This window comes from Leucobacter sp. PH1c (genome assembly GCF_000633415.1).
In the GTDB taxonomy this organism is placed as follows: Bacteria; Actinomycetota; Actinomycetes; order Actinomycetales; family Microbacteriaceae; genus Leucobacter.
Map to the genome: position 1 here is coordinate 1 of NZ_AYMV01000002.1, position 44,089 is coordinate 44,089.

Annotated in this window: 36 protein-coding genes; 11 read left to right on the forward strand and 25 right to left on the reverse strand. The window is 70.0% G+C overall.

Annotated elements, in window-relative coordinates; all coding sequences use genetic code 11:
• Positions 1 to 38: 38 nt before the first annotated feature.
• From U874_RS0100470 to sufB, 6 genes are all read right to left on the reverse strand, one after another.
• Complete coding sequence (locus tag U874_RS0100470) at positions 39 to 1,637, reverse strand: ABC-F family ATP-binding cassette domain-containing protein (protein WP_025132586.1); 1,599 nt, start codon at positions 1,635 to 1,637, stop codon at positions 39 to 41.
• Positions 1,638 to 1,738: 101 nt separating this feature from the next.
• Entirely contained in the window at positions 1,739 to 2,089 is a 351-nt protein-coding gene (locus tag U874_RS0100475) for a metal-sulfur cluster assembly factor (RefSeq protein WP_025132587.1), read from the reverse strand.
• 16 nt (positions 2,090 to 2,105) lie between these two features.
• Entirely contained in the window at positions 2,106 to 2,864 is a 759-nt protein-coding gene (gene sufC / locus U874_RS0100480; protein ID WP_025132588.1) for a Fe-S cluster assembly ATPase SufC, read from the reverse strand.
• Positions 2,861 to 3,193, reverse strand: coding sequence for a non-heme iron oxygenase ferredoxin subunit (locus tag U874_RS0100485; protein WP_025132589.1), 333 nt, complete (start codon positions 3,191 to 3,193; stop codon positions 2,861 to 2,863). Before U874_RS0100485 ends, sufC begins: the two co-directional genes overlap by 4 nt.
• Positions 3,193 to 4,371 carry a Fe-S cluster assembly protein SufD gene (sufD, locus tag U874_RS0100490; protein ID WP_025132590.1) on the reverse strand — a complete coding sequence of 393 codons (1,179 nt, stop codon included), beginning with the start codon at positions 4,369 to 4,371 and terminating at the stop codon, positions 3,193 to 3,195. The genes U874_RS0100485 and sufD overlap by 1 nt, the downstream gene beginning before the upstream one ends.
• A gap of 2 nt (positions 4,372 to 4,373) precedes the next feature.
• Positions 4,374 to 5,792, reverse strand: coding sequence for a Fe-S cluster assembly protein SufB (gene sufB, locus U874_RS0100495; RefSeq protein ID WP_025132591.1), 1,419 nt, complete (start codon positions 5,790 to 5,792; stop codon positions 4,374 to 4,376).
• 262 nt (positions 5,793 to 6,054) lie between these two features.
• Here sufB and U874_RS0100500 point away from each other — a divergent pair, with 262 nt between their 5' ends.
• Positions 6,055 to 6,996 (forward strand): heme A synthase, encoded by a 942-nt coding sequence (locus tag U874_RS0100500; protein WP_025132592.1) that lies wholly within the window; start codon positions 6,055 to 6,057, stop codon positions 6,994 to 6,996.
• A 776-nt stretch (positions 6,997 to 7,772) separates the two neighbouring features.
• On the opposite strand, the gene U874_RS0100505 is transcribed toward U874_RS0100500, so the two are convergent.
• Positions 7,773 to 8,693 carry a heme o synthase gene (locus U874_RS0100505; protein WP_025132593.1) on the reverse strand — a complete coding sequence of 307 codons (921 nt, stop codon included), beginning with the start codon at positions 8,691 to 8,693 and terminating at the stop codon, positions 7,773 to 7,775.
• Positions 8,694 to 8,785: 92 nt separating this feature from the next.
• Between U874_RS0100505 and tkt the strand changes: the two genes are divergently transcribed.
• The 3 genes from tkt to U874_RS0100520 all read left to right on the forward strand — a co-directional run bounded on the left by tkt (position 8,786) and on the right by U874_RS0100520 (position 13,692).
• Entirely contained in the window at positions 8,786 to 10,873 is a 2,088-nt protein-coding gene (gene tkt, locus U874_RS0100510; RefSeq protein ID WP_025132594.1) for a transketolase, read from the forward strand.
• Positions 10,874 to 10,954: 81 nt separating this feature from the next.
• Positions 10,955 to 12,067 (forward strand): transaldolase, encoded by a 1,113-nt coding sequence (gene tal, locus U874_RS0100515; RefSeq protein ID WP_025132595.1) that lies wholly within the window; start codon positions 10,955 to 10,957, stop codon positions 12,065 to 12,067.
• On the forward strand, positions 12,067 to 13,692 hold the full coding sequence (locus U874_RS0100520; protein WP_025132596.1) for a glucose-6-phosphate isomerase: 1,626 nt from the start codon (positions 12,067 to 12,069) through the stop codon (positions 13,690 to 13,692). Before tal ends, U874_RS0100520 begins: the two co-directional genes overlap by 1 nt.
• A gap of 164 nt (positions 13,693 to 13,856) precedes the next feature.
• On the opposite strand, the gene U874_RS0100525 is transcribed toward U874_RS0100520, so the two are convergent.
• The 9 genes from U874_RS0100525 to uvrA form a co-directional block, all read right to left on the reverse strand.
• Entirely contained in the window at positions 13,857 to 14,222 is a 366-nt protein-coding gene (locus tag U874_RS0100525) for an RNA polymerase-binding protein RbpA (RefSeq protein ID WP_025132597.1), read from the reverse strand.
• A gap of 36 nt (positions 14,223 to 14,258) precedes the next feature.
• Positions 14,259 to 14,507, reverse strand: a complete 249-nt coding sequence (secG, locus tag U874_RS0100530; RefSeq protein ID WP_025132598.1) for a preprotein translocase subunit SecG — start codon at positions 14,505 to 14,507, stop codon at positions 14,259 to 14,261.
• 81 nt (positions 14,508 to 14,588) lie between these two features.
• Entirely contained in the window at positions 14,589 to 15,356 is a 768-nt protein-coding gene (tpiA, locus tag U874_RS0100535; protein WP_029987307.1) for a triose-phosphate isomerase, read from the reverse strand.
• A 77-nt stretch (positions 15,357 to 15,433) separates the two neighbouring features.
• The gene (pgk, locus tag U874_RS0100540) at positions 15,434 to 16,636 is read right to left on the reverse strand and encodes a phosphoglycerate kinase (protein ID WP_025132600.1); all 1,203 of its coding nucleotides are present in this window, start codon (positions 16,634 to 16,636) and stop codon (positions 15,434 to 15,436) included.
• 28 nt (positions 16,637 to 16,664) lie between these two features.
• Positions 16,665 to 17,282 carry a superoxide dismutase gene (locus U874_RS0100545; protein WP_025132601.1) on the reverse strand — a complete coding sequence of 206 codons (618 nt, stop codon included), beginning with the start codon at positions 17,280 to 17,282 and terminating at the stop codon, positions 16,665 to 16,667.
• 127 nt (positions 17,283 to 17,409) lie between these two features.
• On the reverse strand, positions 17,410 to 18,390 hold the full coding sequence (gene whiA / locus U874_RS0100550; RefSeq protein WP_025132602.1) for a DNA-binding protein WhiA: 981 nt from the start codon (positions 18,388 to 18,390) through the stop codon (positions 17,410 to 17,412).
• Positions 18,391 to 18,451: 61 nt separating this feature from the next.
• On the reverse strand, positions 18,452 to 19,330 hold the full coding sequence (gene rapZ, locus U874_RS0100555) for an RNase adapter RapZ (protein WP_025132603.1): 879 nt from the start codon (positions 19,328 to 19,330) through the stop codon (positions 18,452 to 18,454).
• Complete coding sequence (uvrC, locus tag U874_RS0100560) at positions 19,327 to 21,363, reverse strand: excinuclease ABC subunit UvrC (protein WP_025132604.1); 2,037 nt, start codon at positions 21,361 to 21,363, stop codon at positions 19,327 to 19,329. The genes rapZ and uvrC overlap by 4 nt, the downstream gene beginning before the upstream one ends.
• The gene (gene uvrA / locus U874_RS0100565) at positions 21,360 to 24,299 is read right to left on the reverse strand and encodes an excinuclease ABC subunit UvrA (RefSeq protein ID WP_025132605.1); all 2,940 of its coding nucleotides are present in this window, start codon (positions 24,297 to 24,299) and stop codon (positions 21,360 to 21,362) included. The genes uvrC and uvrA overlap by 4 nt, the downstream gene beginning before the upstream one ends.
• A 180-nt stretch (positions 24,300 to 24,479) precedes the next feature.
• Here uvrA and U874_RS0100570 point away from each other — a divergent pair, with 180 nt between their 5' ends.
• Entirely contained in the window at positions 24,480 to 25,334 is an 855-nt protein-coding gene (locus U874_RS0100570; protein WP_025132606.1) for a siderophore-interacting protein, read from the forward strand.
• A 66-nt stretch (positions 25,335 to 25,400) separates the two neighbouring features.
• Positions 25,401 to 25,802 carry a VOC family protein gene (locus U874_RS0100575; protein WP_025132607.1) on the forward strand — a complete coding sequence of 134 codons (402 nt, stop codon included), beginning with the start codon at positions 25,401 to 25,403 and terminating at the stop codon, positions 25,800 to 25,802.
• On the opposite strand, the gene U874_RS15715 is transcribed toward U874_RS0100575, so the two are convergent.
• Complete coding sequence (locus U874_RS15715; protein WP_025132608.1) at positions 25,778 to 26,557, reverse strand: helix-turn-helix domain-containing protein; 780 nt, start codon at positions 26,555 to 26,557, stop codon at positions 25,778 to 25,780. The genes U874_RS0100575 and U874_RS15715 overlap by 25 nt on opposite strands.
• Before the next feature lie 14 nt (positions 26,558 to 26,571).
• Positions 26,572 to 28,662, reverse strand: a complete 2,091-nt coding sequence (gene uvrB / locus U874_RS0100585) for an excinuclease ABC subunit UvrB (protein ID WP_025132609.1) — start codon at positions 28,660 to 28,662, stop codon at positions 26,572 to 26,574.
• A 152-nt stretch (positions 28,663 to 28,814) separates the two neighbouring features.
• On the opposite strand from uvrB, the gene U874_RS0100590 reads away from it, so the two are divergent.
• The gene (locus U874_RS0100590; RefSeq protein WP_025132610.1) at positions 28,815 to 29,342 is read left to right on the forward strand and encodes a DIP1984 family protein; all 528 of its coding nucleotides are present in this window, start codon (positions 28,815 to 28,817) and stop codon (positions 29,340 to 29,342) included.
• A gap of 422 nt (positions 29,343 to 29,764) precedes the next feature.
• Here U874_RS0100590 and U874_RS0100595 read toward each other — a convergent pair whose 3' ends face one another.
• Together U874_RS0100595 and U874_RS0100600 are read right to left on the reverse strand one after the other, a co-directional pair.
• Complete coding sequence (locus U874_RS0100595) at positions 29,765 to 30,958, reverse strand: winged helix-turn-helix domain-containing protein (RefSeq protein WP_025132611.1); 1,194 nt, start codon at positions 30,956 to 30,958, stop codon at positions 29,765 to 29,767.
• Between the two features lie 37 nt (positions 30,959 to 30,995).
• Positions 30,996 to 31,799 (reverse strand): helix-turn-helix transcriptional regulator, encoded by an 804-nt coding sequence (locus U874_RS0100600; RefSeq protein WP_029987313.1) that lies wholly within the window; start codon positions 31,797 to 31,799, stop codon positions 30,996 to 30,998.
• Between the two features lie 73 nt (positions 31,800 to 31,872).
• Between U874_RS0100600 and ilvD the strand changes: the two genes are divergently transcribed.
• Positions 31,873 to 33,732 (forward strand): dihydroxy-acid dehydratase, encoded by a 1,860-nt coding sequence (gene ilvD / locus U874_RS0100605; protein WP_025132613.1) that lies wholly within the window; start codon positions 31,873 to 31,875, stop codon positions 33,730 to 33,732.
• On the opposite strand, the gene U874_RS0100610 is transcribed toward ilvD, so the two are convergent.
• From U874_RS0100610 to ileS, 5 genes are all read right to left on the reverse strand, one after another.
• Positions 33,729 to 34,352 (reverse strand): endonuclease III domain-containing protein, encoded by a 624-nt coding sequence (locus U874_RS0100610; RefSeq protein WP_025132614.1) that lies wholly within the window; start codon positions 34,350 to 34,352, stop codon positions 33,729 to 33,731. The two genes, ilvD and U874_RS0100610, sit on opposite strands and share 4 nt — an antisense overlap.
• A 76-nt stretch (positions 34,353 to 34,428) precedes the next feature.
• Complete coding sequence (gene ndk / locus U874_RS0100615; RefSeq protein ID WP_025132615.1) at positions 34,429 to 34,845, reverse strand: nucleoside-diphosphate kinase; 417 nt, start codon at positions 34,843 to 34,845, stop codon at positions 34,429 to 34,431.
• 76 nt (positions 34,846 to 34,921) lie between these two features.
• Entirely contained in the window at positions 34,922 to 35,392 is a 471-nt protein-coding gene (locus U874_RS0100620; RefSeq protein WP_232755835.1) for a DUF4233 domain-containing protein, read from the reverse strand.
• 5 nt (positions 35,393 to 35,397) lie between these two features.
• Positions 35,398 to 36,741, reverse strand: a complete 1,344-nt coding sequence (locus tag U874_RS0100625) for a folylpolyglutamate synthase/dihydrofolate synthase family protein (protein WP_025132617.1) — start codon at positions 36,739 to 36,741, stop codon at positions 35,398 to 35,400.
• Positions 36,738 to 40,127, reverse strand: coding sequence for an isoleucine--tRNA ligase (gene ileS, locus U874_RS0100630; RefSeq protein ID WP_025132618.1), 3,390 nt, complete (start codon positions 40,125 to 40,127; stop codon positions 36,738 to 36,740). The genes U874_RS0100625 and ileS overlap by 4 nt, the downstream gene beginning before the upstream one ends.
• Before the next feature lie 647 nt (positions 40,128 to 40,774).
• On the opposite strand from ileS, the gene U874_RS0100635 reads away from it, so the two are divergent.
• From U874_RS0100635 to U874_RS0100645, 3 genes are all read left to right on the forward strand, one after another.
• The gene (locus U874_RS0100635) at positions 40,775 to 42,124 is read left to right on the forward strand and encodes a glycine betaine/L-proline ABC transporter ATP-binding protein (protein ID WP_369802337.1); all 1,350 of its coding nucleotides are present in this window, start codon (positions 40,775 to 40,777) and stop codon (positions 42,122 to 42,124) included.
• Positions 42,121 to 43,044: a proline/glycine betaine ABC transporter permease gene (locus tag U874_RS0100640; RefSeq protein ID WP_025132620.1), complete on the forward strand. Its 924-nt coding sequence runs from the start codon at positions 42,121 to 42,123 to the stop codon at positions 43,042 to 43,044. Before U874_RS0100635 ends, U874_RS0100640 begins: the two co-directional genes overlap by 4 nt.
• A 104-nt stretch (positions 43,045 to 43,148) precedes the next feature.
• Positions 43,149 to 44,042 (forward strand): glycine betaine ABC transporter substrate-binding protein, encoded by an 894-nt coding sequence (locus tag U874_RS0100645; protein ID WP_025132621.1) that lies wholly within the window; start codon positions 43,149 to 43,151, stop codon positions 44,040 to 44,042.
• Positions 44,043 to 44,089: the final 47 nt, after the last annotated feature.

Genomic DNA, 44,089 nt, shown 5'->3' on the forward strand with positions numbered 1-44,089 from the left:
CCGTGCGGGCCCCCGCGCTGGAACTGGTCGCGTCGCCGCTAGGCGAGCTCGATGAGCTCCAGGTACTCCTTCGACCAGTGATCCTCGGTCGCGTCGGGCATGATCAGCACGCGCTCCGGGTTCAGCGCCTCGACGGCGCCCGCGTCGTGCGAGACGAGCACGACGGCGCCCGTGAAGTGCGCGAGCGCGTCGAGGATCTCGGCACGGCTCGCCGGGTCGAGGTTGTTCGTGGGCTCGTCGAGGAGCAGCACGTTGGCGCTCGAGACCACGAGCATCGCGAGCGCGAGTCGGGTCTTCTCACCGCCCGAGAGCACGCCTGCGGGCTTGTGCACGTCGTCGCCCGTGAAGAGGAACGAGCCGAGCACCTTCCGCGCCTCCGTCTCCGTGAGGTGCTGCGACACGGAGATCATGTTCTGCAGCACGCTCGCGGTGACCTGGAGAGTCTCGTGCTCCTGCGCGTAGTAGCCGACCTTCAGTCCGTGCCCGGCGACGAGCTCGCCCGTGTCGGGCTGATCCACCCCGGCGAGCAGCCGGAGCAGCGTCGTCTTGCCGGCGCCGTTTAGGCCGAGCACGACCACCTTCGAGCCCCGGTCGATCGCGAGGTCGACGCCAGCGAAGATCTCCAGCGAGCCGTAGGACTTCGAGAGCCCCTCCGCCATGAGCGGGGTCTTGCCGCAGGGCGCGGGATCCGGGAAGCGCAGCTTCGCGACCCGCTCGACCTGGCGCACTTCTTCAAGGCCCGAGAGCATCTTGTCGGCGCGCGCCACCATCTGGTGCGCGGCAGCGGCCTTCGACGCCTTGGCGCCGAACTTCGCCGCCTGATCCTTCAGCGCGGACGCCTTCTTCTCGACGTTGGCGCGCTCCTTCCGGCGGCGCTCCTCGTCGGCGGCGCGCTGGCGCTGGTAGAGCTTCCAGCCCATGTTGTAGACGTCGATCACCTGGCGGTTGGCGTCGAGGTAGAAGACGCGGTTCACCGTCTCCCCCACGAGGTCGATGTCGTGACTGATCACGATCACGCCGCCCTTGTAGGTCTTCAGGAACTCGCGGAGCCACACGATCGAGTCGGCGTCGAGGTGGTTCGTCGGCTCGTCGAGGATCATCGTGTCGGCGTCCGAGAACAGGATCCGCGCGAGCTCGATGCGGCGGCGCTGACCGCCCGAGAGCGTCTTGAGCGGCTGATCGAGGATCCGATCGGGCAGCCCGAGGTTGTTCGAGATCGAGGCCGCCTCCGACTCGGCCGCGTAGCCGCCGAGCGCCTGGAACCGATCGGTGAGGTTGCCGAAGCGCTTCATCGCCTTCTCGGCGACGGCGGGATCGTCTGACGCCATGTCCGCCGACGCCTTCGCGAGGTTCTGCTGCAGCGTGCCGAGCCCTCGTGCGTCGAGGATCCGGTGGCGGGCGATCTGCTCGGGATCCCCCGTGCGCGGGTCCTGGGGCAGGAAGCCCAGCTCCCCCGAGATCGTGATCTTGCCTTCAGCGGGCTGCAGCTCGCCTGACAGGGTGCGGGTGAGCGTGGTCTTGCCGGCGCCGTTGCGTCCGACGAGGCCGATCTTGTCGCCGGGATTCACCCGGAAGTTCACGCCCGACATGAGTCGGCGCGCGCCAACGTCGATGGCGAGATCCTCGACGATAATCATGGGTCCTTCTTCTTCGGTTGGTGCGTGCCGGGGCCAGCACGCGGTTCGGCCCGGGGCAGGAGAAACCCGCCCCGGGCCGAACCATCATGGTGCGATCGGATCTAGATCGAGAACCCCAAAGCTCTCATCATATCGCGACCGTCATCGGTGATCCGCTCGGGCGTCCACGGCGGCATCCACACCCAGTTGATGCGGAACGCCGTCACGAGCCCGTCGAGGGCCTCGGCGATGTCGTTCTCGATCACGTCGGTGAGCGGGCACCCGGCGCTCGTGAGCGTCATGCTGATGACCAGCGCGTCGTGCTCCTCGTCGAAGGCCAGATCGTAGATCAGGCCGAGATCGACGATGTTCACGCCGAGCTCCGGATCCGACACGTTCTTCAGCGCGTCGAGTGCCTGCTCCCGGAACTCGGGGTCGATGGACTGCGGGACGACCGCTGCTTCCTCGCTCATGCGATCAGCCTACGCCTTACGCAGTCTCGAGGAAACGGTCGTAGCCCTCTTCCTCAAGACGGTTCGCGAGCTCCGGGCCGCCCTGCTCGGCGACGCGGCCGTTCACGAAGACGTGCACGAAGTCGGGCTTGATGTAGCGGAGGATACGCGTGTAGTGCGTGATGAGGAGGACGCCGAGGCCGGTGTTCTCCTTGGCGCGGTTGACGCCCTCCGACACGATCTTCAGCGCGTCGACGTCGAGACCCGAGTCGGTCTCGTCGAGCACGGCGAACTTCGGCTTGAGCAGCTCGAGCTGGAGGATCTCGTTGCGCTTCTTCTCGCCGCCGGAAAAGCCCTCGTTCACGTTGCGCGACGCGAAGGACTCGTCCATGCGGAGGTTCGCCATGGCCTCCTTGACCTCGCCCATCCACGAGCGGATCGCCGGCGCCTCGCCGTCGATCGCCGTCTTGGCGGTGCGGAGGAAGTTCGCGTTCGTCACACCGGGGATCTCGACGGGGTACTGCATCGCGAGGAACATCCCCGCCTGCGCACGCTCGTCGGGGCCCATCTCGGTGATGTCCTCACCGTCGAGCAGGATCTGCCCGCTGGTGATCTCGTAGCGGGGGTGGCCGGCGACGGCGTACGCGAGCGTCGACTTGCCCGAGCCGTTGGGGCCCATGATCGCGTGCGTCTCGCCCTTGCGGATCGTGAGGTCCACACCCTTGAGAATGGGCTTGGGGCCCTGCTCGGTCTCAACGCTGACGTGCAGGTCCTTGATTTCAAGCACAGAAGTCATACGGCAATCTCTTTCGTAACGTGGGGATCAATGTATACGACGCCGTCTTCGATTTCGACGACGTAAACGGGTACCGGCTCGTAGGCCGGGAGGTTGAGCGGCTTGCCGGTGCACAGCGAGAACGCCGAGCCGTGGGCCCAGCACTCCAGCGTGTCACCCTCGACGAAGCCCTCGGAGAGGCTGATGTCACCGTGCGTGCAGGTGTCGCCGATGGCGTGGACCGTGCCCTGGTTGTCGAGCACGACCGCCATGGGGACCCCGTCCAAGACGACGCGAGTCGCCTGATCCTGCACAAGATCGCTCAGATCGAGCGCCTTCATCCGGGACATTACGCCAGCACGCTCTGCTGCAGCTCGGCCTCGATCGCGGACTGGAGACGCTCCTCGATCTGCTCGTTGCCGATCCGCTGGATGACCTCGAAGAGGAATCCGCGCACCACGAGCTTGCGAGCCTCGTCCTCGGAGATTCCGCGGCTCTGGAGGTAGAAGATGTGCTCCTCGTCGAAGCGGCCCGTAGTCGACGCGTGGCCGGCCCCCTCGATATCGCCGGTCTCGATCTCGAGGTTCGGGATCGAGTCCGCGCGCGTGCTCTCGGTGAGGGTGAGGTTGCGGTTCTCCTCGTAGCTGTCCGTGCCCGTCGCCACGCGGCGGATCAGCACGTCGCCGATCCACACGGCGTGCGCGCCCTCGCCCTGCAGCGCGCCCTTGTAGGCGACGCGGCTGCGGGTGTGCGGCGCGTTGTGGTCGATGTAGACCTGGTGCTCGAGGTGCTGGCCGGCGTCAGCGAAGTACGCGCCGTAGGCCTCGCCGTTCGCTCCCTGGCCGTCGAGGTGGATCGACGGGTTCACGCGGACAATCTTGCCGCCGAGCGAGACCACGATGTGCTGCAGGTTGCCGTCGCGCGCGACAACCGCGTTGTGGCTCGCGAGGTGGATCGCGTCCTCATCCCACTCCTGGAGCGAGACGACGGTGAGGTTCGCGCCCTCGCCGACGACGATCTCGACCGTCTCGCTGAGGTTCGCGGCACCCGTGTTCTCGAGGATCACGAGGGCGTTCGCCTGTGCGGCCGCCTCGATGATGGTGTGCGCAGCGGTCGGCTCGCTCGTGAGCGCGGTGCGCTTCACGGTGACCGTCTGGCGCTCCTCGCTCGTGAGGAGGATGCGCTGCGCGGAGGCCGCCTGGCCCCACGCGTTCGCCGCCGCGCGGTCCTCGGGGAGGCCGCCGCGGCCGACGAGCTCCGAGTCCATGGCGATCGAGGAGACCTCGACGCCCTCAGCCTCGGAGATCTCGAGCGCCGAAGCGCCGTCGGCGAGGTCGCCCGTGAGGAGCGAGGCGAGCTCGGCGACCGGCGTGTACTTCCAGTTCACCTCGCGGCCCGTGACCTCGGCGAAGTCTGCGATGTTCGCGGACTTCAGGCGATCCGAGCGGGTCTGCACCGGAGCGCGGTTCTCCCAGTCGCCGTCGCTGTGCGCCTTCGCGCCGTGCTGTTCAGTCTGAAGCGTTGTCATCGTTAACCGACGGATCCTTCCATGCTCATCTCGATGAGCTTGTTCAGTTCGAGGGCGTACTCCATCGGGAGTTCGCGAGCGATCGGCTCGATGAAGCCGCGGACGATCATCGCCATCGACTCCTCCTCCGACAGGCCGCGGCTCATGAGGTAGAAGAGCTGCTCTTCGCTGACGCGCGTGACGGTGGCCTCGTGCGCGAGGGTCGCATCGTCCGTGCGGATATCGATCGCGGGGTACGTGTCCGAGCGCGAGATCGTGTCGACGAGGAGCGCGTCGCAGACCACCGAGTTGGCGGCGTGATGCGCGTTCGCCTCGACGCGGACCTCGCCGCGGTAGCCGCTGCGGCCACCGCCGCGGGCGATCGACTTCGCGAGGATCGACGACTTCGTGTGCGGCGCGAGGTGGATCATCTTCGCACCGGTGTCCTGGTGCTGACCCGGGCCCGCGAACGCCACGGAGAGCGTCTCGCCCTTCGCGTGCTCGCCCGTGAGGTAGATCGAGGGGTACTTCATGGTGACCTTCGAGCCGATGTTGCCATCGACCCACTCCATGGTGGCGCCCTCTTCGGCGATCGCGCGCTTCGTGACGAGGTTGTACACGTTGCTCGACCAGTTCTGGATCGTCGTGTACCGCACGCGGGCGTTCTTCTTCACGATGATCTCAACGACGGCCGAGTGCAGCGAGTCCGACTTGTAGATGGGAGCCGTGCAGCCCTCGATGTAGTGCACGTAGCTGCCCTCGTCGGCGATGATGAGCGTGCGCTCGAACTGGCCCATGTTCTCGGTGTTGATCCGGAAGTAGGCCTGGAGCGGGATCTCCACGTGCACGCCCTTCGGGACGTACACGAACGAGCCGCCCGACCAGACGGCCGTGTTGAGCGCAGCGAACTTGTTGTCGCCGGACGGGATGACCGTGCCGAAGTACTCCTCGAAGATCTCGGGGTGCTCCTTGAGCGCGGTGTCCGTGTCGAGGAAGAGCACGCCCTGCTCCTCCAGATCCTCACGGATCTGGTGGTACACGACCTCGGACTCGTACTGCGCGGCGACGCCGGCAACGAGGCGCTGGCGCTCGGCCTCGGGGATCCCGAGCCGCTCGTACGTCTCCTTGATCTCCTCGGGCAGCTCCTCCCAGGAGGTGGCCTGCTTCTCCGTGGAGCGCACGAAGTACTTGATGTTGTCGAAGTCGATGTCGCTCAGGTCGGCGCCCCAGGAGGGCATCGGCTTCCGATCGAAGATCTGCAGCGCCTTCAGGCGTCGCTGCAGCATCCACTCGGGCTCGTTCTTGAGCGCCGAGATCTCACGCACGACCTGCTCGCTCAGCCCGCGTTTCGCTTCCGCGCCGGCCTTGTCGCTGTCGTGCCAGCCGAATTCGTACTGGCCCAAGCCTTCAAGCTCGGGCCGGTCGATCAATACCTCTGGCATGATCCCTCCCTCATTATTCGTCTCGCCGGGCAACCCAGCGCTGAACCGGAGGTCCGGCTCGCGAGGTGCGGAGTGCACGCATCGGGTTCCCTGCAGCGGTGCAGTAGTCTGGGCTTCGGACGGAACCGATCCGATGCACCGCACCAGATCCGGGTTCGCCGTACGCAACCACAGCTTCTCATTCTACAGGTTCTCACCCGTTTCGGGGAGGGGCGCGCGCAGCGCCTCAGCAACCTCTGAGAGGCACCCGAGAGGAGCCCCGGTGTCCAGCGCCACCACGACCGAAGCGACCCCAGCACGCCGGTTCTCCGGCTGGATGCCTGACGGGGTGACCTCCCGCGTCCGGGCGCTCGCCTGGTGGGTGTTCGCGACCCAGGTGCTGATCGTCGCGACGGGCGGCGCCGTGCGCCTCACGGGCTCGGGTCTCGGCTGCAACACGTGGCCAAAGTGCACCGACGATTCCTTCGTCAACAACCCCGCCATGGGCATCCACTCGTACATCGAGTTCGGCAACCGCACCCTCTTCTTCCTGCTCGAGGTCGTCGCGATCCTCGCGGTCATCGCCGTGTGGCGCTTCCGCAAGGAGCGGCGCGACCTGTTCTGGCTCACCGTCGTGCCCGCGCTCAGCGTGTTCATCCAGGCGATCATCGGCGGCATCACGGTGCTCAGCGGACTGAACCCGTACGTGGTCGGCCTGCACTTCCTCTCGAGCGTCGTGCTCGTGATGCTCGCGGCGCTCCTCGTGCTCCGCGTCTATAGCGGACCCGGCCCGCGGCACCGCGTGGTCTCCGCTCCCCTGCTGCAGACCGTCTGGCTCGCCGTGATCTTCGGCTTCGTCGCGGTCGTGCTCGGGATCCTCACCACGGGCTCGGGCCCGCACGCGGGAGACGGCGGCGCGGCGCGCAACGGGCTCGAGTCGGAGGCGCTCCAGACCGTCCACGCGGTCGCCGCCTACGGCACGCTGCTCTTCACGGCGGTCGCGGCGTTCCTCGCGCGCAGCGAGCGCGCCTACCGGGTGGCCCGCTGGGCCGGCTGGTCGATCGTCGTGATGATCGCGCAGATCATCGTGGGTGTGCTGCAGGCGCGCCTGGCGCTGCCGCCGCTGCTCGTGGGCATCCACATGGTGCTCGCCTGCTTGCTCGCGGCCGGGCTGTTCCTCACGCTGGTGGAGACGCGCCAGCGCGTGGCCCCCGCAGCCCGCTAGCGTCGCTGCGCTTCCTCCCCGGTTCCCCGCCCCCTTCCTGTTCCCCCTTTTCCGCTTTCCCATTCCCCTTCCCCCAAGATCGCATCGACTCTGATCCACTATCCGGCCCCCATACCGGAGCACAGTCGATGCGATCTTGCGTTGGGGGGGGCGGGCGGCGCCGCGCGCTCTTCGCCTGGCTGGCGTCCCGGCTCCCCCGGCAAAAAGTTCGACCCTGATCCACTACTCGACGGGATACCGGCTCACAGTCGAACTTTTCTCACGGAGGAACGGATCCGCGCCGCGCGCCAGGCACGTCAACCGGTTGCAGCAAATCCCGTCGACTTTGATCCACTATTCGCCGGCCATTGCGGATCAAACTCGATGCGATCTCACGATGGGGCCGGATCAACGCGGCGCGTCACGCACATCAGCCCGCGACCCTGCCCGGAGCGAACCGCGTGTCTCCGGAGCGGGACTTGCGGCTGACGCCACGCCCGGCGCCGAGGAAACCGACCGCAAACGCAAACAATCTCCGACTTTGGTCCGTATCCATCGCGGATACCGGATCAAAGTCGGAGATTGTTGCCGATGCAGAACCTCTTGCCGATGCAGAACCCGTTCCCAGTGCAGAACATCTTCCCCGTACAGAACCTGCTCCCGGCGTCGAGACCATCGCCTGCGCAGAGGCTGCGGCCCACTTCGAGACTGCAGCAGCCGCCCTCGAGATCGCAGTCGATCCGCAGGGCCGGCGAACCAGCCCGCAGGGACGGCCGAAGCCAGCCCCCGCGCACCCCCTAGAAGGGGAGCAGCGGATCCACCGCGATCGCGATCGACAGCACCGACAGGTACGTGATCGAGCCGTGGAAGACCTGCATCGGCTTGCCCTCCTGGCCGCGGATCGCGCTCCCGTAGAGGCGGTGCGACTGGAGGATGAAGTAGCCGCCCGCGAGCAGCGCGACCGCCGTGTACAGCCAGCCGATCCCCGGTGCGGGGATGAGCAGCAGGCTCGAGACGACCGTGGCCCACGCGTACAGGATCACCTGCAGGCCGACCGTCGCGCGCCCGCGCACCACGCCGAGCATGGGCACGCCGGCCGCCGCGTAATCGTCGCGGTAGCGCATCGACAACGGCCAGTAGTGCGCCGGCGTCCAGAGGAAGATGATGAGGAAGAACACCCAGGCCGGCCAGTCGAGCGAGCCCGTCACGGCGGCCCAGCCGATGAGCACGGGGAAGCAGCCCGCGATCCCGCCCCAGATGATGTTCTGCTCGCTGTGGCGCTTGAGCAGCAGCGTGTAGATGACCACGTAGAAGAAGATCGCGGCGGCGGAGAGCGCGGCGGCGAGCCAGTTCGTGGTGAGCAGCAGCCAGACGACGGACAGTGCGCCGAGCACCCACGCGAACACGAGCGCGTTGCGATCCGAGATCTCTCCCGTGACGAGCGGCCGGTTCTCGGTCCGCTTCATCTTGCGGTCCATGTCCCGGTCGATGTAGCAGTTGAACGCCCCGGCGGATCCGGCGCTCATGGCGCCGCCGATGAGGGTCGCGAGCACGAGCCACAGGTTCGGGAGACCGCCCTGGGCGAGGATCATGGCGGGGACGGTGACGACGAGCAGCAGCTCCATCACTCGGGGCTTCGTCAGTGCGACGTAGTTCTTCACGGTGCGCCCGAATGAACGACGGGGCTTCGCTTCCTGCGTGGGGATCTGCGTGGACATCACACCTCCCATCGTACCCCCTTCCGGCTAGGATTGGTCGGGGACCGCCGGGCGGCGCCTTCCGAAACCTCTTCCCCGATGAAAGGTCAGTCTTGGGAAACGAATTGCAGTGGGACGAAATCGACGATCTCGCGGTCAACACCGCGCGCGTGCTGGCGGCGGATGCCGTCGAGAAGGTCGGTAACGGTCACCCCGGAACGGCGATCAGTCTGGCGCCGGTGTCCTATCTGCTGCATCAGAAGGTGATGCGCCACGACCCGAGCGACAGCGGCTGGATCGGCCGCGACCGCTTCATCCTGTCGGTGGGCCACTCCTCGCTCACGCAGTACGTGCAGCTCTACATGGGCGGCTACGGGCTCGAGCTCGAGGATCTCCAGGCGCTGCGCACCTGGGGCTCGAAGACGCCCGGCCACCCCGAGTACGGTCACACCGATGGCGTCGAGATCACGACGGGTCCGCTCGGCCAGGGCCTCGCCTCCGCCGTCGGCTTCGCCTACGCCGCGCGGTACGAGCGTGGCCTCTTCGACCCCGAGGCCGCTCCCGGGACGAGCCCCTTCGACCACTTCATCTACGTCGTCGCCGGCGACGGCGATCTGCAGGAGGGCGTCACCAGCGAGGCGTCCTCGCTCGCGGGCCACCAGGAGCTCGGGAACCTGATCGCGATCTACGACTCGAACCAGATCTCGATCGAGGACGACACCGACATCTCCTTCTCCGAGGACGTGGCGCTGCGCTACGAGTCGTACGGCTGGCAGGTCATCGAGGTCGACTGGAAGAAGACGGGCGCCTACGTCGAGGATCTCGCCGAGCTGCACCGCGCGATCGAGGAGGCGAAGGCCGAGACCACGAAGCCCTCGCTCATCATCCTGAAGACGATCATCGGCTGGCCCTCCCCCGGCAAGCAGAACACGGGCGGCATCCACGGCGCCAAGCTCGGCGCCGAGGAGCTCGCGGGCCTGAAGGAGGCCCTCGGCTTCGATCCGGCCGCGCACTTCGCGGTCGCACCCGAGGTCATCGCGCACACGCGGAAGGCCGCGGATCGCGGTGCCGAGAACCGCGCAGCGTGGCAGGCGGGCTTCGACGCCTGGGCCGCTGCGAACCCCGAGCGCAAGGCGCTCTTCGACCGCGTCGAGGCGCGCGAGCTCCCCGAGGGCGCGCTCGAGGCGCTCCCCACCTTCGAGCCCGGCGCGAGCGTCGCGACCCGCTCGGCGAGCGGCAAGGTGCTCGCCGCGCTCGGCCCGATCATGCCCGAGCTCTGGGGCGGATCCGCCGACCTCGCGGGGTCGAACAACACGACCATCCCGGGCGTGCCCTCCTTCGTACCCGCGAGCCACTCCACGAGCACGTGGTCGGGCGAGCCCTACGGCCGGGTGCTGCACTTCGGCATCCGAGAGCACGCCATGGGCGCGATCCTGAACGGCATCCAGCTGCACGGCAAGACGCGCAGCTACGGCGGCACCTTCCTGATCTTCAGCGACTACATGCGGCCCGCCGTGCGCCTCGCGGCGCTCATGAACGTGCCGAGCGTGTTCGTGTGGACCCACGACTCGATCGCGCTCGGCGAGGACGGCCCCACGCACCAGCCGATCGAGCAGCTCGCCACGCTCCGCGCGATCCCGAATCTCGCGGTCGTGCGCCCCGCCGACGCGAACGAGGTGTCGATCGCGTGGCACGAGATCCTCACGCGCCACGCCGGCCCCGCCGGACTCGCGCTGACGCGCCAGAACGTTCCCGTGCTCCCGCGCGGCGGTGACTTCGCCACGCCCGAGCAGGCCGCCGAGGGTGTGCGCCGCGGCGCATACGTCCTCGCCGACTCCCCCACGGACGCAATCGACGTGCTCCTCATCGCCACCGGCTCCGAGGTGCAGCTCGCCGTCGAGGCGCGCGAGCGGCTCGCGGCCGAGGGCGTGGGCGCGCGCGTCGTGAGCGCGCCGTGCCTCGAGTGGTTCGCCGAGCAGACGCCCGAGTACCGCGAGAGCGTGCTCCCGGCTGCAGTGACTGCGCGCGTGAGCGTCGAGGCCGGGCTCAGCCTGGGCTGGGAGCGCTTCGTGGGCGATCGCGGTCGCTCCGTTTCGATCGAGCACTTCGGCGCCTCCGCCGACTTCGAGACCCTTTTCCGCGAGTTCGGCATCACCTCCGATGCCGTGGTCGCAGCCGCGCGCGAGTCGCTCGCGGCCTAGCGCCGCGCGCACCCCGGCGGGGCGCGCGCGGTCATCCCTGACCCGCCGCCCCGCCCCACATCTCTTCGAGGAGCAGCACCCATGACGAACTCCCCCACCGCAGCCCTGAGCACGGCCGGCGTGAGCATCTGGCTCGACGACCTCTCGCGCAGCCGGATCGACAGCGGGGAGCTCACCGCGCTCCGCGCCAGCCACAACGTGGTCGGCGTCACCACGAACCCGACGATCTTCGCCTCGGCGCTCTCCGGCGGCGTCGGCTACGGCGAGAGCATCGCCGACTGCGCGCGCCGCGGGCTCGGCGTCGCCGAGACGATCATCGAGCTCACCACCGCCGACGTCGCGGCGGCCTGCGACCTCTTCGCCGACGACGCCGCACGGAGCGGCGGACGCGACGGCCGCGTCTCGATCGAGGTCGAGCCCGGCCTCGCCCACGACACCGCGGGGACCATCGCGCAGGGCCGTGAGCTCTGGGCGCGGGTAGACCGCGAGAACGCGATGATCAAGGTGCCCGCCACTCCCGAGGGGCTCCCCGCGATCACGGCGCTCATCGCCGAGGGCATCAGCGTGAACGTCACCCTCATCTTCAGCCTGCAGCGCTACCGGCAGGTGATCAATGCGTACCTGACGGGCCTCGAACTGGCCCGCGCGGCCGGGCACGATCTGGCCCGCATCCACTCGGTCGCCTCCTTCTTCGTCTCCCGCGTCGACACCGAGGTCGACGCCCGGCTCGCCTCGATCGGCACGCCGGAGGCGGCCGCGCTCATGTCGCAGGCGGGCATCGCGAACGCACGCCTCGCCTACGAGGTCGCCGCGGAGAGCCACGAGAGCGAGCGCGCCGAGCTGCTGCGCTCCCTCGGTGCGAACGCCCAGCGGCCGCTCTGGGCTTCCACGGGCGTGAAGAACCCCGAACTCCCCGACACGCTCTACGTGGCGGAACTCATCGCTCCGGGCACCGTGAACACCATGCCGGAGGCGACGCTCCGCGCGTTCGGGGACCACGGCGAGGTGCGCGGTGACACGATCTCGTCCGAGATGCTCGAGTCGAACCAGCTGCTGAACGCGCTGGACGGGCTCGGGATCGACTACGTCGAGGTCACCGAGCAGCTGGAGCGCGAGGGTCTGGAGAAGTTCACCGCGTCGTGGGACGAGCTCTGCGCGACGGTTGCGCGGGCCCTCGAGGAGGCGGCCGCCTGATGCCCGTCCCCGCTCCGCTCGCCGTGTCCGTGGCGCAGCCCGATTCGGCGTATGCGGCGACCCTCGACCGGCTCGTCTCGGATCGCGCCGCGAGCCGCCTCTTCGCGCGGGACACCACGCTCTGGCCGCAGACCTCCTCGGCCGCGTATCGCCTCGGCTGGACCGACTTCGAGGCGAACGCGCTCGTCGCGATCGAGGCAGCCGAGCGCATCCGCGCGGAGCTCGAGAGCGCCGGGCTGGATCGCGTCGTACTGTGCGGCATGGGCGGCTCGAGCCTCGCCCCCGAGGTCATCGCGCGCTGGGCGGGGCAGCCGCTCACCGTGATCGACTCCACCCATCCGGAGTTCATCCGGGCGGCGATCGAGGGCGACCTCAGCCGCACCGTCGTGGTGATCAGTTCGAAGTCCGGCAGCACGATCGAGACGCAGAGCCACCGCGCCGCGTTCACCGCCGCGTTCCGCGCCGCGGGGATCGACCCCGCCGACCGCATCGTCGTCGTGACCGACCCGGATTCCCCGCTCGAGGCCGCCGCCCGCGCGGCCGGTCAGCGCGTCTGCTTCGCCGATCCGGACGTGGGCGGCCGCTTCTCCGCGCTGACGGCATTCGGCCTCGTGCCGACCGCGCTCGCCGGGATCGACGTGCGCGCGCTGCTCGCGGACGCCTGCGCGCTGCGCCCGGCGCTGCTCGCGGACTCGCCCGAGAACCCCGCACTGCAGCTCGCCGCGGCGATCGCGGCGGGGCTCCCCGAGCGCTACGTGCTCGGGATCATCGAGGCGCCGTCCGCGGCCTGGGGCCTCGGCACCTGGATCGAGCAGCTCGTTGCCGAGTCAACCGGGAAGGCCGGGAATGGCGTGCTCCCGATCGCCCTGCACGCCGATGCGCCCGAGGCCGGCCCACACCCCGCGAACCTCACTCGGGTTCGGCTCTCCGCCGCGCCCGAGGCCGCCGCCGCCCCAGCCCCGGCCGAAACCGCGGAGATCGAGCTCACGGGCGGACTCGGCGCGCAGCTGCTCCTCTGGGAGACGGCCACGGCGCTGCTCGGTCACCTGCTCGGGATCGATCCCTTCGACCAGCCCGACGTGGAGTCGGCGAAGGTCGCCGCGCGCGCGGTGCTCTCGCGCGGCGCCCAGTCCGACGCGGCCGTTCCCGCGAGCCGCCTCGCGGATCTCCCGGCCCGGCTTCTCGCCGCGCCGCAGGGTAACCGCCCGGCGGACTGCGCCGAGCTGCTCGCCGCGATCCGCTCGGCCGTTCCGGCGAACGGCTACCTCGCGATCCAGGCGTACCTCGATCCGACCGCACCGGAGGCCGCCGGACTCGAGCGGCTCCGCGACGCGCTCGCGCAGGAGCTCGAGGTGCCCGTGGCGCTCGGCTGGGGCCCGCGCTACCTCCACTCCGTGGGACAGCTCCACAAGGGCGGCCCGGCGCTCGGCGCGTTCCTGCAGCTGACCGAGCTCGTCGACGGTGACGTGGCGATCCCGGGCTCCGACTCCGGCTTCGGCACGCTGATCGCGGCGCAGGCGCGTGGTGACCGCGAGGTGCTCGCCTCGCGCGGCCGGCCCGTCTTCGCGCTGCGCACGACGGACCCCGCCGCGCTCATCGCGCAGCTGAGCCGCGCGCTCGCCTGAGCCACTCGCTCGCAACTGAGCCGCGAGCTCACACGGAAACCCCGCTCCGGGCCTCCCGCGCGCCCGGACAGCACAAATCCCCGCACCCCTCCCTGAGGAGGCGGTGCGGGGATCGGTGTCGACTGAGCCGGGCGAGCATTCCCGCCCGCTCAACGCGAGCCGCGCTAGGCGGAGGCGCGTGCGGTGCCGCGGCGCTGGCGCAGCTTCTGCAGTGCCGCTTCGAGGAGCTCTTCGGCCTCCTCAGGGGTGCGCCGCTCCTTCACATACGCGAGGTGCGTCTTGTAGGGCTCGTTCTTCAGCAGCTGCGGCGGGTTCGCCTTGTCGCGACCGGCGGGAAGCCCCGAGGTCGGCGAGTCGATCTGCTCGGGGATCTCCTCATCGGAGACATCTGCTGCGAAGTAGCGGACCGTCTCGTTGCCGAGAGCGTCCCAGTACGAAACCTGAGTGCGGTCAGCGCGCGCGCCGTGGTCCTTCTCCCCCATGGGGCCGGAACCGACGCGGGCGCCGCGGATGGCGTTACTGCCTGCCACGGAATCCCTTTCTGAGTGGTGTGCGGTGCGGGTGGATCAGACGACGGAGAACCGGGCGATGAGCCCGAGCCCGACGATCGACGCCGCCCACACGATGGACACGACCACGGTGATGCGATTGAGGTTGCGCTCCGCGACTCCCGAGGAGCCGAGGCTCGAGGTGACCCCGCCGCCGAACATGTCGGACAGCCCGCCACCGCGCCCCTTGTGGAGCAGGATGAACAGGGTGAGCAGGAGGCTCGTGATCACGAGGACCACGATGAGTGCGATCTTGAGGATGAGCACGCAGATCACCTTTCGGAGTTGAGGGCGTGAAGCGCCAGCTGCCAGTATACCGGCGCGGGCCGCGGAGCGGGGAGCGACAGGCTAGGCGGCCGTCACGTGCTTCCGGAACTGGACAATCCGGCTAAACTCGTCGGCCTTGAGGCTCGCGCCCCCGACAAGCGCGCCGTCGACGTTCGGCTGCGCGAGGAAGCTCGCCACGTTCTGGCTCGTCACCGATCCGCCGTAGAGGATCCGGGTGGCTGCGGCCTCGTCGTCGCCGCGGAGGTCGCGGAGCGCCTCGCGGAGTGCGCGGGCGACGTCCTCCGCCTGCGCGGCCGTCGCGGCCTGGCCGCTCCCGATCGCCCAGACGGGCTCGTAGGCGATGACGAACTCGGCGCCCTTCGGAAGCGGAGCGAGCGCTGCGGCGAGCTGCGCGAGCGGAACCGCTGCCGCGCCGTGCTGCTCGAGGTCCTCGGCCGTCTCGCCGACGCAGATCATGGGGATCATGCCCCCGCGGTGCGCGGCGAGCGCCTTCGCGCCGACCGTCTCGTCGGACTCTCCATGGCCGTGGCGGCGCTCGGAGTGCCCCACGAGCGCGTAGCGCACGTCGAGCTTCGCGAGCATCGCCGCCGAGATGTCGCCCGTGTAGGCGCCGGCGTCGTGCGGGGAGAGGTCCTGCGCACCGAGGGCGAGCGGGAGCTTGTCGGCGGTGAGGAGGGTCTGCACCGAGCGGAGGTCGGTGAACGGCGGGAAGACCGCCACCTCGCCATCCGCGTAGTCGTGCCGCGCATCCTTCAGCGCCCACGAGAGCTTCTGGACGAGCGCGATCGCCTGGAGGTGATCGAGGTTCATCTTCCAGTTGCCCGCGATGAGCGGGGTGCGCTCGGTGAACGGGAGCGGCTCGCGCGCGAGCTCGGTGGCGCCTGCGCCCGGCTCGACCCCGGCGCTCACGCGAGCACCTCGAGCCCGGGCAGCTGCTTCCCCTCGAGGAACTCGAGGCTCGCGCCCCCGCCCGTGGAGATGTGGCCGAACTGGTCGTCGGTGAAGCCGAGCGCGCGCACGGCCGCGGCGGAGTCGCCGCCGCCTACCACCGTGAAGCCGGCGGTCTTCGTGAGCGCATCGGCGACCGTGCGGGTGCCGTTCGCGAACGCGGGCATCTCGAAGACGCCCATGGGGCCGTTCCAGAACACGGTGCGGGACTCGGCGATCACCTCGGCGAAGCGCTGCGCCGAGGCCGGGCCGATGTCGAGCCCGATCCCTGCCGCGCCGAACGCGGACGACTCGATCGCGTCGGCGGCGACGACCTCGTGCGCGGCGTCGGCCGCGAAGGCCTCGGCCACGACGACGTCGCTCGGGAGCACGATCTCCACGCCGCGCTCGGCGGCCGTGGCGAGGTATCCGCGCACGGTGTCGAGCTGGTCGGCTTCGAGGAGGCTCGCACCGACGCGGTGGCCCTGCGCCGCGAGGAACGTGAAGAGCATGCCGCCGCCGATGAGCAGTGTGTCCACGCGCTCGATCAGGTGGGAGATGACGCCCAGCTTGTCCGAGACCTTCGAGCCGCCGAGCACCACCGCGTAGGGGCGCTCCGCGCGCTCCGTCAGGCGCTCGAGCACCTCGAGCTCCGCGGCGACGAGGCGGCCCGCGGCGCTCGGGAGCAGCTTCGCGAGCTCGTACACGCTCGCCTGGCGGCGGTGCACGACCCCGAAGCCGTCAGAGACGAAGACGTCGCCGAGCGCGGCGAGCTGCTGTGCGAACGCGGCGCGCTCGGCGTCGTCCTTGCTCGTCTCCCCCGGGTTGAAGCGGAGGTTCTCGAGCAGGAGCACCTCGCCGCCCTGGAGCGCCGCCGCGGCCGCAGTCGCGGCCTCCCCGACCGTCTCGCCGACGAACTGCACGGGGGCGCCGAGCAGCTCCGACATGCGCTCCGCGACGGGGCGGAGCGAGAAGCGCGCCTCGGGCTCGCCCTTCGGGCGTCCGAGGTGGCTGATGAGAACGATCTTCGCTCCGGCCTCGCGCAGCTCGGTGACCGTGGCGAGCGAGGCGCGGATGCGCCCGTCGTCGGTGATCACGCCGTCGGCGAGTGGAACGTTCAGGTCGCAGCGGACGATGACCGTCTTGGCGCTGAGCGACCCCAGGGACTCGATAGTGCGCATGGGTGCGGCGGGCTCCTTGGGTAGGCGGTTAGATCAGGCCGGGCGTCTGCGTGCGCGCGGCCTCGAAGCGCTTCGCGACGTCCTGCCAGTTCGCGATGTTCCAGAACGCCTTGACGTAGTCGGCGCGGACGTTCAGGTAGTCGAGGTAGTACGCGTGCTCCCAGACGTCGAGCATGAGCAGCGGAACGGTGCCTGCGGGGAGGTTGCCCTGCTGGTCGAAGAGCTGCACGATGTTCGGGCGCTGGCCGAGCGAGTCCCAAGCAAGGACGGCCCAGCCGGAGCCCTGGACGCCCATCGCAGTGGCCGCGAAGTGCGCCTGGAACTTCTCGAAGTCGCCGAAGTACTCGTCGATCGCCGCGGCGAGCTCGCCCTCGGGACGGTCGCCGCCCTCGGGCGACATGTTGTTCCAGAAGATCGTGTGGTTAACGTGGCCGCCCACGTTGAACGCGAGGTCCTTCTCGAGCTTGTTGACCGCGGCGAGGTTGCCGGAGTCGCGCGCCTCGGCGAGCTGCTCGAGCGCCGTGTTGGCGCCCGTCACGTAGGCCTGGTGGTGCTTGTCATGGTGCAGCTGCATGATCTTGCCGCTGATGTGCGGCTCGAGGGCAGCGTAATCGTACGGAAGTTCAGGAAGTGAATAGGCAGCCATCAGGCGCTCCAATCTCTGCGACGGGCAGTGGTCCCTCACAGTCTATCGACGCGGTGCGTCGGCGGGGCGGGGAATCTCCCCCGCGTGGTGCACGAGAGCCGGGCCGCGAACGGCCCGGCTCAGTAACTCAGATGCGGTCGAGCTCCTCGGGGAGGCTCGCCTCGGTGCCGGGGATCCCGCGCGCCGAGGCCTCCTTGTCGGCCATTGCGAGGAGGCGCCGGATCCGGCCGGCGATCGCGTCCTTCGTGAGCACGGGCTCTGCGCGTGCACCGAGGTCGTCGAGGCTCGCCTCGCGGTGGGTGAGGCGCAGCTCGCCCGCGTACTTCAGGTGCTCGGGGATGTCGTCGCCCAGGATCTCGAGCGCGCGCTCGACGCGGGCGCAGGCGGCGACCGAGGCCTGCGCGGAGCGGCGGAGGTTCGCGTCGTCGAAGTTCACGAGGCGGTTGGCGGTCGCGCGAGTCTCGCGGGCACGACGGAGTTCGTCCCAGCTGTTGCGGGCCTGCTCGGCACCCATCGCGCCCAGCATGCCGCCGATCGCTTCGGCGTCGCGGATGAGGACCTTGTTCTGGCCTCGGATCTCGCGGCTCTTGGCGTCGATCCCGAGACGGCTCGCAGCCCCGACGAGCGCCATGGCGACCTCGTTGCTCGGGCAGACGACCTCGAGGCTCGCGGAGCGGCCGGGGGCGGTGAGCCCGCCGCGGGCCATGAAGGCGCCGCGCCACACGGCTGCGAGCTCGGGCTGCGCGCCCGTGGTCAGACGGTTCGGCAGGCCGCGGATCTGGCGGCGGCGGGGGTCCAGGAGCCCCAGCTGGCGGGCGAGGGTCTCGCCGTCCAGGACGCGGACGAGGAACTGCGGGGCACCGGGACGGGTGCTCGACGGCGGCAGCTGCTTGGCCTCGGAGCGCACGCCGTAGAGCTCAGCGAGGTCCTTGCGGACGCGCTGGACGATCTGCGGGGTGTGCAGTTCCGCCTCGAGCGCGATCCGCCCGGAAATGGTGTGGAGCCCGCCGGCCAGTCGGAGGATCGTTGCGACCTCGGCGACACGCTCTCCAGTGCGCTGCACGGGGTACCGCACCAGCTCACTCTTCACCTCAAGGGTCGACAGCACGAATGAGTCCTCTCAAAAATCAGGATGGGAACGGCGGGGCGTCGGCGCAGCACTGCAGAAGCTACTCACGACCGAGGTCGCGGTGGCGCAGACTGACACTGACGCCCGGAAGGCCCGCGAGTCGATCAGCGAGCTCGCGTGCGGTGGCGACAGAACGGTGTTTGCCGCCCGTGCATCCTACCGCGAGCGAGGCGTGTCGTTTGTTCTCCCGCTGGAAACCTGCCAGCACGGGCGTCAGGGCTGCGACGTAGTGCTCGAGGAACTCGGCGGCGCCGTCCCGGCTCAGCACGTACTCCTTCACTTCCGCGTCAACTCCGGTGAGAGCGCGCAGCTCGGGCTCCCAGAACGGGTTCGGCAGGAAGCGCATATCGACCATGAGGTCGACGTCGGTGGGCGCGCCGTACTTGAATCCGAAGCTCACGACGGACAGCTGCAGGCCGGGCGTGTTGTCATCGGAGAAGAGTTCGCGGGTCGCGGTCGACAGGTCGTGCACGTTGTAGCGCGAGGTGTCGATCACCACGTCGCTCGAGGCCCGGAGTTCCTGCAACCGGTCGCGCTCAAGGCGGATCCCCTCGAGGAGGCTCCCCGCCTCGGCCTGGAAGGGGTGCGGGCGGCGCACGGACTCGTAGCGACGCACGAGGATCTCATCGGTTGCATCAAGGAACACCACACGGACCGTGGCGTTCTCGCGCAGCTCGGTGACGGTGTGCTGAATGTCTGCGAACAGATCGCGCCCGCGCACATCAACGACCGCGGCGATCTTCGGAAGAGCTCCCCCCGAGCGATCCGCCATGTCGGCGAGCGTCTTCAGCATGGAGAGCGGAAGATTATCGACCACGTACCAGCCGAGGTCCTCAAGCGTGTTCGCGACCGTGCTCCGACCCGCCCCGGACATTCCTGTGACGATCAGGATCTCCTGCGTGGATTCCACCTCGTTCATGCGCTTCCCTCCTCGCCCGGCTCCGCCGTGGATGCCGCCTCCAGCTTAGCGTCAGCGCACTCCTCGGGGCCGGGATCCTCGGGGCCCGCGTTCAGGTGCGCGCGCACCTGCTCCGCGAGCTTCGGCCCGAGCCCCGGTGCGGCCGCGAGCTCCTCCTGGCTCGCCGCGCGGAGCCTCGCGACCGAGCCGAAGTGCTTGAGCAGCCCCTGCACGCGCTTCGGCCCGAGCCCGGGGATCTCCGAGAGCTGACTCGCGATCGCCGTGCTGCGGCGCTGCCGCTGGAAGGTGATCGCGAAGCGATGCGCCTCGTCACGGACGCGCTGCACGAGGAACAGCGCCTCGCTCGTGCGCGGGAGGATCACGGGGAACGGATCGCCCGGGAGCCAGAGCTCTTCCAGCCGCTTCGCCACCCCGCACAGGGCGATGTCCGTGATCCCGGCGTCGGCGAGGGCGCGCGCCGCGGCCTTCACCTGAGGCTCGCCGCCGTCGACGATGAGGAGCTGCGGGCGGTCGCGGTAGATGCCGCTCGGCTGCTCCCCCGCCTCGCGCGCCTGGTTCAACTGGGCGGCGCGCCGGGCGACGACCTGATTGATCGAGTCGGTGTCGTCGCGAGTCTCCTCGATCCGATACTTCCGGTACGCGCCCTTCGCGGGGAGGCCGTCCTCGAAGACGACGAGCGAGGCCACGACGCCCGTGCCCTGGAGGTGGGACACGTCGATGCACTCGATCCGCAGCGGCGCCTCGCTCATCCCGAGCGCGCGCTGCAGTTCCGCGAGCGCGTCGGTGCGCGCGGTGAGGTCGGCGGCGCGCTTCAGCTTGTGCCGGATCAGGTGCTCGCCGGCGTTCAGCACGGCGCGCTCCATGAGCTGCACTTTCTCCCCGCGCTCGGGCACCCGGAGGCGCACACGCCCGCGTCGCGGACGCTGAGCACTGAGCGCGTTCTCGAGCGCCGCCTCGCCCTCCGGGAGCAGCGGCACGAGGATCTCGGGCGGAGGCTCGCGATCGCCCTCGTACGCCGACTGCACGACCTGCTCGAGCAGGGTGCCCGGCGAGTCGTCGAGCTCGACGTCGACGATCCAGCTCCGCTCGCCCCGGATCCGGCCGCCGCGAATGATGAACTGGTGCGCCGCGGCCGCGAGCTCGTCGGCGCGGAGCCCGAACACGTCGAGGTTGACGTCGTGGCCGAGCACGACGGCGTTCTTCTCGAGCACGTGCTGCACCGCCTGCACCTGGTCGCGCAGGCGGGCAGCGTCCTCGTAGCGCTGTTCGAGCGCGGCCTCGCGCATCCCGGACTGGAGCGCGCGGAGATGGCTCGTATCGCCGCCCGCGAGGAACGCGACGAGCTCCTCGACGCGGGTGCGATGCGCCTCGATCGAGATGAGGCGAGAACAGGGCCCGTGGCACCGGCCGATCTGCCCCGCGAGGCAGGGCCGCCCGCTCGACATGGCGCGCTTGTAGTCGGCGTCGTTGCAGGTGCGGATCGGGAAGGCCTGCTGCAGGAGCGCCGTCGTCTCCCGGAGCGCCCACACCTTGGGGTACGGCCCGAAGTAGCGGGCGCCGCGGATCTTCTCGTTCCGGGTGATGATGAGGCGCGGCGACTCCTCGCGGAGCGTGACCGCGAGGTACGGGTACGTCTTGTCGTCCTTGAACTGAACGTTGAAGGGCGGCTTGAACTCCGTGATCCAGGTGTGCTCGAGCACGAGCGACTCGGTGTCGGTCGCGACGACCGTCCAATCGAGCTTCGCCGCGAGGGCGAGCATGCGCCGCGTCCGCGGCATGAGCGAGTGGAGCGGCTGGAAGTAGTTCGCGAGCCTGGCGCGCAGGTTCTTCGCCTTGCCGATGTAGAGTACGCGCCCGTACTTGTCGCTGAAGCGGTACACCCCCGGCGAGGTGGGGATCTCCCCCTGCGCCGGGCGGAACGCCGCGCGCGCGTCGCCGGGGACCCCGCCGCCGCTCCCGCCGTCACCGACGGCATCGCCGTCGGGCGGCGCCGCGGCGTCCGGGCCCTCGATCCCGCCCGAGATCGCGATCACGCGCTCTCCTTCGCGCTCGCCTCCACCGCACGCGCGGACTTCGCGGCCCAGCCGTCGAGCACCTCCGCGAGGAAGCGGCCCGTGTGGCTCTCCGGGTGCTTGGCGAGCTGCTCGGGCGTGCCCTCCGCGAGAATCGTGCCGCCGCCGGAGCCGCCTTCGGGCCCGAGGTCGATCACCCAGTCGGCGCTGCGGATCACGTCGAGGTTGTGCTCGATCGTGATCACGGTGTTGCCCTTGTCGACGAGGCCGTTCAGCACGAGGAGCAGCTTCCGCACGTCCTCGAAGTGGAGGCCCGTGGTGGGCTCGTCGAGCACGTAGATGCTGCGGCCGTTCGAGCGCTTCTGCAGCTCCGTGGCGAGCTTGACGCGCTGCGCCTCACCCCCTGAGAGCGTGGTCGCGCTCTGCCCGAGGCGCACGTAGCCAAGGCCCACGTCGACGAGCGTCTTCATGAAGCGGTGGATCGACGAGATGGGCCGGAAGAACTCCTCGGCCTCCGCGATCGGCATCTCGAGCACCTCCGAGATGTTCTTCCCCTTGTACCGGACCTGGAGGGTCTCGCGGTTGTAGCGCGAGCCGCCGCAGACCTCGCACGCCACGTAGACGTCGGGGAGGAAGTTCATCTCGATCTTCAGTGTGCCGTCGCCCGAGCAGGCCTCGCAGCGACCGCCCTTCACATTGAAGCTGAAGCGGCCGGGCAGGTAGCCCCGCGTCTTCGCCTCGGGGGTCTCGGAGAAGAGCGTGCGGATCTTGTCGAACACGCCCGTGTAGGTGGCGGGGTTCGAGCGCGGGGTGCGGCCGATCGGCGCCTGGTCGACGTGCACGACCTTGTCGAGGTGCTCGAGGCCGGTGACCCGCGTGTGCTTGCCGGGCACGAGGCGCGCGCCGTTCAGCTGATTGGCGAGCACCCGGTAGAGGATGTCGTTGACGAGCGTCGACTTCCCCGAGCCCGAGACGCCCGTCACCGCGGTCATGATCCCGAGCGGGAAGGTGGCATCCACGTTCTGCAGGTTGTTGGAGCGCGCGCCCTTCACGGTGAGCTCGCGCTTGCGATCCCGCTTCCTGCGCCGCTTCGGCGTCTCGATGCTGCGGCGGCCGGCGAGGTAGTCACCCGTGATCGAGCGGGTGTTCGCGATCAGCTCGGCGTACTCGCCCGAGTGGACCACGGTGCCGCCCTCGACGCCCGCCCCCGGGCCGATGTCGACGATCCAGTCCGCGGCCTCGATCGTCTCCTCGTCGTGCTCGACGACGATCAGGGTGTTTCCGAGGTCGCGCAGTTTGATGAGGGTCTCGATGAGCCGGCGGTTGTCGCGCTGGTGGAGCCCGATCGAGGGCTCGTCGAGCACGTAGAGCACGCCCGTGAGGCCGGAGCCGATCTGCGTGGCGAGCCGGATGCGCTGCGCCTCGCCGCCGGAGAGCGTGCCCGCGCCGCGCGCGAGCGTGAGGTAGCCGAGGCCCACCTCGATGAGGAAGTCGAAGCGGAGTCGGATCTCGCGCAGCACCTGTGCCGCGATCTTCGCCTCGCGCTCGGAGAGCGTCACCTCGTCGAAGAAGCGCTTCGCATCACTCAGGCTGAACTCGCCGACGCCCGCGATCGACTGCTCGTTGACCGTCACGGCGAGCACCTCGGGCTTCAGCCGCTGACCGTTGCAGGCGTGGCACGGGACCTCGCGGAGGAACTCGGACCAGCGGTCGCGCTTGGTGTCGCTCTCCGCCTCGGCGTACTGCCGCTCGATGAACGGGATCACGCCTTCGAAGCCCGAGGAGTACTTCACCTCGCGGCCGAAGCGGTTCTTCCACCGCACGTTCACCTTGAAGTTGTTGCCGTGCAGCACGGCTTCCTGCACATCCTCGCTCAGCTCGCCCCACGGGGTATCGAGGGAGAACTCGAGGTCGTTCGCGAGCCCGGCGAGGAGCTTCTCGTAGTACTGGTACAGGCTCTTGCCCTGGCTCGTCCACGGGATGATCACCCCCTCGCTGATCGAGAGCTCCGGATCGCCGAGCACGAGGTCGTCGTCGACCGACATGCTCGTACCGAGGCCCGAGCACGTGGCGCAGGCGCCGAAGGGGGCGTTGAAGGAGAAAGTGCGCGGCTCGATCTCGGTGAGCTGCACGGGGTGCTGGTTCGGGCATGAGAGGTGCTCGGAGAACAGCTGCATGCGGTCCGCAGCATCCGCGTCGCGATCCACGAAGTCGATCATCACGAGCCCGCCGGAGAGCCGCAGCCCCGTCTCGAGCGAATCGGTGAGGCGCCCGAGCACGTCGGGGCCGGCGACGAGGCGGTCGATCACGACCGAGATGTCGTGCTTCACCTGCTTTTTGAGCTTCGGCGGGTCCGAGAGCTGGATCAGCTCTCCGTCGACGTGCGCGCGCGAGTAGCCGCTCGCGGCGAGCTCCTGGAACAGGTCGACGAACTCGCCCTTCTTCTTGCTCACCACTGGTGCGAGCACCTGGAAGCGCGTACGCTCCTCCAGTTCCATCAGCTGATCGGCGATCTGCTGCACCGTCTGCGAGGCGATCCGCTCGCCGCATACGGCGCAGTGGGGCACGCCGATGCGCGCCCAGAGGAGACGCATGTAGTCGTAGATCTCCGTGATCGTGCCGACGGTCGAGCGCGGGTTTCGGTTGGTCGACTTCTGATCGATCGACACCGCCGGGCTGAGTCCCTCGATGAAGTCGACGTCCGGGCGGTCCACCTGCCCGAGGAACTGGCGCGCGTACGCGCTCAGCGACTCGACGTAGCGCCGCTGCCCCTCAGCGAAGATCGTGTCGAACGCGAGGCTCGACTTGCCGCTCCCCGACAGCCCGGTGAACACGACCATCGAGTCGCGCGGGATGGCCAGGTCCACGTTCTGCAGGTTGTGCACGCGGGCGCCCTGCACGCTGATCTGCGCGTGGGCGGCGGAGGAACGGATCGGTGCGGGGTTCTTCGAGCTCACCCTCCCATCTTACGGGTCGCGGGCTGGAAATTCGAACATATGTGCGAGAGACGCGCCGCCGCCCGCAACGCCGGGAGCGAACGTCGCGGTCGGGCGCGCGGCGCACGAGCCGGGCCTGGCAGGAAGTCGCGCGGTGTGCCAGGGTGGAGGGCGTACAAACATCAGACGATTGAGGTTTCCATGAGCTCCCCCGAGTCCGCCGCCCCCGCTCCCGCTGCGCGCGCCGCACGTCCCGCCCGGCCGCAGATCGTGCTCGAGGTGCTCGAACGGATCCAGCTGTCGCGCCATCTCGTGCGGATCGTCGCGGGCGGCCCGGGCATTGCCGAGATCGAGCCGAACGGCAAGACCGATGCCTACAGCAAGATGCTCTTCGCGCATCCGGAGACGTCCCTGACGCCGCCGTACGATCTCGATGCGCTCCGCGCGGAGCTCGCCCCCGAGCTCCTCCCCGCGACGCGCACTTACTCGATCCGGCGCTTCGACATCCCGGGCGGGCAGATCTGGATCGACTTCGTGACCCACGGCGACGAGGGCGTCGCGGGGCCGTGGGCGGATCGCGCACAGCCCGGGGATCCCGTCGTTCTCCGCGGGATCGGTGGCGGCTACGCGCCCGATCCGAGCGCCGACTGGCACCTGCTCGCGGGTGACGACGCCGCGATTCCGGCGCTCGCCGCGGCGCTCGAGGCCATGCCGGCCGACGCCGTCGGCGCGGCGTTCATCGAGGTCGCCGGGCCTGAGGACGAACTCCCGCTCGACGCGCCGGACGGCATCGCCGTCACCTGGGTGCACCGCGGCGACGCCGCAGCGGGAACCTCCCCGGTGCTCGTCGACGCGGTCCGCGCTGCGGAGTGGCGCCCCGGCCGCGTGCAGGTCTTCGTTCACGGCGAGCGCGGTGCGATGAAGGCGCTCCGCCCGTACTTCACCGACGAGCGCGGACTCGATCGCGCGCAGCTCTCGCTCTCCCCCTACTGGGCGTACGGCCGCCGCGAGGACGCGTTCCAGGCGGAGAAGCGGGAGCCCATCGGTCAGGTCTAGGGCCGCGCGTGCGGGGTGTCCGTTTTCTTCAAGACGGACAGTTCCCGGCGGGCGTACGCTGGCCGCATGACTCTCGCACTCAACTTCATTGGAATCGTCACGAACGATCTCGCTGCGTCCCTCCGCTTCTACCGCGGACTCGGGCTCGACATCCCCGAGGGGCTCGACGATGCCCCGCACGTCGAGGTGATGCTGCCCGGCGGCACGAAGCTCGCGTGGGATCCGCTGAGCACGATCCACAGCTTCGATCCCTCGTTCGAGCTGCCGAGCGGGGCCGGGCGCATCGGCTTCGCCTGCGAGGCCGCGTCTCCCGAGGAGGTCGACCGGGCGTACGCGGCGATCGTCGCTGCGTTCCCCGACGCGGCGGCGACGGAGCCCTGGGACGCCCCCTGGGGGCAGCGCTACGCGACCGTGCAGGATCCGGACGGGAACGCGGTCGATCTCTACGCGGCGCTGCCCACTGCCTGACGCGCGAGCGCGCCGGGAGTGGTTCCCGCGAGCGCGCGGAGTTCGCGGGTGAGGTGCGCCTGGTCGGCGTACCCGGCTGCGCCGGCGACGGCGACGGGCTCCCCGCCGGCTCGGAGCAGCCGCAGCGCGTGCTCCGCGCGCACGACGCGCCGGAGGCTCGTGTAGCCGTAGCCGAAGCGGTCGACCATGCGGCGCCGGAGCTGGCGCTCGGAGGCACCGAGCTCTGCCGCGAGGAGCGCGGCTCGAGCTCCGCGGGTCGCTGCGGCGCGCACCGCGGCGAGCCAGGCCGCCTCCCCCGCGAGGCCGGGCGCGTAGCTGCGTTCGACGCGGAGGACGAGTGCGCGCTGCGCGTCGCGCCGCCCCGGCCGGTCCATGTGCTCGGCGACGGGTCCTGCGTCGCGCGCGCGGCGGAGCAGATCGCGGGCCGCGCGATGCGCCGCGGGGTCGAGGACCGCGGGGCCCTCCAGCTGGGCGTCGCGAAGCGCGCCCGCGGGCTGAGCGAGGGCGGCCCCCGCGAAGCCCGGGGCGAAGCGGAGCCCCACCGTGATCCCGCCGAGACCGTCGCGGACGGGAATTGCTCGTGTCGAGGGCCCGGCGATCAGCAGGGCGTCGTCCCGGAGGATGAGGTCCGCGCTGCCGTCCGCCGGGATCACGCGCTCCGCGGCCGGCGCGGGGGCGCCATCGGTGACGCGCGCCGCGGTAGGGCCACTCCACCAGAGGGTGCCGACCCCCGGAACCTCGAGCTCGCGGTACACGGCGTGCTCCCCGCCTAGCGGTGCCCGGCGGCGTCCATGCTGCGCAGCTCGCGCTTCAGCTCGGACACCTCGTCACGGAGCCGCGCGGCGAGCTCGAACTTGAGCTCCTCCGCGGCCGCGAGCATCTGCTCGGTCAGATCGGCGATCAGCTCCTCGAGCTTCGCCGAGCCCTCCTCCGCGATCGCTCCCGCTCGTGCCGCGGCCTTGCCCTTCGCCCGCTGCGGGGATCCGCCTTTCCGCTGCGCGTGCGCACCCGTGCGCGAGAGCACGTCCTCGGTGTCTGCAGCCTCCCGGGCGAGCATCTCCGTGATGTCGCCGATCTTCTTGCGAAGCGGCTGCGGGTCGATCCCGTGCTCCGTGTTGTAGGCGATCTGGATCTCGCGACGGCGGTTCGTCTCGTCGATCGCCTCGCGCATCGATCGGGTGATCTTGTCCGCGTACATGTGTACCTGGCCGGAGACGTTTCGCGCGGCACGGCCGATCGTCTGGATCAGCGAGGTGCTCGACCGGAGGAAGCCCTCCTTGTCCGCGTCGAGAATCGCGACGAGGGAGACCTCGGGGAGGTCGAGGCCCTCACGGAGCAGGTTGATGCCGACGAGCACGTCGTACACGCCGGCGCGGAGCTCGGTCAGCAGCTCGACGCGCCGCAGCGTGTCCACATCGGAGTGGAGATAGCGCACGCGAACGCCCGCCTCCTCCATGAAGGTGGTGAGCTGCTCAGCCATTTTCTTCGTGAGCGTCGTGACGAGCACTCGCTCGTCCCGCTCGGCCCGGGCGCGGACCTCCTCGAGCAGGTCGTCGATCTGCCCCTCGCTCGGCTTGATGATGATCTCGGGATCGATGAGGCCCGTGGGCCGGATGATCTGCTCGACGATGCCGTCGGCGCGCTCAAGCTCGTACTTGCCGGGGGTCGCCGAGAGGTACACGATCTGCCCGACGCGGTCGTTGAACTCGCCGAAGGTGAGCGGCCGGTTGTCGAGCGCGCTCGGGAGGCGGAACCCGTGGTCGACGAGCGTGCGCTTGCGCGACGCATCGCCCTCGTACATCGCACCGATCTGCGGCACCGTGACATGGGACTCGTCGATCACGACGAGGAAGTCGTCCGGGAAGTAGTCGAGGAGGCAGTGCGGGGCCTCCCCCGGCTCGCGCCCGTCGATGTGCCTGGAGTAGTTCTCGATGCCCGAGCAGAAGCCGATCTGCTCCATCATCTCCAGATCGAAGGTGGTGCGCATGCGCAGCCGCTGCTCCTCGACGAGCTTGTTCTGCCGCTTCAACTCCGCGAGTCGCGCGTCGAGCTCGTCCGAGATCGAGCCCATCGCCCGATTCATCACCTCGCGACTGGCCACGTAGTGCGAACCGGGGAACACCGAGACCGTCTCGACCTGCTTGATCACGTCGCCCGTCACCGGGTGCAGGTAGTACAGCGCCTCGATCTCGTCGCCGAAGAACTCGATGCGGATCGCGAGCTCCTCGTACATCGGGATAATCTCGACCGTGTCGCCCCGCACGCGGAAGTTGCCGCGCACGAACTCGATGTCGTTGCGCTGGTACTGCATGTCGACGAAGCGGCGGAGCAGCACGTCGCGGTTGAGCACGTCGCCCACGACGAGCGGCACCATCGCCTCGTAGTACTCCTCCGGCTTGCCGAGGCCGTAGATGCACGAGACCGTCGACACCACCACCGTGTCGCGGCGGCTGAGCAGCGCGTTCGTCGTCGAGTGGCGCAGCCGCTCGACCTCGGCGTTCACCGACGAGTCCTTCTCGATGAAGGTGTCCGTCTGCGGCACGTAGGCCTCGGGCTGGTAGTAGTCGTAGTAGCTGACGAAGTACTCGACCGCGTTGTTCGGGAGAAGCTGCCGGAACTCGCTCGCGAGCTGCGCGGCCAGCGTCTTGTTGTGCGCGAGCACAAGCGTGGGGCGCTGGACGGCCTCGATGAGCCACGCCGTCGTGGCCGACTTGCCCGTACCCGTCGCACCGAGGAGCACCACATCGGTTTCACCGGCGTTGATGCGGTCGGCGAGCTCGGCGATGGCCTTCGGCTGATCGCCGTTCGGCTCGTACTCGCTGATCACCTCGAAGGGGCGGACGCTGCGCGTGGGTTCCATGGAAAAAAGACTAGCCGCACCCTCCGACATTCGGTTCGGGATCCGCCCAGGGCGGAGCGCGAAGCGGGCCCAGGGGTCCCCGTGCGGCGGTGTCGGGGGCGCGTGCTAGCCTGGCGTTTCGACCGGGCAGGGCACGAGAAACGAGGCATTCGGTGAAACTCGCAGAGGCGCTGGCGCTCCGCGCCGACACGCAGAAGCGCATCGCGCAGCTCCGCGCACGCATTGCGGCGAACGCGCGCTTCCAGGAGGGCGAGGAACCCGCGGAGGACGCGGCCGCGCTCCTCTCCGAGGCCGCGCTCGCGGTCGGCGAGCTCGAGCAGCTCGTGCGGAGCATCAACACCACGAACTCGGCCGTCACGCTCGAGCTCCCCGCAGCGCCGGCCCGCCCGTCGGGCGGCCGCCGCCGAGAGACGGGCGCGAGCCAGTCCGCGACGATCACCATGACGGATGCGCTCGCGCGACGCGACAGCCTCCGGCTGCGGCACTCGATCCTCGTCGGCGCCGCCGAGGCCGCGCAGCCGACGGGTGCGCACCGGCAGCTGCGGTCCGAGCTCCGCGAGGTGAGCGCGCTCTCGGTCCCCGAACTGCACACGCAGGCGGATGCCGTAGCGCGCGAGCTCCGAGAACTCGACGCCAAGATCCAGCAGGCGAACTGGAGCGAGGAGCTCACGGGCGAATAACCCCGAGCACGGAGCTCACGAGGGCACAGCCCACGGGCGCAGCTCACGGGCCCAGCAATCATGGGCTCCGTGCCCGCGGGATGCGCCGCCCGCCGCGCGAGCGGATCGGGAGCGCGGCTCTCAGACAGAAGACAACTGAACACGGCGGAGTCGGTACCGGCTCGACCAGCGGGCACACCCCGCGCCAGACGGGCAATTCTGGCTCTTGCAGGGTGGCGGGCAGCCCACACCGAAGTACGGAGCAGCCCAGCACCGCGCACCTGTGATTGCGCATCGCGCACACCGCACAACCGCGTGTCGGGGTCGAATCGGGAGGGTGGGATCGGGGACTCTCCGCGCGCGTGCGCTGGGCGGCTTCACGCGGCAGCAGCCGCTCAAGCCGAGTCAGGTATCTGCAGCCCGCTCAGGCCGCAGCAGCCCGCTCAGGCCGCGTCGAAGCGGGCGGGGAGCGTGAGGTTCCCCACGCCCGAGACGCGCACCTCGCCGTGACCCTGCCACGCCGCCGCGCGGGCGAGCAGATCCACCGCGGCCTCCGCCGTGCGGGCGGGCGCGCGATCCTCCTGCCAGGCCGCCTGCACGAGCAGCACGCGACCCTCACGATCCGCCTTCAGGTCGATGCGGCCCGCCAGCCGCCCGCCCACCATGAGCGGAAGGCAGTAGTAGCCGAACTGCCGCTGCTCCTTCGGTGTGTAGATCTCGATGCGGTAGTGGAAGTCGAACATCCGCTCCGCACGCGGACGGAACCACACCACAGGGTCGAATGGCGTGAGCAGCGCATCGGGCGCGAGGCGCGCGGGGGTGCGCGCATCCCGGTGCATCCAGGCGGCCTCGGGGGCGCCGGTGGCCCGGTTCCACCCGGCGACGCGCACCGGGACGAGCTCGCCGTCCTCCTCCAGCGCGCGCACGGCGGCCCGCGCCGGGCCCGCCTTGAGCCGGTGGTAGTCGGCGAGGTCGGCGAGCGTGCCTACGCCGAGGGAACGCGCGGCCTGCGCGACGAGGCGGCGCTGCGCCTCCTCCCGCGGCACCTCGACGAGCGCGGCCGCGGGGAGCGCCTGCTCGGCGAGCGCGTAGCGGCGCTGGAACCCCGTGCGCCCGGCCGAGACCACCTCCCCCTCCGCGAACATGAGCTCGATCGCCTGCTTCGTGTCGCTCCAGTCCCACCAGGGGCCGCGTTTCTCGCGCGGACCCGCTTCGAGTTCCCGCACGAAGCGCGGCTGCCCGTCTGCGAGGAGCGCGCGCAGCCGCCCGATCTCGGGCGCGAGCCGGGCGGCGCGACCGTTCCCCGCGAAGCGCGCACGGAAGTCGTCCATCCGCCAGCCGAAGAGCGGACGATCCCCGACGGGGATGAACGCCGCCTCGTGCGCCCAGTACTCCGTGAACTCGCCGCTCGCCCAGAGCTGCCGATCGAGCGCGTCGTGCGCGTAGGCGCCGTGCCGCGAAAACACCGGCAGGTAGTGGCTGCGCGAGAAGACGTTCACCGAGTCGATCTGGAGCACGTGGAGCGCGCCGAGCGCGGGGTCGAACGGGCGGCGTTGCCGGAGGCGCTGCGTGCTGGAGAACCCCTGGGCGGCGAGCGCGACGCGGCGCGCCTCGGCTCCGCTGAGTGTTTCGGTCATGGGAGAACGGTAGCGGGCACCTGCGACACGCGGAAGCTCACGCGCCCGGCGCGGAACCCGCGGGCGCGTACATCACGATGTGGAGATCGGGTGCGTCCGAGGGAACGAGCCGATGGTGCTCGAAGACGAGCTCGCCGGCCTCGGGATGCGCGAAGGTGCGCAGGCGAGAGCGGAAGCGCACCACCGACTGCTCGGCCCAGTGCGCCCGGAAGTCCGCGCTCTCCTCGAGCAGCGTCTGCACGACGGCTCCGTGCCGCGCGGAGCCGAGCCGAACCCCGGATTCGGCTCGGAACTCGGCGAGAAAGCTGCGGCTGTCGAGATCCCAGTTCGGCAGGATCTCGCGGAGGCGCGGATCGGTGTAGACGAGGCGGAGCAGGTTGCGCTCCCCCGGTGCAGTGGTGGCGATCGAGCCGTAGAGCCACTCGTAGCCGGCGTTCCAGCCCACGATCGACCAATCGCTCGCGAGGATGAACGCCGGGAAGTCGAGCGCCCCGATGAGGTGCAGGAGGTGGGCGGGGGCGCGGTCGACGGGAACCGATACGGGCTCCCTGCCGGGGCCCGCGAGCGCGAAGACGTAGTCGGTTTCGGAGTCCGTGAGCCGCAGCACGCGTGCCACCGCGGAGAGCACCTGTCGGGAGGCGTTGATCTCGCGGCCCTGTTCGAGCCAGGTGTACCAGCTGACGCTGATGCCGGAGAGCGTGGCCACCTCCTCGCGGCTGAGCCCCACCTCGCTGCGCCGGCTCCCGGGCGGCAGCCCGTGCTCGGCGCGGGGACGCGTGCGCCGCCGCGAGGTGAGGAACTCGCCGAGCTGCACACCGCGCGCGGTCCGGGGCCGAATCATCAGATCATAGTAGCACCGGTACTAGTACAAGCACTCACTTCCGCGGGCGGGAGCGATCTGCCTGAATGGTCGTATGCCCACCTATCGCTCGTTCACAGTCACCCACGGTCGCAACATGGCCGGCGCCCGCGCCCTCTTCCGCGCCGCCGGCGTCAACGGCGCCGATCTCGGACGCAAGCCGATCATCGCGGTCGCCAACTCCTTCACCGAGTTCGTCCCCGGCCACACCCACCTCGCCCCCGTGGGCCGGATCGTCTCCGACGCGATCACCGAGGCGGGCGGGATCCCCCGCGAGTTCAACACGATCGCGGTCGACGACGGGATCGCGATGGGCCACGGCGGCATGCTCTACTCGCTCCCCTCGCGCGATCTCATCGCCGACTCCGTCGAGTACATGGTCAACGCGCACTGCGCCGACGCGCTCATCTGCATCTCCAACTGCGACAAGATCACGCCGGGCATGCTCCTCGCTGCGCTGCGCCTGAACATCCCCACCGTCTTCGTCTCGGGCGGGCCGATGGAGTCCGGACGCGCGGTGCTCGCGAACGGCATGGTGCGCACGCTGGATCTCGTCGACGCGATCTCCGAGGCCGTGAACGAGAACGTCTCGGACGAGGACATCCAGAAGATCGAAGAGTCGGCCTGCCCCACGTGCGGCTCCTGCTCCGGCATGTTCACGGCGAACTCGATGAACTGCCTCACGGAGGCGATCGGCCTCTCGCTGCCCGGCAACGGCTCCACGCTCGCAACGCACACGGCGCGCAAGGCGCTCTACGAGAACGCCGGAAAGACGGTCGTCGACATCACCCGCCGGTACTACGACGACGATGACGCGAGCGTCCTGCCCCGCAACATCGCGACCCCCGCGGCCTTCGAGAACGCCATGGCGCTCGACATCGCTATGGGCGGATCGACCAACACGATCCTGCACCTGCTCGCCGCGGCGCACGAGGCCGGAGTCGACTTCGGCCTCACCGAGATCGACGCGGTGTCGCGCCGCGTGCCCTGCCTCGCGAAGGTCGCCCCGAACGTCGCGAACGGCAAGACCTACTACATGGAGGACGTGCACCGCGCGGGCGGCATCCCCGCGCTCCTCGGCGAGCTGCGCCGCGGCGGACTCCTCGACGAGACCGTCCACACGGTGCACGCGCAGACGCTCGGCGAGTGGCTCGACGAGTGGGACGTGCGCGGCGGCATGGCGAGCGACGAGGCCTTCGAGCTCTGGCACGCGGCCCCCGGTGGTGTGCGCTCCTCGACCGCGTTCTCGCAGTCGGAGCGCTGGCGCGAGCTCGACCTCGATCAGGAGAACGGCTGCATCCACTCCGTGGAGCACGCCTACTCGAAGGACGGCGGCCTCGCCGTGCTGCGCGGCAACATCGCCGTCGACGGCGCCGTGGTGAAGACCGCGGGCGTCGACGAGTCGATCTGGACGTTCTCGGGCCCCGCCGTCGTCTGCGAGTCGCAGGACGAGGCCGTGGAGAAGATCCTCAACAAGCAGGTCGGCGAGGGCGACGTCGTGGTGATCCGCTACGAGGGCCCGAAGGGCGGCCCCGGCATGCAGGAGATGCTCTACCCCACCTCGTTCCTCAAGGGCCGCGGGCTCGGCAAGGCCTGCGCCCTCATCACCGACGGCCGCTTCTCCGGGGGCACCTCGGGCCTGTCGATCGGACACATCTCCCCCGAGGCCGCGAGCGGCGGCGTGATCGCCCTCGTCGAGGACGGGGACATCATCTCGATCGACATCCCGACCCGCGCGCTCACGCTCGACGTGCCGCAGGACGAGCTCGACCGCCGCCGGGCGGCGCTCGAGGCCGCGGGCGGCTACCGCCCGAAGGACCGCGTGCGCCCCGTGACCGATGCGCTCCGCGCGTACGCGGCGTTCGCGCAGTCGGCGGACAAGGGCGCGGTGCGCGTCATCCCCGATACGTTCTAATCGAGCGCCGCCCAGCTCCGCGCGCCGCTGCCGACGAGTTTCCCGAACTCGTCGATGAGCGCGTGGAGCTGCTGGAGCTCATCGAGCGTGAACTCGGCCCGGGCCACATCCTCAGCGTGTGCGCGCCGGGCCGAGGCGTACGTGGCGGGCTCGCTGCCCGACAGCGCGCCGAGCATGCGCCGCGCGTACGCGTCGTAGATGAACGCGGGCCGGTCGAAAGCGTAGAGCAGGATCGCATCGGCGGTCTCCTCCCCGACGCCGGGGAGCGCGCGCAGTTCGGCACGCAGCGCGGCGTCCGCGAGCCTCGGCCGGCGCAGCTCGGCTCCGCCGGCGCCGCGCATCCAGTCGGCGAGCCCGCGCGTGGCGCGGAGCTTCGCCCCGTGGAAACCGCAGGGGTGGATCGCCTCGCGGATCGCCGCGTCCGAGGCCTCGCGCCACGCCTCCGGATCCAGCAGTCCCGCCCCGCGGAGCCGGTCCATTGCGAGCGTGACGTTGTGCCACCGGGTGTTCTGCACGAGCACCGCGCCCAGCATCATCTCGAACGGGCCGTCGGCCGGCCACCAGTCCTGCCGTCCGAGCGCGGCGTGGAGGCGCTCGTGCGCGCGGCGAAGATCGGGCATCACCTCAGCGTAGCGCTGCGCAGACGACAGCGGCCCGCCCCCGGGACGGGGACGGGCCGCTGCGCGCTGCTGCGGGTTACGCGAACCAGAGGCCGAGCTCGCGCTCGGCCGAGAGCGTCGAGTCCGAACCGTGCACGAGGTTCTGCTGCACGGCGACGCCCCAGTCGCGGCCGAGGTCGCCGCGGATCGTGCCCGGAGCGGCGGCCGTCGGGTCAGTCGCGCCGGCGAGCGAGCGGAAGCCCTCGATCACGCGGTTGCCCGTGGCGCGCACGGCGACCACGGGGCCCGAGCCCATGAACTCGAGCAGCGGCTCGAAGAAGGGCTTGCCCTCGTGCTCAGCGTAGTGCTCCGCGAGCAGCTCACGGCTGGCCGTGAGCATGCGCAGATCCGCGATCTGGTAGCCCTTCGCCTCGATGCGGCGGAGGATCTCCCCCGTCAGGCCGCGGGCCACGCCGTCGGGCTTGACCAGGATGAGAGTTTCTTCTGCGGACATGCACGCTCCTCGTATCGGGGTGATTCAGTGGGTCTAGTGCGCCCGGCGCACCAGTCTAGTGGTGGATCGTGGCGCGCTACTGCTGCGACGCGATCCAGGCGGCGCGGTCGCGATCCATCTGGCTCCCCTTGACCATGCAGTAGACCCACAGGGCGGTGAAGAGGATCCCGACGATGAGCGCCATCGGCAGCAGCACGGCGGTCAGCAGCATGAGTCCGTGGACCACCCAGCCGAGCGTGATGCCGACCCGGCCGAAGCGCATGCCGATGAGCCCGGCGATGATCACGACGGCGAGGCCGCCGCCCAAGTACAGGCCGAGCTCGCGCGGCTCGAGCGTGCCGAGGCCGAACAGGGTGAGCCCGATGAGCACCACCACGATGAGCTCGAAGCCGAGCACGATCGACGCGAGGGCCTTCTGCGTCGACTGCGGGCCGCGGCGCGCACCCGAGATCCGCATCGCGGAGTTGTGGGCGACGGTCTCGGAGGGCGACAGCCGCAGCTCCGGCTCGTCGTTCGGTTCGCCGGCCGCGCCGGCGGGCTGCGTCATGCGGTTCACGCGGTCCCCCATCCCTCGGCGCGGGCAAAGGCGATGGCCTCACCCGCGAGTACGACCGAGCCGACGACGAGCACGCCGCGGCCGGGCGATCGCCCAGCCCAGCTGCGGGCCTCGTCGAGCGCCTCGGGCAGCGAATCCGCCACCTCGATCGGTGTGTCGGGGACCTCGTCCGCGGCGATACTCGCGAGCTCCGAGACGCCCGTGCTGCGCGGCGAGTCCACGGGCGTGAGCGTCACTCGGTGCGCGATCGGCGCGAGCGCCGTAAGCAAGCCGGCCGCGTCCTTCTCCTCGAGGACCCCCACCACGAGGGCGAGCTCGTCGAAACTGAACGACTCGGCGACCGCGCGTGCGAGCGCTTCGGCGCCGTGCGGGTTGTGCGCCGCATCGACGTACACGACGGGCTCGGTACCGATGAGCTGCAGGCGGCCGGGCGAGGTGAGCTGACCGAAGCCCTCCTCGAGCACCTCCTCCGAGATGCCGCGCTCGGCACCGAAGAACGCCTCGACGGCCGCGATCGCGAGCGTCGCGTTCTGCGCCTGATGGTGCCCGAAGAGCGGCACGAACGTCGGCGCGTAGGCCGTTCCGCTCGGGCCGGCGACGGTGATCAGGCGGCCGCCGACGGCGAGCCGGTCGTCGAGGAGCGCGAAGTCTCGCCCGGCGAGCGCGAGCGGTACGTCGAGCCGCTCAGCAGCCGCGCGGAGTTCCTCCGCCGCGGCCGGATCCTGCTCGGCGGAGACGACGACGCTGCCGGGCTTGATGATCCCGGCCTTCGTGCGCGCGATCGTCTCGATATCGGGTCCGAGCATCGCGGTGTGGTCGAGGTCGATCGGCGTGAAGACGGCGACCTGGGCGGCGACGATGTTCGTCGCATCCCATTCCCCGCCCATGCCGACCTCGATCACCGCGACGTCGACGGGCGCGTCGGCGAACGCGGTGAACGCGAGCACCGCGAGCGCCTCGAAGAACGTGATCCGGCCGTGGCCGGCGGCCTCGAGCTCGGCGTCGACGAGCGCGAGCGGAGCCTGCAGCTCCGCCCAGGCGGCGGCGAGCACCTCCCCGGCGATCGGTGCGCCGTCGAGCTGGAAGCGCTCGGCGAAGTCGACGAGGTGCGGGCTCGTGAAGAGCCCCGTGCGCAGCCCGTGCGCGCGCAGCAGCGACTCGATGGCCCGGCTCGTTGAGGTCTTCCCGTTCGTGCCGGCGACCTGGATCACGGGGAACGAGAGCTGCGGCGATCCAGCGAGCTCGGCAAGACGGCGCACCGGCTCGATGCGGGGACGCGGATTGGCCTCGCCCACGCGCTCGAGCAACTGCTCGTACACCTGCCCTGCGGCGTCGTTCATCGTGCGCTCCCCGCGTCCGGCGCGTCGAGCCCGGTCGTGTCGATGGTGATCACGAGCGGGGCCTTGTCGACCCCGATCGCGCGGGCGCCCGTGACGAACACGCCACCGCCCGGGGACTGGAGGTCGTCGACGATCGCATCGATCCCGATGGCCTCCTGGACCGCGATGCCGACGGCGAGCGTCTCCGCCGCGATCAGCGCCGCGTGGGTCTCGAGCGCCGCGGCGTGCGCGGGCTCGGCGTTCAGCGCGAGCACGATCCGGTCGGAGACCTCGAGGCCGGCGTTCTTGCGCGCCTCCTGGACCGCGCGGATCGCGTCGCGCGCGATGCCCTCGGCCTCGAGCTCCGGCGTGGTCTCCGTCTCGAGCAGCACGAAGCCGCCGCCCGGGATGAGTCCGAGCGCGGGGCCCGCGTCGCTGCCGTCGCCGACGCGGAGCGTCAGCTCGTACTCGTGCGGCTCGAGCGCGATGCCACCGGCGACGACGACGCCGTCCTCCTCGGCCCAGTCGCCCGACTTCGCGGCCTTGATCGCCTGCTGCACCTGCTTGCCGAGACGCGGACCGGCCGCGCGGGCGTTCACCGCGAGCGTCTGCACGACGCCGTGATCCGCCGCACTCGTCTCCGTCTGCTCGATGAGCGTCACCTGCTTCACGTTGAGCTCCTCGCGGAGGATCTCGGTGAAGGGGGTGAGCGATGCGGGCCGAGCGGTGACGACCGTGAGCTCGGCGAGCGGGAGGCGCACGCGCAGGCGGCGCGCCTTGCGGAGCGCGAGCGCCTGCGAGGTGATCTGACGCACCTCGTCCATCGCGGCGACGAGCTCGGGATCCTCGGGGAACTCCGCGGCGTCCGGCCACTCGGTGAGGTGCACGGAGCGCCCGCCGGTGAGGCCGCGCCACAGCTCCTCCGTGACGAGCGGGGCGAGCGGGGCCGCCACGCGGGCCACGGTCTCGAGCACCGTGAAGAGCGTGTGGAACGCCTGCGCGTTCTCGGGCGCGCCGTTCTCTCCGTTGACCCCCTCCCAGAAGCGGTCGCGCGAGCGGCGCACGTACCAGTTCGTGAGGACCTCGGCGAAGGCGCGGAGGGCGTCCGCGGCGGACGTCGTGTCGAGCCCGTCGAGGTGCGCCCCGACCTCACGGACGAGGTCGCCCGTCTTCGCGAGGATGTAGCGGTCGAGAGGGTCGTTCGAGTCCGTGCGGCGCTCGGCGGTGAAGCCGTCGGCGTTCGCGTAGAGGCTGAAGAAGTACCAGCTGTTCCAGAGCGGGAGGATGAACTGCCGCACGCCCTCGCGGATGCCCTCCTCGGTGACGATCAGGTTGCCGCCGCGCACGACGGGCGAGGCCATGAGGAACCAGCGCATGGCGTCGGAGCCGTCGCGGTTGAACACCTCGTTGACGTCGGGGTAGTTCTGCAGCGACTTCGACATCTTGTTGCCGTCGGAGCCGAGCACGATGCCGTGGCTGATCACGTTCGTGAACGCAGGCCGGTCGAACAGGGCGGTCGCGAGCACGTGCTGCACGTAGAACCAGCCGCGCGTCTGCCCGATGTACTCGACGATGAAGTCGGCGGGCTGGTGCGTGTCGAACCACTCCTGGTTCTCGAAGGGGTAGTGCGCCTGCGCGAAGGGCATCGACGCCGAGTCGAACCAGACGTCGAGGACGTCCTCGATGCGCCGCATCGTCGACTGGCCGCTCGGGTCGTCCGGGTTCGGGCGGGTGAGCTCGTCGATGTACGGGCGGTGGAGATCGATCTCGCCGGCCGCGTTCCGCGGCAGCTCGCCGAAGTCCGCTTCGAGCTCGGCGACCGAGCCGTAGACGTCGACGCGCGGGAAGTCCGGGTTGTCGCTCTTCCACACGGGGATCGGGCTGCCCCAGAAGCGGTTCCGGCTGATCGACCAGTCGCGCGCACCCTCGAGCCACTTGCCGAACTGCCCGTGCTTCACGTTCGCGGGCACCCAGGTGATGTCCTCGTTCGTCTCGAGCATGCGGGGCTTCAGCTCGGTCACGCGCACGAACCAGCTCGACACGGCCTTGTAGATGAGCGGGTTCCGGCAGCGCCAGCAGTGCGGGTAGGAGTGCTCGTAGCTCGCCTCGCGGAGCAGGCGCCCGCGCTCGCGGATCTGGCGGATGAGCGGACGGTTCGCGTCCATCCAGAGCTCGCCCGCCACGTCGGGCACCGAGTTCAGGAAGCGGCCGCCGTCATCGACGCTCACGATGGTGGGGATCCCGGCCGCGGTGGCGATGCGCTGATCGTCCTCACCGTACGCGGGGGCCTGGTGCACGATGCCGGTGCCGTCGCTCGTGGAGACGTAATCGTCCACGAGGATCTGCCAGGCCTCGGCAGTGCCCCACACCTCGGCGTCGGCGTAAAAGTCGAAGAGCCGCGCGTAGCGCACCCCGGCGAGCTCCGCGCCGGGCACGGTCCGCCGCACGGCCTCGCGCGCCTCCTCGGGCGACGCGTAGCCGAGGTCCTTCGCGTGCGCCGCGACGAGGTCAATCGCGAGGAGGTACTCCGCCTCCGCTGCAGCGCCGCCGTCGGCGGCGCCCGCGGGACCGGCGGGCACCACGGCGTAGTCGATCAGCGGGCCGACCGCGAGCGCGAGGTTCGTCGGCAGGGTCCAGGGCGTCGTGGTCCAGGCGAGTGCGCGCACGCCGACGAGCCCGAGCGCCTCGGCACGCGCACCCTCGAGCGGGAACGTCACCGTGACGGACGGGTCCTGGCGCATCTGGTAGACGTCGTCGTCCATGCGCAGCTCGTGGTTCGAGAGCGGCGTCTCGTCGCGCCAGCAGTACGGCAGGATCCGGGAACCCTCGTAAGCGAGCCCCTTGTCGTAGAGCTGCTTGAACGCCCAGATCACGCTCTCCATGTACCCGAGATTCAGGGTCTTGTAGCCGTGCTCGAAGTCGACCCAGCGCGCCTGGCGGGTGACGTAGTCCTCCCACTCGTCGACGTAGCGGAGCACGGAGCTGCGGGCCTCCTCGTTGAACGCCGCGACCCCCATCTCCTCGATCTCAGCCTTCTCCGTGATCCCGAGCTGCTTCATCGCTTCGAGCTCGGCGGGCAGACCGTGCGTGTCCCACCCGAAGCGGCGCTCCACCTTCTTGCCCCGCATCGTCTGGAAGCGGGGGAAGACGTCCTTCGCGTAGCCCGTGAGGAGATGGCCGTAGTGCGGCAGACCGTTCGCGAAGGGCGGGCCGTCGTTGAAGACCCACTCCTCGGCGCCCTCGCGCTGACGGATCGACTCCTGGAAGGTGTCGTCCGCCTTCCAGAACGCGAGAACGCGCTCCTCGAGCTCCGGGAAGCTCGGCGAGGGGTCGACGCCGAACGCGGCGCCCGCGTGGGCGTCCGAGCGGTCCGCGGCGGGACCGGTGGGCTGCTGGGGGTACGGCATGGGTTTCCTTCGTGGTCCGGTCATCGATCAGCTCTGCGCTGGGACGAACCTCGCGGCCCGCGGTACCACCCTGCTTGCCGCCCGTACGGGCAGCCCCTTCGTTCGGCGATGACGGGCCGTCCCCGTTCGGTTCTACTGCGCGCGGCCGGGGCCGCGCGGTTCTTCCGAAGACTCCCCGGTGATGGCCGGATCGCAGTCGATGGTCCCAGTGTAGCGCAGCCGCTCCCCCGGCTCCTGGACGCGCTCGGATCGGCGGATCGACGAGGAAGCCGGCCACGTCCCCACCCGCCGAGGTAACGAAGGCGTAACGAAGCGACTTCCGAAAAACCCCCGGTCAGCCCGGCAATGACGGCGCTCACGCCCGCGATTTCGCGGGGGCATCCCTTGCACTCGGCCCCGATCGGTTGTTAGCGTCGAAGGCAGCGTTGAGTGCGATTCGGCACCGGCGCGCCGCCCTGCCGTCAGGAGCATCGTCGAGAGTCGACGAACTGCACGAGCGATGCGGCGCCCTCCGATTGTTCGCCCCGCAATAGAGATCTGGCCATCGAGTGGCCGCCCGCTTCGCAGCGCGTTCGACCGAGCGCTTCGGCAGCGTTTCCGTCGGCGACCCTCGATCCCTCGTGCCAAGAGATTATGAGGAGTACTGAGTGACCCGAACAACTGAATCGCCCGCTGCCGCGGGCACCCCCGATGCGGAAACGGCCGTGCCGCCCGCGATCGAGGTGTCGCATGCGTACAAGGTCTTCGGCCGCCGCCCCCGCGAGGTGGTGAAGCGCCTCCGCGGCGGCGCGAGCCGTGACGAGCTCCGGAGCCTCGGCACCGCGGCCGTCATCGACGCGTCCTTCGACGTGCAGCCCGGCGAGATCTTCGTCGTCATGGGCCTGTCCGGCTCCGGCAAGTCGACGCTCATCCGGATGCTCAACGGTCTGAACGACACCACCGACGGCTCGATCCGAGTGTTCGGCACCGAGGTCGTCGGGCTCGCGCCCGCCGAGTTGCGCGAACTCCGCCGCGACCGCATGTCGATGGTGTTCCAGCACTTCGCACTGCTCCCCCACCGCAGCGTGCTCGACAACGTCGCGTACGGGCTCGAGCTCCAGGACGTGTCGCTCGCCGAGCGGCGCGAGCGAGCGCGCCACTGGCTCGAGCGCGTGGGTCTCGGAGGCTGGGAGGAGCGCCTCCCCGGCGAGCTCTCCGGCGGCATGCAGCAGCGCGTCGGCATCGCCCGCGCGTTCGCCTCCGACACTGACATCCTGCTCATGGACGAGGCGTTCTCCGCCCTGGATCCGCTGATCCGCCGCGAGATGCAGGAGCAGCTCGTCGAGCTGCAGCAGGAGCTCAAGAAGACGATCGTGTTCATCACCCACGATCTCAACGAGGCCATGTTCCTCGGCGACCGGATCGCCGTCATGCGCGACGGCCGGATCGTGCAGGTCGGCACCCCGAACGACATCCTCACCGACCCCGCGAACGACTACGTCGCGCAGTTCGTGCAGGACGTCGACCGCGCCCGCGTGCTCACCGCCGGTGATGTGATGGAGCCGCCGCTCGCCGTCGTCCCCGCGTCGGCCGGCCCGCGCACCGCGCTGCGCACCATGCGCGACCTGCAGACCTCGGCCTGCTTCGTGACGACGGGCGCGCGCACGCTGCTCGGCGTCGTGCGCGACAAGGACGTGCTCCGCCAGGTCCGCGAGGGCGGCACCGATCTCACCGCGCTGCTCCGGCCCACGCCCTCGGTGGTGCGGCCGGACCAGGTCATCTCCGAGCTCTTCGAGCTCGCCGTCGAGAGCCCGCTCCCCGTCGCGGTCACCGATGCGGAGGATCGCCTGATCGGCGTCGTTCCGCGCGTGACGCTGCTCGCCGCTCTGACCGATCTCCCGCCCGTCACCACGGAGATCCCGATCATCGAGCCCACGCTCACCGTCCCCTCGGCGACGATCACCGAGACCCTCGCAGCCGGAGCACCGGCGGCGCCCCGAACGGAGGAGGCACTGTGATCCCCGGCACCACCGCACCCGACTGGTTCCGCATCCCCGTCGGTGACTGGGCCTCGGCGGCGCTCGACTGGTTCAAGGTCGCCTGCAAGGGCTTCCTCGACGTCGTCGGCTTCGTGATGAACTGGCTCGTCGAGTCGCTCGGCGACGGCCTCATCGCGATCCCCTTCCTCCTGCTCATCGCGATCTTCGCGCTGATCGGCTGGGCAGTCCGCTCCTGGCGCTTCGCGCTCGGCAGCATCGTGACCTTCCTGCTCATCGTCGCGATGAACCAGTGGGAGAACGCGATGTACACGCTCTCGCTCGTGCTCATCGCGACGCTCGTCGCGATCGCCATCGCCGTGCCGCTCGGCATCTGGGCGGCGCGGAACGACCGCGTGAGCGCGGCGATCAAGCCCGTGCTCGACTTTATGCAGACCATGCCGGCCTTCGTCTACCTGATCCCCGCCGTGATCTTCTTCACGGTCGGGTTCGCCCCCGGCGTGTTCGCGACGATCATCTTCGCACTGCCGCCGGGAGTCCGGTTCACGGAGCTCGGCATCCGCGGCGTCGACGGCGAGACCGTCGAGGCCGGCTACGCCTTCGGTGCGACGCCGGGCGAGATCCTGCGCGGGATCCAGCTCCCGCTCGCGATGCCGACCATCATGGCCGGGATCAACCAGGTGATCATGCTCGCGCTCTCGATGGCCGTCGTCGCCGGCATGGCCGGCGCGAACGGACTCGGCAAGGAGGTCATCTCCTCGATCTCCACGCTCAACGTGAGCAAGGGCGTCGAGGCCGGCCTGAGCGTCGTACTCCTCGCCGTGTTCCTCGACCGCGTGACCGCGTCGCTCGGCCGCCCGAGCGAGTACCCCGGTTCGCTGCGCGCAGCGCTCCGCACGAAGCGCGACGCCGCCCGGAGCGCCGCACGCGCCGCGGCCTGACCCAACGGCGGGGCCACCCACCGCACAGACCCGCACGACCCCGGGGCACCGTCCCCGGTCTCCAGACGATCCGCGCAGTGCGCGGGCAGAAAGGAAGACGCACGATGAAGAAGACCACCCGAGGAATCACCAGCCTCGTCGCGCTCGGCGCGGCCGCAGCGCTCGCGCTCACGGGTTGCAGCTCGGATGCCGGAGGCGGCGACGCGAAGACGATCACGCTCGGCTACCTCCCCTCCTGGACCGACGGCCTGAGCACGGCCTACCTCCTCGAGAACCAGCTCGAGCAGCTCGGCTACGAGGTCAAGATGGAGGAGCTCACCGAGGCCGCCGTGCTCTACACGGGGCTCGCCTCCGGCGACATCGATATCTACCCCTCCGCCTGGTCCGAGAAGACGCATGCGTCGTACATGAAGAAGTACGGCGACGACATCGAGGATCTCGGCGCCTACTACGACAACGCGGTGCTGACGCTCGCGGTTCCCGAGTACGTCGACATCGACTCGATCGAGGATCTGCGCGGCAACGCCGACCGCTTCGACGGCAAGATCATCGGCATCGAGCCGAGCGCCGGGCTCACTGAGCAGACGGAGACCTCGGTGATGCCCGAGTACGGCCTCGACTCCGAGTACGAGCTCGTCACCTCCTCAACGGCGACCATGCTCGCGACGCTCAAGGACAAGATCGACAACCAGGAGGACGTCGTCGTGACGCTGTGGCGTCCCTTCTGGGCGAACGACGCCTTCCCGGTGAAGGACCTGAAGGATCCGAAGGAGGCGATGGGCGCCCCCGAGGCGCTGCACTTCCTCGCGACGAAGGGGTTCTCCGAGAAGTACCCCGACGCTGCGGAGCTCATCGCGAGCATCGAGCTCGACGATGCCGAGTACGGCGCGCTCGAGGACCTCGTGGTCAACGAGTACGGCGAGGGCAAGGAGCCCGAGGCGATCACCGCCTGGCTCGCGAAGTTCCCCGACGCGTTCAGCACCGAGCTGACGAAGTAGCGGCGCGCCTCGCCCCCGGGGCGATCGCGCACGGCGGCGGCCCGTCC

Bases quoted from the DNA above. Each gene is read 5' to 3' on its own strand.
- U874_RS0100470 (WP_025132586.1), bottom strand. From the start codon at position 1,637: ATGATTATCGTCGAGGATCTCGCCATCGACGTTGGCGCGCGCCGACTC.
- U874_RS0100475 (WP_025132587.1), bottom strand. From the start codon at position 2,089: ATGAGCGAGGAAGCAGCGGTCGTCCCGCAGTCCATCGACCCCGAGTTC.
- sufC (WP_025132588.1), bottom strand. From the start codon at position 2,864: ATGACTTCTGTGCTTGAAATCAAGGACCTGCACGTCAGCGTTGAGACC.
- U874_RS0100485 (WP_025132589.1), bottom strand. From the start codon at position 3,193: ATGTCCCGGATGAAGGCGCTCGATCTGAGCGATCTTGTGCAGGATCAG.
- sufD (WP_025132590.1), bottom strand. From the start codon at position 4,371: ATGACAACGCTTCAGACTGAACAGCACGGCGCGAAGGCGCACAGCGAC.
- sufB (WP_025132591.1), bottom strand. From the start codon at position 5,792: ATGCCAGAGGTATTGATCGACCGGCCCGAGCTTGAAGGCTTGGGCCAG.
- U874_RS0100505 (WP_025132593.1), bottom strand. From the start codon at position 8,693: ATGTCCACGCAGATCCCCACGCAGGAAGCGAAGCCCCGTCGTTCATTC.
- tal (WP_025132595.1), top strand. From the start codon at position 10,955: ATGACGAACTCCCCCACCGCAGCCCTGAGCACGGCCGGCGTGAGCATC.
- U874_RS0100520 (WP_025132596.1), top strand. From the start codon at position 12,067: ATGCCCGTCCCCGCTCCGCTCGCCGTGTCCGTGGCGCAGCCCGATTCG.
- pgk (WP_025132600.1), bottom strand. From the start codon at position 16,636: ATGCGCACTATCGAGTCCCTGGGGTCGCTCAGCGCCAAGACGGTCATC.
- U874_RS0100545 (WP_025132601.1), bottom strand. From the start codon at position 17,282: ATGGCTGCCTATTCACTTCCTGAACTTCCGTACGATTACGCTGCCCTC.
- rapZ (WP_025132603.1), bottom strand. From the start codon at position 19,330: ATGAACGAGGTGGAATCCACGCAGGAGATCCTGATCGTCACAGGAATG.
- U874_RS0100570 (WP_025132606.1), top strand. From the start codon at position 24,480: ATGAGCTCCCCCGAGTCCGCCGCCCCCGCTCCCGCTGCGCGCGCCGCA.
- U874_RS0100575 (WP_025132607.1), top strand. From the start codon at position 25,401: ATGACTCTCGCACTCAACTTCATTGGAATCGTCACGAACGATCTCGCT.
- uvrB (WP_025132609.1), bottom strand. From the start codon at position 28,662: ATGGAACCCACGCGCAGCGTCCGCCCCTTCGAGGTGATCAGCGAGTAC.
- U874_RS0100595 (WP_025132611.1), bottom strand. From the start codon at position 30,958: ATGACCGAAACACTCAGCGGAGCCGAGGCGCGCCGCGTCGCGCTCGCC.
- U874_RS0100600 (WP_029987313.1), bottom strand. From the start codon at position 31,799: ATGATTCGGCCCCGGACCGCGCGCGGTGTGCAGCTCGGCGAGTTCCTC.
- ilvD (WP_025132613.1), top strand. From the start codon at position 31,873: ATGCCCACCTATCGCTCGTTCACAGTCACCCACGGTCGCAACATGGCC.
- U874_RS0100610 (WP_025132614.1), bottom strand. From the start codon at position 34,352: ATGCCCGATCTTCGCCGCGCGCACGAGCGCCTCCACGCCGCGCTCGGA.
- ndk (WP_025132615.1), bottom strand. From the start codon at position 34,845: ATGTCCGCAGAAGAAACTCTCATCCTGGTCAAGCCCGACGGCGTGGCC.
- U874_RS0100620 (WP_232755835.1), bottom strand. From the start codon at position 35,392: ATGACGCAGCCCGCCGGCGCGGCCGGCGAACCGAACGACGAGCCGGAG.
- U874_RS0100625 (WP_025132617.1), bottom strand. From the start codon at position 36,741: ATGAACGACGCCGCAGGGCAGGTGTACGAGCAGTTGCTCGAGCGCGTG.
- ileS (WP_025132618.1), bottom strand. From the start codon at position 40,127: ATGCCGTACCCCCAGCAGCCCACCGGTCCCGCCGCGGACCGCTCGGAC.
- U874_RS0100645 (WP_025132621.1), top strand. From the start codon at position 43,149: ATGAAGAAGACCACCCGAGGAATCACCAGCCTCGTCGCGCTCGGCGCG.